The 57,671-nt window shown below is 40.7% G+C and carries 42 protein-coding genes, 10 tRNA genes and 1 pseudogene (1 of these 53 running past the window's edge); 40 read left to right on the top strand and 13 right to left on the bottom strand.

Features of this window, described 5'->3' with window-relative positions; genetic code table 11:
- From ruvC to J8L98_RS13860, 20 genes are all read left to right on the top strand, one after another.
- A protein-coding gene (ruvC, locus tag J8L98_RS13955) for a crossover junction endodeoxyribonuclease RuvC (protein ID WP_192507866.1) crosses the window boundary here: on the top strand, positions 1–428 show its 3' portion. 94 nt of this gene lie to the left of the window's left edge; the window shows 428 of its 522 coding nt (coding positions 95–522); its start codon lies off the left edge, out of view; the stop codon is at positions 426–428.
- A 5-nt stretch (positions 429–433) separates the two neighbouring features.
- A complete protein-coding gene (gene ruvA, locus J8L98_RS13950; protein WP_192507865.1) occupies positions 434–1,051 on the top strand; it encodes a Holliday junction branch migration protein RuvA in 618 nt (205 codons plus the stop codon).
- 6 nt (positions 1,052–1,057) lie between these two features.
- On the top strand, positions 1,058–2,065 hold the full coding sequence (ruvB, locus tag J8L98_RS13945; protein WP_192507864.1) for a Holliday junction branch migration DNA helicase RuvB: 1,008 nt from the start codon (positions 1,058–1,060) through the stop codon (positions 2,063–2,065).
- 848 nt (positions 2,066–2,913) lie between these two features.
- Positions 2,914–3,618, top strand: a complete 705-nt coding sequence (gene tolQ, locus J8L98_RS13940) for a protein TolQ (protein WP_210996897.1) — start codon at positions 2,914–2,916, stop codon at positions 3,616–3,618.
- A complete protein-coding gene (gene tolR / locus J8L98_RS13935; protein WP_192507862.1) occupies positions 3,605–4,033 on the top strand; it encodes a protein TolR in 429 nt (142 codons plus the stop codon). The genes tolQ and tolR overlap by 14 nt, the downstream gene beginning before the upstream one ends.
- Before the next feature lie 8 nt (positions 4,034–4,041).
- Positions 4,042–4,974 carry a cell envelope integrity protein TolA gene (gene tolA, locus J8L98_RS13930; RefSeq protein ID WP_210996945.1) on the top strand — a complete coding sequence of 311 codons (933 nt, stop codon included), beginning with the start codon at positions 4,042–4,044 and terminating at the stop codon, positions 4,972–4,974.
- Between the two features lie 9 nt (positions 4,975–4,983).
- Entirely contained in the window at positions 4,984–6,342 is a 1,359-nt protein-coding gene (tolB, locus tag J8L98_RS13925) for a Tol-Pal system beta propeller repeat protein TolB (RefSeq protein ID WP_210996896.1), read from the top strand.
- Positions 6,343–6,380: 38 nt separating this feature from the next.
- Complete coding sequence (pal, locus tag J8L98_RS13920) at positions 6,381–6,914, top strand: peptidoglycan-associated lipoprotein Pal (protein ID WP_192507860.1); 534 nt, start codon at positions 6,381–6,383, stop codon at positions 6,912–6,914.
- Between the two features lie 16 nt (positions 6,915–6,930).
- Positions 6,931–7,683 (top strand): tol-pal system protein YbgF, encoded by a 753-nt coding sequence (gene ybgF, locus J8L98_RS13915; protein WP_210996895.1) that lies wholly within the window; start codon positions 6,931–6,933, stop codon positions 7,681–7,683.
- 152 nt (positions 7,684–7,835) lie between these two features.
- Positions 7,836–7,911 (top strand) — tRNA-Lys (locus J8L98_RS13910).
- Positions 7,912–7,944: 33 nt separating this feature from the next.
- A tRNA-Lys gene (locus J8L98_RS13905) sits at positions 7,945–8,020 on the top strand.
- 32 nt (positions 8,021–8,052) lie between these two features.
- Positions 8,053–8,128 (top strand) — tRNA-Lys (locus J8L98_RS13900).
- Positions 8,129–8,155: 27 nt separating this feature from the next.
- A tRNA-Lys gene (locus J8L98_RS13895) sits at positions 8,156–8,231 on the top strand.
- A 30-nt stretch (positions 8,232–8,261) separates the two neighbouring features.
- A tRNA-Lys gene (locus J8L98_RS13890) sits at positions 8,262–8,337 on the top strand.
- 29 nt (positions 8,338–8,366) lie between these two features.
- Positions 8,367–8,442, top strand: a tRNA-Lys gene (locus J8L98_RS13885).
- A gap of 30 nt (positions 8,443–8,472) precedes the next feature.
- Positions 8,473–8,548 (top strand) — tRNA-Lys (locus J8L98_RS13880).
- A gap of 32 nt (positions 8,549–8,580) precedes the next feature.
- A tRNA-Lys gene (locus tag J8L98_RS13875) sits at positions 8,581–8,656 on the top strand.
- A 30-nt stretch (positions 8,657–8,686) separates the two neighbouring features.
- Positions 8,687–8,762 (top strand) — tRNA-Lys (locus J8L98_RS13870).
- 122 nt (positions 8,763–8,884) lie between these two features.
- On the top strand, positions 8,885–9,925 hold the full coding sequence (nadA, locus tag J8L98_RS13865; protein ID WP_210996894.1) for a quinolinate synthase NadA: 1,041 nt from the start codon (positions 8,885–8,887) through the stop codon (positions 9,923–9,925).
- A gap of 96 nt (positions 9,926–10,021) precedes the next feature.
- Positions 10,022–10,111 (top strand) — tRNA-Ser (locus J8L98_RS13860).
- A 510-nt stretch (positions 10,112–10,621) separates the two neighbouring features.
- Here J8L98_RS13860 and J8L98_RS13855 read toward each other — a convergent pair.
- A complete protein-coding gene (locus J8L98_RS13855) occupies positions 10,622–12,184 on the bottom strand; it encodes a hypothetical protein (protein WP_210996893.1) in 1,563 nt (520 codons plus the stop codon).
- Positions 12,177–14,027, bottom strand: coding sequence for a hypothetical protein (locus tag J8L98_RS13850; protein WP_210996892.1), 1,851 nt, complete (start codon positions 14,025–14,027; stop codon positions 12,177–12,179). The genes J8L98_RS13855 and J8L98_RS13850 overlap by 8 nt, the downstream gene beginning before the upstream one ends.
- Before the next feature lie 681 nt (positions 14,028–14,708).
- Here J8L98_RS13850 and J8L98_RS13845 point away from each other — a divergent pair.
- Together J8L98_RS13845 and J8L98_RS13840 are read left to right on the top strand one after the other, a co-directional pair.
- Positions 14,709–15,290, top strand: coding sequence for an NAD(P)H-dependent oxidoreductase (locus tag J8L98_RS13845; protein ID WP_192507855.1), 582 nt, complete (start codon positions 14,709–14,711; stop codon positions 15,288–15,290).
- A gap of 108 nt (positions 15,291–15,398) precedes the next feature.
- Positions 15,399–15,893 carry a peptidylprolyl isomerase gene (locus J8L98_RS13840; RefSeq protein WP_210996891.1) on the top strand — a complete coding sequence of 165 codons (495 nt, stop codon included), beginning with the start codon at positions 15,399–15,401 and terminating at the stop codon, positions 15,891–15,893.
- Positions 15,894–16,030: 137 nt separating this feature from the next.
- Here the strand turns inward: J8L98_RS13840 and J8L98_RS13835 are convergent, their stop codons facing one another.
- Positions 16,031–17,875: a S8 family peptidase gene (locus tag J8L98_RS13835; RefSeq protein WP_210996890.1), complete on the bottom strand. Its 1,845-nt coding sequence runs from the start codon at positions 17,873–17,875 to the stop codon at positions 16,031–16,033.
- A 482-nt stretch (positions 17,876–18,357) separates the two neighbouring features.
- Between J8L98_RS13835 and J8L98_RS13830 the strand changes: the two genes are divergently transcribed.
- Positions 18,358–18,990, top strand: coding sequence for a LysE family translocator (locus J8L98_RS13830; protein WP_225738341.1), 633 nt, complete (start codon positions 18,358–18,360; stop codon positions 18,988–18,990).
- A gap of 314 nt (positions 18,991–19,304) precedes the next feature.
- On the opposite strand, the gene J8L98_RS13825 is transcribed toward J8L98_RS13830, so the two are convergent.
- From J8L98_RS13825 to J8L98_RS13815, 3 genes are all read right to left on the bottom strand, one after another.
- Positions 19,305–22,010 (bottom strand): TonB-dependent receptor, encoded by a 2,706-nt coding sequence (locus tag J8L98_RS13825; protein ID WP_210996889.1) that lies wholly within the window; start codon positions 22,008–22,010, stop codon positions 19,305–19,307.
- A 209-nt stretch (positions 22,011–22,219) separates the two neighbouring features.
- Positions 22,220–22,789 carry a hypothetical protein gene (locus tag J8L98_RS13820; protein ID WP_210996888.1) on the bottom strand — a complete coding sequence of 190 codons (570 nt, stop codon included), beginning with the start codon at positions 22,787–22,789 and terminating at the stop codon, positions 22,220–22,222.
- 93 nt (positions 22,790–22,882) lie between these two features.
- Entirely contained in the window at positions 22,883–25,924 is a 3,042-nt protein-coding gene (locus J8L98_RS13815) for an Ig-like domain-containing protein (RefSeq protein ID WP_210996887.1), read from the bottom strand.
- Positions 25,925–26,219: 295 nt separating this feature from the next.
- On the opposite strand from J8L98_RS13815, the gene J8L98_RS13810 reads away from it, so the two are divergent.
- The 4 genes from J8L98_RS13810 (at position 26,220) to J8L98_RS13795 (ending at position 30,475) form a co-directional block, all read left to right on the top strand.
- Entirely contained in the window at positions 26,220–27,647 is a 1,428-nt protein-coding gene (locus tag J8L98_RS13810) for a sigma 54-interacting transcriptional regulator (RefSeq protein WP_210996886.1), read from the top strand.
- A 145-nt stretch (positions 27,648–27,792) separates the two neighbouring features.
- Positions 27,793–29,175 (top strand): cytochrome c oxidase accessory protein CcoG, encoded by a 1,383-nt coding sequence (gene ccoG, locus J8L98_RS13805; RefSeq protein ID WP_210996885.1) that lies wholly within the window; start codon positions 27,793–27,795, stop codon positions 29,173–29,175.
- Positions 29,176–29,337: 162 nt separating this feature from the next.
- Positions 29,338–29,901 (top strand): cytochrome b, encoded by a 564-nt coding sequence (locus J8L98_RS13800; RefSeq protein ID WP_210996884.1) that lies wholly within the window; start codon positions 29,338–29,340, stop codon positions 29,899–29,901.
- A 1-nt stretch (position 29,902) separates the two neighbouring features.
- Positions 29,903–30,475: a YceI family protein gene (locus J8L98_RS13795; RefSeq protein ID WP_210996883.1), complete on the top strand. Its 573-nt coding sequence runs from the start codon at positions 29,903–29,905 to the stop codon at positions 30,473–30,475.
- 5 nt (positions 30,476–30,480) lie between these two features.
- Here J8L98_RS13795 and J8L98_RS13790 read toward each other — a convergent pair whose 3' ends face one another.
- Positions 30,481–31,347: a TIGR02285 family protein gene (locus J8L98_RS13790; RefSeq protein WP_247682559.1), complete on the bottom strand. Its 867-nt coding sequence runs from the start codon at positions 31,345–31,347 to the stop codon at positions 30,481–30,483.
- Positions 31,348–31,621: 274 nt separating this feature from the next.
- Between J8L98_RS13790 and J8L98_RS13785 the strand changes: the two genes are divergently transcribed.
- The 5 genes from J8L98_RS13785 (at position 31,622) to J8L98_RS13765 (ending at position 40,736) form a co-directional block, all read left to right on the top strand.
- Positions 31,622–32,218 (top strand): hypothetical protein, encoded by a 597-nt coding sequence (locus tag J8L98_RS13785; protein ID WP_192507845.1) that lies wholly within the window; start codon positions 31,622–31,624, stop codon positions 32,216–32,218.
- 23 nt (positions 32,219–32,241) lie between these two features.
- Positions 32,242–33,201 carry an acetoacetate decarboxylase gene (locus J8L98_RS13780; RefSeq protein WP_192507844.1) on the top strand — a complete coding sequence of 320 codons (960 nt, stop codon included), beginning with the start codon at positions 32,242–32,244 and terminating at the stop codon, positions 33,199–33,201.
- 34 nt (positions 33,202–33,235) lie between these two features.
- Complete coding sequence (locus J8L98_RS13775) at positions 33,236–35,479, top strand: NAD(P)-binding protein (protein WP_210996882.1); 2,244 nt, start codon at positions 33,236–33,238, stop codon at positions 35,477–35,479.
- 245 nt (positions 35,480–35,724) lie between these two features.
- On the top strand, positions 35,725–37,965 hold the full coding sequence (locus tag J8L98_RS13770) for a TonB-dependent receptor (RefSeq protein ID WP_247682558.1): 2,241 nt from the start codon (positions 35,725–35,727) through the stop codon (positions 37,963–37,965).
- Between the two features lie 89 nt (positions 37,966–38,054).
- The gene (locus J8L98_RS13765) at positions 38,055–40,736 is read left to right on the top strand and encodes an ATP-binding protein (protein ID WP_210996880.1); all 2,682 of its coding nucleotides are present in this window, start codon (positions 38,055–38,057) and stop codon (positions 40,734–40,736) included.
- A gap of 551 nt (positions 40,737–41,287) precedes the next feature.
- Here J8L98_RS13765 and J8L98_RS13760 read toward each other — a convergent pair.
- From J8L98_RS13760 to J8L98_RS13750, 3 genes are all read right to left on the bottom strand, one after another.
- Positions 41,288–43,636, bottom strand: a complete 2,349-nt coding sequence (locus tag J8L98_RS13760; protein ID WP_210996879.1) for a hypothetical protein — start codon at positions 43,634–43,636, stop codon at positions 41,288–41,290.
- A gap of 168 nt (positions 43,637–43,804) precedes the next feature.
- Positions 43,805–45,154: an N-succinylarginine dihydrolase gene (astB, locus tag J8L98_RS13755; protein ID WP_210996878.1), complete on the bottom strand. Its 1,350-nt coding sequence runs from the start codon at positions 45,152–45,154 to the stop codon at positions 43,805–43,807.
- 153 nt (positions 45,155–45,307) lie between these two features.
- The gene (locus J8L98_RS13750; protein ID WP_210996877.1) at positions 45,308–45,490 is read right to left on the bottom strand and encodes a hypothetical protein; all 183 of its coding nucleotides are present in this window, start codon (positions 45,488–45,490) and stop codon (positions 45,308–45,310) included.
- A 176-nt stretch (positions 45,491–45,666) separates the two neighbouring features.
- Between J8L98_RS13750 and J8L98_RS13745 the strand changes: the two genes are divergently transcribed.
- Genes J8L98_RS13745 through arsJ form a run of 3 tightly spaced genes read left to right on the top strand, consistent with a single transcriptional unit; the run spans position 45,667 to position 48,258 of the window.
- On the top strand, positions 45,667–46,032 hold the full coding sequence (locus tag J8L98_RS13745) for a metalloregulator ArsR/SmtB family transcription factor (protein WP_192507837.1): 366 nt from the start codon (positions 45,667–45,669) through the stop codon (positions 46,030–46,032).
- Position 46,033: 1 nt separating this feature from the next.
- A complete protein-coding gene (locus J8L98_RS13740) occupies positions 46,034–47,041 on the top strand; it encodes an ArsJ-associated glyceraldehyde-3-phosphate dehydrogenase (protein ID WP_210996876.1) in 1,008 nt (335 codons plus the stop codon).
- A gap of 8 nt (positions 47,042–47,049) precedes the next feature.
- Positions 47,050–48,258 (top strand): organoarsenical effux MFS transporter ArsJ, encoded by a 1,209-nt coding sequence (gene arsJ, locus J8L98_RS13735; protein WP_210996875.1) that lies wholly within the window; start codon positions 47,050–47,052, stop codon positions 48,256–48,258.
- Between the two features lie 88 nt (positions 48,259–48,346).
- On the opposite strand, the gene J8L98_RS13730 is transcribed toward arsJ, so the two are convergent.
- On the bottom strand, positions 48,347–50,329 hold the full coding sequence (locus J8L98_RS13730; RefSeq protein ID WP_210996874.1) for a methyl-accepting chemotaxis protein: 1,983 nt from the start codon (positions 50,327–50,329) through the stop codon (positions 48,347–48,349).
- A 502-nt stretch (positions 50,330–50,831) separates the two neighbouring features.
- Positions 50,832–51,356 carry an NAD(P)H-dependent oxidoreductase gene (locus J8L98_RS13725; protein WP_210996873.1) on the bottom strand — a complete coding sequence of 175 codons (525 nt, stop codon included), beginning with the start codon at positions 51,354–51,356 and terminating at the stop codon, positions 50,832–50,834.
- Between the two features lie 156 nt (positions 51,357–51,512).
- Between J8L98_RS13725 and J8L98_RS13720 the strand changes: the two genes are divergently transcribed.
- Both J8L98_RS13720 and J8L98_RS13715 read left to right on the top strand, forming a co-directional pair.
- Positions 51,513–52,412 carry a LysR family transcriptional regulator gene (locus J8L98_RS13720; protein WP_210996872.1) on the top strand — a complete coding sequence of 300 codons (900 nt, stop codon included), beginning with the start codon at positions 51,513–51,515 and terminating at the stop codon, positions 52,410–52,412.
- Between the two features lie 493 nt (positions 52,413–52,905).
- Positions 52,906–54,588: an MAP7 domain-containing protein gene (locus tag J8L98_RS13715; RefSeq protein ID WP_210996871.1), complete on the top strand. Its 1,683-nt coding sequence runs from the start codon at positions 52,906–52,908 to the stop codon at positions 54,586–54,588.
- Positions 54,589–54,777: 189 nt separating this feature from the next.
- Here J8L98_RS13715 and J8L98_RS13710 read toward each other — a convergent pair.
- Positions 54,778–55,934, bottom strand: a pseudogene (locus tag J8L98_RS13710) (IS3 family transposase).
- A gap of 142 nt (positions 55,935–56,076) precedes the next feature.
- On the opposite strand from J8L98_RS13710, the gene J8L98_RS13705 reads away from it, so the two are divergent.
- From J8L98_RS13705 to J8L98_RS13695, 3 genes are read left to right on the top strand one after another with little or no spacing between them, the layout of a single operon-like run.
- Positions 56,077–56,331 (top strand): hypothetical protein, encoded by a 255-nt coding sequence (locus J8L98_RS13705; protein WP_210996870.1) that lies wholly within the window; start codon positions 56,077–56,079, stop codon positions 56,329–56,331.
- Positions 56,309–57,172 carry a DNA/RNA non-specific endonuclease gene (locus J8L98_RS13700; protein WP_210996869.1) on the top strand — a complete coding sequence of 288 codons (864 nt, stop codon included), beginning with the start codon at positions 56,309–56,311 and terminating at the stop codon, positions 57,170–57,172. Before J8L98_RS13705 ends, J8L98_RS13700 begins: the two co-directional genes overlap by 23 nt.
- 13 nt (positions 57,173–57,185) lie before the next feature.
- Complete coding sequence (locus tag J8L98_RS13695; RefSeq protein WP_210996868.1) at positions 57,186–57,527, top strand: hypothetical protein; 342 nt, start codon at positions 57,186–57,188, stop codon at positions 57,525–57,527.
- Positions 57,528–57,671 lie beyond the last annotated feature (144 nt).

Genomic DNA, 57,671 nt, shown 5'->3' with positions numbered 1-57,671 from the left:
GTTGTATAAAAATAGGTGAGTTTGATTTTCCGACCCGTTTAAAAATGATTTATCAAGGTGTGACGCAGTTAATAGAGCAGTTTCAACCAGACAGTTTCTCTATTGAACAAGTGTTTATGGCACATAATCCAGATTCAGCCCTAAAACTCGGTCAAGCGCGAGGTGCCGCTATTGTGGCCGCAGCGATGCAGGATATAGCAGTGCATGAATACTCTGCTAGGCAAGTGAAACAAGCTGTAGTAGGTAACGGTGGGGCTAAAAAAGAACAAGTCCAAGAAATGGTAAAACGCATTTTAAAATTGCCAGGTACACCACAAGCTGATGCTGCAGATGCATTAGCAATTGCTATTTGTCATGCTCACTCAGAGCAAAGTTTAATTCGTTTGGCTGGTAGTGCAACAAAAACTGTGCGCCGAAGATTGAGGTAAAGTAAATGATTGGAAGACTAAGTGGGACTTTATTAGAAAAGCAGCCGCCTGAAATATTGCTTGATGTATCGGGTGTTGGTTATGAAGTACAAATGCCAATGACGTGTTTTTATGAGTTACCAAACTGCGGTGAATCGGCTGCGATTTACACACACTTTGTCGTCAGAGAAGATGCACAGTTATTGTTTGGGTTTAATCATAAAAAAGAACGAGCGTTATTTCGTGAATTAATTAAAGCCAACGGGGTTGGGCCCAAACTTGGCTTGGCGATTTTGTCAGGTATGTCTGCAGAGCAATTTATCCATTGTGTAAATAACGAAGATGCAACAACGCTTGTTAAGATCCCGGGTGTTGGTAAAAAGACAGCAGAACGTTTGGTGCTTGAAATGAAGGATAGACTTAAGAATTTTGGTCACGATTTACTAACCCCATTCAGTGATGGTGCGGTTATTGCTCCACAAGAAAACCCGACAGTTCAAGATACTCCGGCAGATGATGCCGTTGCTGCATTACTGGCTTTAGGTTATAAATTAGCACAAGCACAAAAAGCAGTGAAGGCCGTTTCAAAACCAGAAATGGGGACTGAAACACTGATAAAAGAAGCTCTTAAGTCAATGATGTGATAACCCATGATAGAAGCAGACCGATTAATTGAGCCTGAAGCTCAAGGCAATGAAGATAATGTGGATAGGGCAATTAGGCCCAAATTACTTGCCGATTATACGGGTCAAGACCATGTAAAAAAGCAAATGGCCATTTTTATTGAGGCCGCTCGCTCAAGAGAGGAAGCTTTAGATCATTTATTGATTTTCGGTCCTCCAGGTTTGGGCAAAACGACATTGGCAAACATTGTCGCAAACGAACTCGATGTCAATATTAAAGCGACATCTGGACCGGTACTTGAAAAAGCAGGAGATCTGGCTGCTTTATTGACGAACCTTGAAGAAGGTGATGTGTTATTTATAGATGAAATACACAGATTAAGCCCGCAAGTGGAAGAAATACTGTATCCAGCCATGGAGGATTACCAATTAGATATTATGATTGGGGAAGGACCTGCGGCACGTTCTATTAAGTTAGAATTACCACCTTTTACATTAATTGGTGCTACAACCAGAGCTGGCTCATTAACGTCTCCTTTACGAGATCGATTTGGTATAGTTCAGCGACTGGAGTTTTATTCAGTTCCTGATTTGTCTACTATTATTTCTCGCTCTGCATTTTACTTAGATTTAGGAATAAGCCCTGAAGGTGCCGATGAAGTCGCGCGTCGCTCCAGAGGGACGCCTCGTATTGCGAATCGCTTGTTACGACGTGTAAGAGATTATGCACAGGTTAAAGGTGATGGCAAGGTAAGTGCCGATATTGCGAATTTAGCATTAGAGATGGTGGATGTTGATAAGCGTGGTTTTGATTATATGGATCGCAAGTATCTGATGTCCATAATTGAGAAGTTTATGGGGGGCCCTGTTGGCTTAGATAATTTAGCGGCAGCCATTGGTGAAGAGCGTGAAACCATTGAAGATGTTATAGAACCATTTTTAATTCAGCAGGGTTTTATTCAACGTACGCCAAGAGGGCGTATTGCCTCCAATGCGGCATACTTACATTTTGATTTGGTTATACCTGATAGGTAAAGGTGTACGAGGCAAACACTAAACAATGGAAAACTCAGCTATTTGCTGAGTTTTTTGATTTTAGACATAGGTTAGTTACCTTTGGGCTTAATTTTTAATTTTCAGAGGTTTAAGTATGAATATAGGGGAGTTGAGCCAAAAAAACGGAATTTTGGACAAAAAAAAGCCCGCAAAAAATGCGGGCAAAACAACAAGTTGAAGGAAGTAATCCAGGGGTTGATAAGTTAACTCAGGTTTTATCCTTAGCGCTCTTATCACAGCAATACGACAAATCAGAATCCTATTGCTAGCAACTGTGCTTTTGCATATATAGATGCTGTGTGCTCAGTACAGGGTGTATATTAAAGAGGTTTTAGGAATACATCAAACTAGAAAAATTATTTTTTCACATTAGATTTTTTAATCTGGTTGGTTTTTAAATTTTGTTTGGTGGTGAATGATTAATCAATAAATTAACCTAACCTATTGATAATCATTCGTTTATCTATATTTGTTTTTTGTTTGGTGTATTAGTTTATTTGTTGTTAATTGGTATTACCATTGTGTTTTTGATGGTTTATTCTTAATAAGTGCATAAACTAAATGTTTTATGCAGCTAGCATTCATAAATACGCGTTTATTATTCACGGTACATTTTGATTAAATTAACTACCTGTAGTGTCTTTATGTAGTAAATGTTATTTTTCGGTTGGTTTATCGCCAATTAGCGTAATTTCATGGTAATGAGATTGTCAGCGTAACTATGTGTGGGTAAACTAACTGAACCTTTATAGTCGCTTACAGTCAATGTTGTAACGAATTGTACGGGTATCTATATCCGACACACCATTTCTTAGGAGTATAATAACGTGGAATCGGGACTAAATTTTGTTGATCTTATTTTAAAAGCCAGTGTGCTAGTTCAACTTGTGATGTTGGCACTTGTAGGCATGTCTATTGCGTCTTGGGCGATTATATTTCAGCGTAGGTCAATTATCTCAAACGCGATGGTAGATGCGAAAAGGTTTGAACAAAAATTTTGGTCCGGGATGGACTTGAGCAAGCTTTATAATGAAGTGACGGCGAGAGTAGGGAACCCTGAGGGGTTAGAAGCGTTATTTGTATCTGGCTTTAAAGAGTTTGCAAGACATAAGAAAAACAGCACTCACTCGACTGGGCTTGTAATTGAAGGCACGCATCGCTCGATGCGGGTGGCGTTATCTCGTGAAGTGGAAAAGTTAGAATCAAGTTTGTCTTTTTTAGCCACAGTTGGCTCTATTAGCCCCTATGTTGGCTTATTTGGTACTGTGTGGGGGATCATGAATGCGTTTATTGCATTGGGTGAAGTAAAACAAGCCACTTTGCAAATGGTTGCGCCGGGTATTGCAGAAGCACTTATCGCAACTGCCATGGGTTTATTTGCGGCAATTCCTGCGGTTATGGCTTATAACAAGTTTGCAAAAAATGTTGAGAAGCTTGAGACTCAATACATTAACTTTATGGAAGAGTTTGCCAATATACTGCACCGCCAAGCTGCAAGCTCTGCTGAGGTAAAGCAACATGTATCAGCGTAAAAAGCGCCGCCCCGTAGCAGAGATTAACGTGGTGCCCTACATCGATGTGATGTTGGTCCTACTGATCATATTTATGGCTACGGCCCCCCTTATTACCCATGGTGTTAAGGTCGATTTGCCTCAAATGCAAGAGTCTGATTTAGTTGAAACAAAAGATGCGCCACCGATTATTGCATCGATTGATGCCGAAGGCAGGTACTTTGTAAGCGTGGGCACTGATCCAGAAGCGCCGATGGATGCGGTTGAAGTGGCGGCTGTTATTAAACTAAAGCTACAACAAAACCCAGATACACCGGTCATGATTAAAGGTTCTGGGCATGTATCTTATCAAGAAGTGTTATTGTTGATGGATTTTCTTAAAAATGCAGGTGTGCCGTCGGTTGGTCTTATGACGAAATCTTTTGAGGAAAGCTAATGGGAGCATTGCAAAGCGGAATTATAAAATCAGTGTTACTGCATTTTGCTTTGGCGGGAATGCTTTTTGCGTCCGCCAACTTTCATACCCCAGAACCAACGGTAATGGAAGTGACTTTAAACCCTGAGCTGAGTGAGCCTAGGGAAGAGAAAGTCGTCTCAGCAATTTCTGTTGATCAAAGTGCTGTGGAAAAGAAAATTGCTGAGTTGAAAAAGCAAGAGCAGAACAAAAAGCGCGCTGAAGAAAAACGTATCAGAGATTTAGAGCGACGGGCAAGTCAAGCAAGAAAAGACAGAGAAGCAGAAGCTCGCAGAATTAAAAAGCTAGAACAGCAACGCAAAGCAAAAGTGGCGGAAAAGAAAAAAGCGGAAGCGCAAGCGAAGAAAGCCCGAGAAGTTGAGAAAAAGCAACGTGCTCAAGCAGATAAAGCGCGTGCTGAAAAATTAGCGGCAGAGAAAGCGGCTAAAGCGGCATCAACCAAGCGTAAAGCTGAAGAAGATGCACTGAAAAAAGCAGAAGATGCCCGTAAACTTCGTGAAGCACAAGAGAAAAGAAAAGCAGAAGCTGCAGAAAAAGCGCGTCAAAAGGCATTGCAAGAGCAGTTAATGCAGGAGCAACTAGCACAAGAGCAAGCTGCACGTAATAAATTACGAAAACAACAAGTATTATCAGAAGTTGATAAATACCGCGCACTCATAATGCAACGTATCCAAGCTAATTTACTGATAGACGAAAAAATGAAAGGCAAGCAGTGTCGAGTGAATATTCGACTAGGGTTTAACGGCCTAGTTACAGATACACGCTCGCTTGGTGGTGATAAATTGGTTTGTGAAGCGGCACTGCGCGCGGTGCGTATGGCTGATACATTACCAGTTTCGAAAGAAAAAGATGTTTTCGAGCAGCTTAAGAACATTAATCTAACAATTAAACCCAATTTATAAAGGAAGTCTATGTTCAACCGGATAAAAGCATTATTAGTTATTGTTGCTTTTGGCATGCAAGGGCTGGCAAATGCCGCGCTTGAAATTGTGATTACCGAGGGCGTTGATAGTGCTCGGCCCATCGCTGTTGTGCCTTTTAAATATGAAGGTGTTGGTGAAAAACCGATGCGAGTGAGCGAAGTCATTGCAGCTGATTTAACACGCAGTGGTAAATTTAAGCCTCTGTCGTTTACTGAACTTCCTCAATTGCCAAGCACAGATGAAGAAGTGGACTATAGCGCTTGGGTTAATAAAGGGGTTGAAGCGGTTATTGTTGGCACCGTGACACAGCAACCCGGTGGGCGTTATTTGATCAAGTATGAATTAATTGATGTGATCCGGGCACAGATCACCGGCGGAGAGACACGCATGATGAGTAATGGTCAACTGATGAAAAGCCAAGATCATGTGCAAGAAGCACGACAAAGTGTGATATCCAGTGACGGTTTTAGGCAATATGCGCATCAAATCAGTGATGTTGTGTATGAGTCACTTACAGGGGAACGAGGTGCATTTCGGACTAAAATTGCCTACGTGATTGTGCGCGACGAGGCAGATAAGCCTTACCAGTTAGTTGTTGCAGATTATGATGGGTTTAACGAGCAGGTGTTATTACGTTCTAAAGAACCTTTGATGTCGCCGTCATGGTCACCTGATGCCAACAAATTAGCATATGTTACGTTTGAAAATCGCCAATCACAAATCTATGTGCAAGATATTTATACTGGTAAGCGAGATCTCATCACGAGTTACCCAGGTATTAATGGTGCGCCACAGTTTTCTCCTGATGGAAAGCAATTATTAATTGTACTATCCAAAGATGAGGGAGGGGCCACAGAGGTTTATCAATATAACTTGCAAACACGCACAGAACGCCGTTTGACACGTCATCGTAGTATAGATACTGAGCCAAGTTGGCACCCAAATGGCAAAGATATTGTGTATACGTCTGAAAGGGGTGGTAATGCCCAGATTTATAAGTTAAATTTACAAACTGGTAGGTCAAAGCGTATTACCTTTGACGGCGATATGAATTTAGCCGGTTCGGTTACCCCTGATGGGAAGCATCTTGTGATGGTAAATCGAACAATTGGTAAGTATCATATTGCTAAAAAAGAATTGAGATCTGGACTGTTTCAAGTATTAACGCGAACCCGTTTAGACGAATCTCCGAGCGTAGCGCCAAATGGCTCGATGATTATTTATAGTACGCTGCATAACAATAAGCAGGTATTGGCTTTGGTGTCTATGGATGGGCGGTTTAAAGCGCGACTTCCGGTTTCTGATGGGCAAGTGAAAGCTCCTGCCTGGTCGCCATTTTTACAGTAATTTTGCTGGTTAGAATTTAAGATATAGGAATATACTCGATGCAACTTAACAAAACATTAAAAGCTTTATTAGTGGCTTTGCCAGTAATGACGCTGGCCGCGTGTAGCTCATCTTCAAGTGTAGACGAAAGTGCTGCAAATGAAAGCAACCAAGCAGCAACACAAGAAAATAATAACGTTGACGTGAATACTATTTCACGCGTTAAATCAGCAGAAGAAAAGCTTCGTGAAAAATATGAAGCGCTTCGTCAAGAGCAAATCATCTACTTTGATTTTGATAAATCAACAGTGCAGGGTGCGTATGCTGAGCTTTTACAAGCACATGCTGACTTCTTGGTTAAAAACCCAAGTGTAAAAGTATTGGTTGAAGGTCATGCTGATGAGCGTGGTACGCCAGAGTACAATATTGCGCTTGGTGAAAGCCGTGGCAAAGCGGTTGCTAAATACCTACAAAGCTTAGGTGTGTCTGACAGCCAAATTTCAGTTGTGAGTTATGGTGAAGAAAAACCAATGGTTAAATCTCGCACTGAAGAAGCTTTTGCTAAAAACCGTCGTGCGGTTTTAGTTTACTAATTTGATAAGAGATATTATGAAGCCAAATCATATTTTGGCAGCCATAATGATTCTGAGCGGGAGCACCCAAATTTTGGCTGCTCCCGCTCCTGTTTCTACGGCTGCAAATACGCAATCTTCGATTGAGCAACGTATCGCACAATTAGAAAGCATGATGAAGACTCGAAACCTGCTACAAGTTGAACTACAGCAGCAGTTAGGGCTACTACAAGATGAAGTAAGCCAAGTTCGTGGCGTAACGGAAGAACAAAGTTATAAGCTTGAGAAAGTATTACAGCGCCAACGAGAGCTATACCAAGAAATAGAAAACCGTGTTTCAAAGGTGTATGAACAAGCAAGCACGGTGGCGGTGACTGAAGAGGTTGTAGACACATCTCAAGCCATTAGTAATGACTTGTCTGAAAATGAAGCGTACGACAAAGCGGTTGCGCTTATTATGAAAGATAAGCGTTATGATGCAGCGATCCCTGAATTTCAGTCATTTTTGACGAACTTTCCCACATCGGTATATATACCTAATGCGCACTATTGGCTAGGGCAGCTATTATCTATTAAGAATGATGATGAGAATGCCATAGTGCACTTTAAAACGGTGGTTGATAATTTTTCAGAATCGAATAAGCGACCTGAAGCGATGCTTAAGCTGGGCACCTTGTATGAAAAGCAAGGAAAGGCAGAATTGGCGAAAACGGTATTAACTACTTTATTAAATGAATACCCAAGTACCACTGCTGCAAAAATGGCCACAGAGCGTTTGTCGAAGATCTAAAAGCTCGATTTTTTGCCACTATGGTTTAAAATTAGGCGCTTAGGCATAAAAACTGAAAAAAACTACGTATTTAAGTTGCACTCATTTTTTAAATAAGTATTATAAGCGCCCGCAGCAGGCAATTGGTTCAAACCAAACTGCTGCAACTAAGTGGGTCATTAGCTCAGTTGGTAGAGCAGTGGACTTTTAATCCATTGGTCGATGGTTCAAGTCCATCATGACCCACCACTTAGTTTGCAAAATAGTCAGTAGTATTAGAGCGGGTCATTAGCTCAGTTGGTAGAGCAGTGGACTTTTAATCCATTGGTCGATGGTTCAAGTCCATCATGACCCACCATTTTGCAAGTTAACTTAAGTGATATTCAGAGCGGGTCATTAGCTCAGTTGGTAGAGCAGTGGACTTTTAATCCATTGGTCGATGGTTCAAGTCCATCATGACCCACCATTCTTTGAAGATATTGATTTCCCGAGCGGGTCATTAGCTCAGTTGGTAGAGCAGTGGACTTTTAATCCATTGGTCGATGGTTCAAGTCCATCATGACCCACCATTCAATATTAACAAAACTGATATCCAGAGCGGGTCATTAGCTCAGTTGGTAGAGCAGTGGACTTTTAATCCATTGGTCGATGGTTCAAGTCCATCATGACCCACCATTTAAGTTAGCAGTACTGATAGTTCGAGCGGGTCATTAGCTCAGTTGGTAGAGCAGTGGACTTTTAATCCATTGGTCGATGGTTCAAGTCCATCATGACCCACCATTTTGCAGTTAAGTAGTTTGATATCAGAGCGGGTCATTAGCTCAGTTGGTAGAGCAGTGGACTTTTAATCCATTGGTCGATGGTTCAAGTCCATCATGACCCACCATTCACTATGTTAACAATTCTGATATCTAGAGCGGGTCATTAGCTCAGTTGGTAGAGCAGTGGACTTTTAATCCATTGGTCGATGGTTCAAGTCCATCATGACCCACCATTTTATGTTAACAATCAAGATTTCCAGAGCGGGTCATTAGCTCAGTTGGTAGAGCAGTGGACTTTTAATCCATTGGTCGATGGTTCAAGTCCATCATGACCCACCATTTCTAAAAAATTTCATATATTCTTAATTTTTCTATACCAAAAGCGTCATTGACTATGATTGTTGCGTCTATTTACGTATAATTCGCGCTAATTATGCAATGTGGACTATAGTGGTCGAAAAATGAGTCTAGCTGAACAAATCATGCCTGAGGATTATATCTTTCCTCCAAAACCTGCGCCATTAACTACTCAAGAACAAGATGAGTATAAAGCGAGGATCAAAACCTTACTAAAAGAAAAGAATGCGGTACTCGTAGCGCACTATTATACCGATCCTGAAATTCAAGCCTTAGCTGAAGAAACCGGTGGGTGTGTTGCTGATTCTTTGGAGATGGCCCGTTTTGGTGCAAAACATGACGCTGATGTGATTGTGGTTGCCGGTGTGCGTTTCATGGGGGAAACAGCAAAAATATTGACCCCTAACAAAACGGTGGTGATGCCAACCTTGGCGGCAACGTGTTCGTTAGACGTTGGTTGTCCAATTGATGAGTTTTCGGCATTTTGTGATCAACACCCGGATCGTAAAGTAGTGGTGTATGCAAATACCTCTACAGCGGTAAAAGCGCGTGCTGATTGGATTGTAACATCGTCATGTGCTTTAGAAATTGTTGAACACTTAGATGAGCAAGGCGAGAAGATCATATGGGGCCCTGATAAGCACCTCGGCGCTTATATCCAGAAGAATACCGGTGCAGACATGATCATGTGGAATGGTGCCTGTATCGTTCATGATGAGTTTAAAACAAAAGCACTCAAAGATATGAAAGCCTTACAGCCTGAAGCCGCTGTGTTAGTGCACCCTGAATCGCCGGCAGAAATTGTCGACTTGGCTGATGCAGTAGGCTCTACAAGCCAGTTGATCAAAGCCGCGCAAACAATGGACAACAAACAGTTTATTGTTGCGACGGACCGCGGTATTTTTTATAAAATGCAACAGCTTTGCCCTGATAAAGAGTTTTTCGCGGCACCAACCGCAGGTGAAGGTGCAACGTGTAAAAGTTGTGCCCATTGCCCGTGGATGGCAATGAATGGCTTAAAGGCGATTGAAGAGTCATTGATCAGCCCTGAAGGCAAAGAAGTGTTCGTTGATATGTCATTGCGTGAAGGCGCATTGCGGTCATTAGATCGTATGTTAGACTTTTCAGCGTCATTAAAGCGTTAAACTGACTGTAAGTTGAGCAGTTAGTTCAGCTAAAGCAAAAAGCGCTTGCTAAAGTGCGTGGCTTTTCATAGTATTAGCCCCGCACTTAGGTGTATCGGAGAGGTGGCTGAGTGGCTGAAGGCGCACGACTGGAACTCGTGTATAGGCTAACCCCTATCGAGGGTTCGAATCCCTCCCTCTCCGCCATGTTTTATAGAAAAGCGCTGTATAGCGCTTTTTTGCATTTTAAGGCCTACCCCAGCATTTTTAAGAAACTCTCACCTACTCGCAGGCTTTAATTCATCCAATTCGCCAGCTTACCATGTATGTCTTTTGGCAGTTTTCAGACCGTATTTAGTTAAATTTCATCGGGTAAATTTATAAAAAGTACTACAGCGATAGTATGGCTCTGATCCGAAGAAAACGTGATGTTGAACTCAGTAAAGGATGCTTCACTTTTTTATTAAAAGACTTAAAAGTAAGTAACCTCAGGTTTGGATAAGGGTTTTGGAATAGAAAATGTTTTGAAAACACACTTACGTACAATCCAATGATGATATTTTGTTCAATATCAAGGCGCTTTTATGCGGTAATAGCGGGCTATTACAAATGAAAGCAACGCTGAGAGTGAGAAAAATAGCTTATTGGGCAAATTCGCTTATCCTGAGCTGAGGTTAAGTAATAAAGCCCCACTTTTTACAAAGTAGGGCGCATAAGTTACCTCGTTGTACTTGATGAAAATACAAATGAATAATATGACGCATAGGACACACTATTTTCGGTGCCTGTGGACAACAGGGTTCTTGGCGCTTTACTACCAGCCAGCTTCAGTTTGTTGAACGCATCAACAACAGCCGTTTGAGTTTGCGAAGCCGTCGCGGCATATTTGTGGCAATCCATGCAGCTGTCCTTGTTTTGCACAAATGTCTCCAACGTGGTATTTGCAACAATGCGTGTTCCATTGCTTGGGGTGATGTCTCCAGTTGTCAATGGGGGTGTTGCACCCGCTTGAATCGTACTTGGGTTATTAGGCCATTGCACATCAATAAGGCGATAATAGTTAAACACAGAATTAGCTGGTAATAAGCTCCAAGCGTAAGCATTGACATTGTTAGCCGTTGACTCAACAGGAGTAACCCGATTGACCTGCAAGGGAGCCGAATAAGGTATACAGTTATCTGGACTGCGCGCAGAGGTGGTGTCACATGGGATCTGTGGGGCCATACTGGGCGTCCAATTAGGCTTACACTGATAGTAAATGTCTTGCTTAGGATCACACTCAGGGTTATACAAAGTATAAGACGGGCGTGGCTTGCGATTTGGGTTACTAGGTAAATTAACCGTATGTTTACCGGCATCAGGTGTGTTATCAACCTGCTCGAAGGTTGTCCAAAGCATTTGGGGCGCGCCGGGTAGATGTCTAATAATATGTAGTCCAATAAGACCGACGGTGACAGGTTTGTCTTGCTTTATGGTATTTTCGTCTGCGCCTGGTGTAAGTAGCACTGCCTGAGTGGTTAAGTAGCGATAATTCAATGAACCATCTTCGGGTAATTTGATCCAAGCAGCTTTGATTTCCATCGCACCAACATTACCGCCAAATATCTTAGCTTTGCCCTCACAGGTCTTATCATTGCTATAGCCCGAAGGTAAACGAAATCCGCCAGTTCCTTGCGCACATGCGATTTGACCGGCCGCCCACGTTAAGTTTTTACCCGTTGGATTAGCATTGTAAATATAGTCCACTTCGTCGGGGTTTAAACGAATATCATAATACACGAGGTTGCCACGTTGATCAGTTAACCACTCGCCGGTTGCTTGACCTATTGAACTTAAATCAAGAGCCCCTGTTTTTGACACTCGATGCAAAACCAGCGGGCGTTTTTGCTTGACCTTTTTTGCTAAGGTATTAGTTTGCGTACTGCTAAAAACTTCTGTTGATTGCAAAAAGCTCTCCCACACAGTTAAGTCACTGAGGGTGGGGTTACCAAATGCACTGGCTGTTGAACTGGCGTTTGGATAACCCGGGTTATTAGGATCTGCTGGCCAGTTTGCATAAATGAATTGCTGCCATGCCGTACAATCGGCGTTAGTTTGATTGCGAGAATTAAAATTATTTGGGAGCTGTGGAGTAAGCGTAACTTGGTTTGTACCAAAAGCAGTGCATGGGTTAGTAACGGGATCAGCCATGGCCGTTTGTCCATTTATACCAAGTATGGCGAGTAGGATACACAGCCTGCGCATAAAGGCCCTTGCGGGCCTGACATATCGGTTATGCATTACCTGGCTCCTTGATTTTTGGCTGCACGTGAATCAAGGACGCCATGGTTTGTGGTTGCGCGCCCGAATAGCTCACTTCAATTGCTCTTAAGCCAGCCACTGATGATTCATCAGTGGTAACAGCAAGTGAAAGCGAGGTATATGTACCTGGACCTGAGTTGCCCGGGACGGCGTAGGTCACCGTATTTTTATCTACTACGCTGACAGTGGTCGTTGGATCATAACTCCCATCACTTGATCCGGTTAGCACTTTGACGATTGGCTGAACACCCGCTGGAAGTTTATTGACTGTGAGTGCAATATTTACAGTAGTGCCAGCCGTTGCGACAGCTGGTACGATAACACTGTTGCTGGCTAATGAAAGCTCTGAGCCTGCGGGGTTGGTTTCATTTACAGCATAATAAGCGTCCCACACATGTTGCTGCATTGCTTGCAGTGGCGCACCAGCGGCAGATGGACCAGCACAAGGAACCTGAGGCGGCATTGTGCTCGCACTTAAAGGCCTTGCAAATAAACCGATGTCTATTTGTTCTGTTATTTGTGAGCCCCATTGAATTGGCGCACCATTAATCTCAATATCTGCAAGTGTCAGTGTTGGGTCCATTGCTAACCATGCTGATGGTATTTGGCAAATAGCATGCAAAATTAAATTACCTGGAAATGCAGAGCTTGTAATAGGGTCGTTAACTTGTGTACTCCCCCTGATAATTTGCCAAATGTCAGACGCTTTTGCATCAGCAGGGACATTGACCCCTTTCTTTACTCTGCTTGAGAATGTCCATGAGTCTAAACTTTGTGGCTGCTGAATATATAAGCCAAATGGGTTGGCTAGGTTAACCTTAAAATATGCGTCCTCAATGAATTGTCCACCGACTATCTGGTTAACCGTTTGGCCGATATGTGGATCGCTATGGCGATATGCTTGACCGAACTGACCGCAACAAAGGAGTTGTTGTTGGCTTTCGTTGCCGCTTTCATATTGCGGTGTTGAGAAGCCAGCCAACCCTATTTCTGTTTGCAGCGTATTAGGCGTACTTGTTAAGTGCATAACCCCACCATTCATATTGGCGCTTTGACGGTTTGAAATAGGGCTATTGTTCCATTTGTTCAAAGGGTTATAAACCGGGTGGCCACTAACAGGGTCAATCACTGTATGGCCCTGTTGATCTTTTAGCGTTAAGTCATCAACCGACACCGTGATCTGACAGCTTGCAGGGGCGTCAAAGTTAAGTGTGTCTTGATACAGTCTGGCTACAGTGTCTGGGCTTACCGACCAAAGTGCATGCCAGTATTCAGGGTTTTCACAGGCAAAATCTACACGTGTGATGTTACCCTCCCCATTTTTTTGAACAGCCCATTCGCAATACTCATCTTGCCAGCCTCTAGGACCATAAGGCAAAAATGGGTTTAATGTACCGCTCCAATCTGCTTCTGGGCAGAAAACGGCGGGGATATCTTGTAATGCTTGAGGCTGACCGTTGCTTGTGTAACTTCCTGTATCTGCTAACTCTCGTAGTTGAGTTAACGACAAATTGTATGGGTTAGGCGGACTCACAGGCGTTGAAGCCGAAAAGTATTGCTGCAAACGCCCAGGAAAGGCATTCCAAGTTACGGGTGCAGAAGCGGTGCCATTTGGAATTGTGGTTGTCGCTGGGTTATAAAAGTAAGCCTCACTACTGGGCGTTGCTTGCTCCACAAATGCATATAAGTAAGTGTTCCAAATAGCGTTAAGTTGCGCTTGTTGAACAGGGCTATTGCTTAAATCTTCTATAAAAGCGGGTGTGTTAAAGGTTAAGTTGGTGGAAATATCATCATTATTGCTGTGTAATTTAGTATCAGTCATTGCAAATCTCCTTATTGAAAGGGGGGACTACGTTGTATTTTCAACCTATAAAACAACGACAGTTGAAAATTAATAAGCTGTTTACGTGCCTACTACCGTAGTAGGTAAATTACAATTTGCGTATTACACGGGATTACAGTAATGCGACTAAGGGTTGGGCGTTGCTATTTAAAGGGGAGTCAGGTTCCCAAAAGCTTAGTAGCCATGTCTACTCATAGATTGCATCTTAAGAAAATGTGCAGTTGAACTCTGTTAATGACTTAATAGTTACGTCAATAAAAATACAGCTAAAACAAAGTTCACATGCACAACAGGTTTATCACACAAGACCCACATATTGCAGACTCGCTGATTTGGCTGAGCATATTACAAGCACTTATCACGTGTTTTAGCTGCGACAGTGCAGCGAATATGTTTAAGTGTGCGATCTCGATATTTAGAGCGTAAGTGCAGTTACCTTTGGTTGGCTAATATTTTGGATTACATAGCGCATTGACGGTGGAACCGTGAGGTATACTGCGTTCCTTAAGAACTACGCTATGAGTGATTGTTAAGACGTATTGAATTTTTTCTTGTTTATTCGGTCGTTTAAGGATAATAAATAAGAAACACGTAATGTACTCTAGGTCACGGGTTTTGATGAATCAGTTAATAAATTAGCCAATTAAAAAAGGATATAATGTGAAGTGTTTAGTGGTATTAGCACACCCTTTAGATAACAGTTTATGCCAGCATTTAGCGGACAAAACAATCAGTCACTTAAAATCAAAGGGCTATACAGTCACGGTAAAAGACTTGTATGCAGAGCACTTTGATCCGGTATTGAGCAAAGAAGAACGCGCAAGTTATTATCAGTCAACATTTGACACACAACAACTCACTACAGATATTGCACAGCTTACTGAGGCTCAGTCATTGGTGCTTATTTTTCCAACTTGGTGGTTTGGATTTCCTGCTATTTTAAAGGGGTGGTTTGATCGTGTTTGGGCGCCAGGTTATGCCTATGAGCATGCATCAGATTTCGGGCCAATCAAACAATGTTTAACTAACTTAAAAGAAATGAAAGTCGTCACCACATTAGGTTCTCCCTGGTGGGTTGATACATTTATTCTAAGAACACCGGTGAAAAAAGTGCTTAAGTTGGCTTTATTGGGTGCATGTGCGAGTAATTGTAAATTTCAAATGTTGTCTTTATATAAAAGCGAGCAATTGTCTCAACAAAAAATTGATAAATTTATAATGAAAATACGATCAAAATTCTAATCGGTGATATGTAAAGAGGTGCAGAGGTAACCTAGCAAGGCTACATCTTTTCATACCGCTAAAGGTTGCAGTATACTGGCGGGCATCGACATTTAGAATGAGTAGAACATGATTGTCTTCAAAACGAACTTTGGTGATATTGAAATTACGTTAGATTTTGAAACCACGCCAATTACAGCAAAAAACTTCTTACAATATTGCCAAGACGGTTTTTATCAGGGCACTATTTTCCATCGGGTTATTAAAGGCTTTATGGTACAAGGCGGTGGATTTACCGCTAAAATGAAAGAAAAACCGACACGTGATACCATCGTTAATGAAGCGAATAAAGGGTTGAAAAATACACTGGGTACCATCGCAATGGCACGCACCGATGCACCACATTCAGCTTCTGCGCAATTTTTTATTAATGTTACTGATAACGCGTTTTTAGATCACTTCGCGACGACCAATGAAGGGTGGGGGTATTGCGCCTTTGGCAAAGTAACAGCGGGTATTGAGGTGGTCCACGCGATTGAAAAGGTAAAAACCGGCATGGTTGCAGGGCATGATGATGTACCATTTGACCCAATAGTGATTGAGACAGTTGAAATTAATACGTGATCATTGACAGGCTTCACAGCAACGCATGGCACTATGCGACGTGAAATGAGTTGCAAGGGATATAAATACAACCAGTTTATATCCCTTATTCTTTGTGTTAAAAGAGGGTTTTAACACATGTGCCTGCTACAGAATTATTAGTGCCCGTAGAAGCGAATACTCCAGCCGGTTAAGTTTCCAGGTTGTGTATTGTTTGATTGAAATTTATCAGCACGTTGTGGCAAATTTACGATTGAGTTATCAATAAATGTCCCACTGGGAACATCATACGTTCTTTCACTCCAGCTGTCTTTTGCGTTGGTATCAATAATCCGCAATGTCCAATCCCCTTTAGCCGACTCGCCATAAAAGTGGTTTGATAGCAGTAATGTGTTTTCAAACTTAGACCCTTCAAGGTCGGTGCCAGCATGCAATAACACACTGCGTGTGTTACTTGGAGAGATGAGTTCAACAGATAAGTCACCAAGGCGTTCGTGGTCTAGATTAAGGCGGACTTGAACCCCTTCAATCGTTAAGCTTTCTGTTTGTGTATGGACTGAATCTGTGGCACTAAAATCGTCATCAATTGTTGTGTCAGATGCGGTCGCAACATCATATTCTCGTATTTTCAATGCTGGTAAAATAGGACCTGTTTGCAGTGCTTTTTCTACAGCTGCATCTACATTGACTAGGCCAAAACCGTAATCGTTGTGAAACGCTAGACCAGCCCCGTTCATTTGCCAACTAGGGATAGCCTCGAAATCAGCGATCATACGGGCTTCACTATCAGCATGTACCTGTGTTGCCGTCGTTATCATAAGGTGTTTAACGTCACGCCATGATAATTGGTGATTCGCTGACATGATCAGTGCTGTGGCTCCTGACAAGGCTGGCGCTGCGGCTGACGTACCATTCATGCCATTCGTATATACAGGGTATTCACATTGGTTTTGAGCTTGATCTTTACACCATTTCGGTAAGTCAGTGGTAACAATTGCAGGGCTATGATCGCCGTATTCGCCTGCCGGTGCAGCCAGTAATACAGCTGAACCCCCTGAAGAGTAATTCGCTAATGTGCCATTGGCATTCAGAGCAGATACAGTGACATTCCAAAAGTTAGCATTACCAGGGTCGGCAACGGACGTGTTATAAGCCGGTAAGGCATAAGCATTAGGATAAACCAACGTCAGCTCACCTTTTTCACGGTCGCTCCATCGGCCGCCGATGAAGTGATCGTTCCCCGCAGATTTAATAGAAATAGCACCGCGCCCACCGTGGCTTTGAGTTGCAGCAGTTTGTTGTACACTGGAGATGTTGTCGAAAAAGCCACGATACGTATTGTAGATTGTCGGATCACTAAAGGTATATCCAATACTTTGGTTAATAACTCGTGCATCAGTGAATTTATTCATTGGGTGCACAGCGCCATCCATGTCCATAACCGATCGGATGGCTAAAGCTAAGCTCGGAACATTTGCTTGGTTACCAATTAAATTTGCACCGGTTAAAGTCGCATAAGGTGCGACACCACGTCCTCCTTTATCATTGAACGCTGATGCAGCGGCAATACCTGCCACCATGGTGCCGTGGTTATCGACTCGGTTTCGTCCAGCTGAAAAATATTGGAATAGGTATGGGTTTGGATTAGCTGTGTCACCTTGGGTGACGTTTGCAGTAAGGTCTGGGTGATATGTTGCAAGTCCATCGTCTATGATTGCAATGTTAATGCCTTGGCCAAAAATACCGCGTCGATGAGTAAAGTCTAGGTTTAGGTCAATACCTGCTTTACCAGGGTTTGCAGCCCCAGCGGTTTGCCCTGTGTTTTGTAAGTGCCATTGCTGGAATACGAGCGGATCGCCCTCGGCTAATTGGTAGGTGTATTCCCATACATGTTTAGAGGGGTCATAGCTCTCATCATTATTATTGAAGTTTTGTGCATGGGCTTGACCAAGCGCTAATATCATCCCGGACACAATTAAGTTGAGTTTATTTTTTAAGATCATGGTAATTTCCTGTCTACGTTTTATTATTGGTTGTAGTTAAAAACGGTAACTATTTTAAGAAATAACAGAAATCGGGAAAATATAAGGTAATTTTTAATTGTTTGGAACGATTTTAGGTATAGTATGGACGAAGACTGTTTACTGAAAGTACAGCAGAGTAAGTAACCTCAGGTGTGGATAAGGGTTTTGGAATAGAAAATGTTATTGAAAATAAACTTACGTACAATCCAATGATGATATTTTGTTCAATATCAAGGCGCTTTTATGCGGTAATAGCGGGCTATTACAAATGAAAGCAACGCCGAGAGTGAGAAAAATAGCTTTATTGGGCAAAGTCGCTTATCCAGAGCTGAGGTTAAGGACTATTCATTGATACGATTGGTGCCAAATTAGCATTCAAGAGACTGCGGTAACAGTGTTTAGCGTTGTGAATATGGCGAGGGTTAAGGAAAGTATTATCAAGCCAAATATAGGTTTGTGATTTGATTGGAGAGTGGAGTATGTCATTGGGAGAGTTATTCGCGCTTTTTGGTGCGATGTTAGTTGTTGCACTGGTACCAGGGCCTGCGGTCTTTGCTGTTGTGGCAAGAACGTTTTCATCTGGGTTTAGCCGAGGTTTGATGATGATCATTGGGATCACATGCGGTGATTTCATTTTTATATTACTGGCGTTATATGGATTGTCTGTGATATCCGAAATGATGGGGACTGCTTTTTTATTTATTAAATATGCCAGTGCTGCGTATTTAATATGGCTAGGATGGAACTTGTTAAGGTCTAAGCCCACAGAGCAAGATACGCATGAGTTGCCAGAATCTTCACTGTTCACAAACTTGATAACGGGTTTAATGATAAATTTGGGTAACCCAAAGGCGATCGTTTTTTATGTGGGACTGTTTCCTGCATTTATCAATGTCAGTCAGGTAAATACCGTTGATGTTTTATCAATAATGGCCGTTGCAACGGTTGCTTTTGGCAGTGTTAATTTATGCTATGCATGGTTGGCTTTAAGGGCGAAAGGGCTGATAAAAGCTCCTAATGGGGCATCCCTAATTAATAAATTGGCAGGTACAGTTATGGTGACAACGGGTGGCATAGTTGCTGTTAAAGCCTAGTTAACCTCAGCTCTGGATAAGCGAATTTGCCCAATAAAGCTATTTTTCTCACTCTCGGCGTTGCTTTCATTTGTAATAGCCCGCTATTACTGCATAAAAGTGCCTTGATATTGAACAAAATATCATCATTGGATTGTACGTAAGTTTATTTACAACAATATTTCCTATTCTAAAACCCTTATCCAAACCTGAGGTTAGTTAAAAATACAGAGGTAAGGGTTACGAATACAATCGCGTCGGTTGATAGTATAAAACCATTCACTTTGAGCAACAGCGGAGCCACTTATTCATTATGACTAAGTGGCTCTGTCATGTTAGTTAAATGTTTTGCTGAAGCCCATATAGTAAAAGCGGCCCCTAAACGAATAGAGGTTGTCATCTGTTGATGTGCCATTGGCTTTTAAAAATGGCGGCTTTTTATCAAATAAGTTGTGAACACCAAAATGAATGTCAACATCGAGATTATCTACATAATAGCCAGCTTGGAGATTATGGAATAAAGTTGAGTCCATTATATCGTCAGAGGCAGCTTCAATTTTTGAATTATAGGTTGCGTCCCAAGTAATTCGGTAGTTGTCTATAGACCAGTCAACTTGCGTATTTACTTTATATTCAGGAATACTGCCAAATGCAGAGTCATACATTCCTACAACATCTCGAAATTCGGTATCGCTGGTATCTTGAACCTGAAACTCGTTCATATAGGTTGCATCTAGGTTAAACCGCCAAGTACCAAGGTTGTTTTCCAAAAGATAATTGATATTTAAATCAAAGCCTGACAAGTTGCGTGATGCAATATTGTTGGATGAAGAGTAAATGGTTTGAATATATCCAGTGCCATTATTACTGCGAATAACTGCATTCGCAAACTCTGGGTTACCGTTGACAAATTGATCGACAACATAGCGAGAACTGGAGAATACAACGTTAGATTGCTCTATCTCAAAGTAATCGAGCGTAATCGAAAGGTCATCTAGCGGCGCTAAAACAAGCCCTAAGGTCATGTTGTCAGACTCTTCAGGCTTAAGTGCTAGATTTCCACCGCCGATGATATCATTACTTTGAATTTCATTTTTGCTGAACGCGGGGTTTAAGTTGGCACACCCTGCAATACTGGTGTTAACGTAGTTTGAGTCGTTATTTGGGTTGCATGGGTCGTAAATATTGGTATTGATGCTGGATGTTCTGCCTTGATACATTTCAGCCATGGTTGGTGCTCTAAACCCTGTACTGTAACTTCCGCGTAATTTTAAGGATTCTATAGGCTGGTAAATAATACCAAACTTGGGATTAGTGGTAGTTTGGTCTATATCACTGTAATCACTATATCGTACAGCAGCTTCCAAATTGAGATCTTCAAAAACGGGAATAGCCAGCTCCATATAATACTCTGTAATTTCTCTGACTGGTGATACAACCGGTGTCACAGAGCCGCCCCAAGACACATCGAATGTCGCTGTACGCTGAGCTTGGTCAACGGTGAGAGAGAGTTGATCTTCGCGATATTCTGCACCAGCCGAAAACATCATTTCGCCTGCAGGTAGCTGCATTACAGGGCCTGCAATACTCGCTTGAATAAAGCTTAGATCATTTTTGTTTGTTCGTGACGGTGCAGTCGTGTTGATAAAATCTAACATTTGTGGTGTCACTGAGCCTTCAGGGCCAAAGACGTTGAGCGCGACACAATCAGGGTCTGCAGCAGTTTCACACTCGTTCGACAGCGCGCGTTCAATTTGTATTAATGAAGGCTGCGGGCCTCCTTCTTGAACTAGTTTTGCGCTTTGACTTGAGTATACTAATTCCCAATCGTAGTCTTCAGCGACCATGCCTTGAAGGCCAAAAGTGTACCGTTGAATCGTATTGTTTGATTTATATATGCGAGACCCATATTCACTAAAGCGTTTAGCGACATTACCTGCAATGCCAAACGGGTTGTATTTTTGCTGCGCACCAACACCAAAGTGGTTGCCATCAGCATCAGGGTAGCGTTTAAAGGCATTTGGTGTATCTACATTGGTACTATACCAACCAGTATCAGTGCCCGGAGGTGCTTGATTACCTTGCACAAATCCATCGTGAAATGACAATTCAGAGAAAAAAGTAACATTGTCGGATAGCTGATAATCGACAAAAGCGTAAACACTGGTTGTTTTGTTGTCGTTTGCACCAGATTGCGCTTCTCGATAGTTATAACCTTCTTTTGTGTAATCCCATGCGATAGCTTGGCTTGGATTCGCTGCATCGGGCACGGTCCAAGTGCCATCACCTAATCCAAAGCCCGTTAATTTTGGATTGGGTGCTGTTCCAGAGCGACCATTACCACCACCAAGATAGCTTTGATCCGCATCTTTTGTCATATAGCGGTCTTTTTCTTCCCATCCGTTGTTATTACTTGTGGATGCTGCAATTAAGATGCTGGCTTTGTCGGTAGATATGCCTGTCACAAAGCCGACTTTTCGCTCGTCAGCGTCTCCACGCGACGAACGACCATAATGCCCCGTGATTTTAAAACCGTCATACCCTCGACTGGTGATGATATTAACTACGCCCGCAATGGCGTCTGAACCATAAATAGCAGACGCCCCATCTTTTAATACTTCAATTTGTTGAATAGCTTCAAAAGGGATGGATGAAAGGTCAACTAAGCCGTCTTCATCAGAGCCTACGAGACGTCTACCGTTTAGGAGGACAAGTGTATTAGTGGCTTCAATACCACGTAAAGTGGCTGTTTGAATGTTGTTGCTGCCTGCGCTACTTTGGTTGTTCGCTGTTCGCCCTGTCAGTGCAGGAAGACGCCTTAAAGCAGAGCTGACATCGCTGATCCCAAGGTTCGTTAAATCCTCTTTACTTACCACGGTGATTGGTGATGTTGACTCAACTTCTGCTCGCGCAATTCGGGAGCCTGTAACCATTATTTTTTCAATTTTTTGCGAGTCTTCAGCTGCGATAGTCGGAGTTGTCATGCTCGCCAGTATGGCTAAAGAGAGCGATGATAGTTTAAATATTTCAGGTTTTTTCATAGTAAGCCCCAATTCCTTGTTTTGTTATGCAGATTGCTTTTTATTGTTTTGTTTCACATCGTTTTGTTTGTTAGGTGTCGATAGTGAAGTTGCAATATGACATATTGAATACAATATACACAAGTGGTAATAAGCTTAAAATATGACCTGTTGATAAAGTTTATTCGTTCTAAATACAACTAAATAAAATAAAATCAGTATGTTAAGGTTTATTTATTTTCCTTGTGTTTACGTGGGGGAAATGAGATTTGTGTATTTTGCCCTGCGGGTACCATCTGGTATTTGGGCTTAATGAAGTTAGTATGGACAACACCTAGACTTTTGGGAAAGCGAATATTTAGCAGATGAATGGATGATAGTGAATGTTCAGCGCTGACGATAAACTCTTTGAATTTAGGATGTGATGGTGCGGTTTTAGGATATGATATTGAGACTGGTTTTAACGTAACAGCTTGGTTATTAAGTATCAGTGATGTTTGTGATGTTATGATTTCTCCTAAAAAAGTATCTTGTTGCTTTTTATTTAATTTTAACGGCATGATGCGTTCGATATCGCCTAATAACCATGCTTCGCTGTTTTGTAATTTCGCTGTCCAACGTGCTACATCGACCCAAATTCGGATCTCAAGGTGTCCATCTCTGAGCGTGACTCTGGCATTGGTTTCGTGTAATTCATGAGCCGTCACAGAGGGGGTAAACAGCACCGAATAGCTGAAAATGAAAAAAAATAACCGCACTGAAAAACTGTGTTTAATATAAAAAGTGGCGCTTTTCGTCATAGATACCTCAGTTGTAGGTGTTTTTTATAATACGTTATTGGAACTGATGCACGGCGATATATATAAGCATCACATAAAACAGAGATCCGCGCTTCAATCAAGCTCTGCTTGGTTGATATGCCTATTTTGTGGAGCTCTGCAAAGGGTACCACTTTCAACTATGCCACCATTACTGACTGTTTTCTGCTCAAAATCATAGCAATAGGCTTGTGTACTTGAAGGGGTATACGTTACATAATATTGCTGCCCATTATAGGTATAACTCATGGTGCGGCTGCCGGTGTTACTGATTGTATGGGTTAGGTTTTCAACACCCCCTTGTGGGGGGGTGAGGTTTGCTCTTATGGCGCTATTAGGGCCACTTAGTGGGGCAACTCTAGGTATAATATTGGTATTAATTTCGCCAACAAGGCACTGAAAAATGTAAGGTGGCTGAATAGATGTGTGATATCGATACCCAAAACTCTCATCATTTTGTCCGTTACATACATCTAGAGTGCCTGAGCTTATCACACTCCCATCAGGGTTATTATGACCATATAGGGGATAACCATCATAGGCCCACCCAATAATTGTTTGATCAGTGATACCTACAATACTATTCATCATACAAGTGGGTGCTGTGTGGTAGTGGTAATCGTCTCCTCGACCAGCATGACCACCACAGTTATCAAGTTGACCTGTAACAACGGTGTCTTTGCTTGGATCGTAATTATATACATCTAATTCTCCAGCGCTTGAGTAATCGTAAATGGGCACACCGTTAACAGCGACTCCTAACGCGGCATCCATAGTGGTTAACTTGCTTGCACGTTGTGGCAGCAGTTTTATCGGAGCCGCATAATTCGTTGCTGGTACGGGGATCTGCTCATTGGTGCCCGTAATACCATTCATTAAATCATGAGTTGGATATGTATCAGATGATATATACGCGTGGTCAGTATCACAGGTCACATGTACTTTACTATTGAATCCAGAATTAACAACAGACTGCTGAATCATTTCGCATCGGGTTAGATCCGTCTGTATATCCCGTTCGTAGTTGACTGAAAGTTCACTTGACACCAGTGTGATGTTACTGATTGCACTAAGTAGCGTAGAGCGGTCGACCGGTGAGCTATTACTAAGTTCGGGTGCAGCTGATAACGCATAAAGTGTAAATTTATAAGATTTTAGACCTGTTTCCAGCGAACAAGGTGCTGCGTATGCATTGAGGTTATTAATATTATTAACCCCAAGGCTACCCTGGGTTTCATTTGCCGATACACCGTTAATGTCTGTGTCTATATTGTACATAACCCAATGTGACTGAATATCGTCCTGTACGGCGGTATGATGCATAACCAGTGCAAGCTCTATGGTATTGTCTGGTATTCCTTGCCAATTTAGAGGAGGAGAGATGCCTTCACCGTCGCAGGTATAAGTGTTGGGTAACATTCCCCCGTTCTGCATAGCAGAACTCCCGAGCGAAAAAGAAACTGGATCTGTGACTGTAATATTCGCTTGCTCAGCGATACTAGGGTTGCTGGTAGTTACGGTAATAATCGCTTTACCAGATGAAATGCCGTTGACTATCCCTGTATTAGAGACGGTTGCAATCATCTGGTCGCTCGATGCCCATGTGATATTTTTATTGGTCGCGGCACTCGGTAATATCGTTGCGATTAATGTTGTAGTTTCACCTGTTGATACATTTAGTTCATTGTTTGAAAGTGTCACGCCGGTTACAGGGATTGTTTCAGTGGTAACCGTGATATGAGTTTGCGCGGTAAATTCGCCATCATTGGTGGTGACTGTTATTGTCGTACTTCCTTCTTTGTGAGCCACAAGCGTTCCGCTAGCAGTAATTGAGGCGATAGCTGTATTACTCGAAGACCATAACACACTTTTATTTGAGGCATTATTTGGCGAAATATCCGCCCCAATGGTTAAGGTATCATTAATGCCTAATGTCGTATCGCTGAGAGTCAGCGAAACCCCTGTCACTGGGACAAATGATGCAGGTACCACAATATTTGCTTTTGCAGTGAAAGCACCGTCTTGCGTGCTGACGGTAATAACAGCACTACCAACAGAATTAGCTGTGACAGAACCATTATTATCTACGCTGGCAATTATTGAACGACTTGAAGACCACGACACATGTTTATTGGTGGCGGTGCTGGGTGAAACCGTTGCAATTAATTCAACGGATTCACCGATTGCGACAGTGACATCGCGTGTTGATAATGCGGCCCCAGTGACAGGTGTTATCTGCTCAATAACGGCGAGACTCGCGTGGGCAACAAATTCACCATCATTGGTTGTCACTGTTAGTATCGCACTACCTGCTTTATTTGCGGTGACAAGCCCATCATTTGAAATTGAAGCCACGCTCGGATCGCTTGTAGACCAGGTCACACTTTTATTCGACGCATTGCTTGGTGAAATAGTGGCTTGCATACTGAAGGTATCGTTGATAGCCAATGTTGCATCATTGGTGTTTAATGATACGCCAGTGACGGGAATAGTTACTTTAGGTACGATGATATTGCTTTGAGCCGTAAAGGCGCCATCGTTGGTGGTGACACTAATAATCGCACTACCTTCAGAATGAGCTGTAACTAACCCGAGGCTATTTACATTAGCGACTGCAATATTACTTGAGGACCAGAATACATTTTGGTCTGACGCATTACTTGGTACCACAAATGCGCGTAAACTGAGGGTGTTATTAACATTTAGAATAGCGTCGGCTAAAGACAGGGCAATTCCGCTTACTGAGACTGTGGCAGCAAATACGGTTATAGTTGTTGTGGCGCTGAAAGAACCATCGTCGGTTGTGACGGTGATAACCGCACTACCTTCTGCAATTGCGGTTATCAACCCTGTGCTGGCTATGTTTGCCACACTCACATTATTAGACAACCAGCGTATATTTTTATTGGTAGCCGTAATGGGTGTAATAGTCACTGGAAACGCAACAGTTTCGCCTACAGCCAATGTGACATTGTTGGTTGATAAAGCCACACCCGTTACTTTAACGACGGAACTGCTATCGTTCGAGTCTCCTGCTGGGCTATTAGAGGCCTCACCACAAGATATTAATAATACGCTAATAATTATGCAAAAAATAGGATAAGTAAGCTGCGCCATAGTAATACCTTTTGGTTTTGCAATTAAGTTTAGTCGGGTTACGACAGTTGCGGTAATTTACTTATGTACACTGTGATTCATAAATGCGGAAAAATAATGAAACAGTGCGTTGCGTTATTTACATAGGGGGTCTTAATCCTTAAAAAGATACGGTATCGGTTGTTTTAAGAGCTTGTATTTGTAAAATACGAGCTTTATTTCTGATAAAAGCTTTACTGTCTCTTTTGCAAAGATGGATTCGCTAAATAAAACTAATTTTGATATGTTTATCCGTGATATTTCGCGAGGTAATAATATGTCAAATGTAGTCAAACGATTCTTAAATGACCCTGAGCTGTTATTAAATTCAGTGGGAGAAGGTATTTACGGCTTTGATCTTTCAGGAAACGCCGTATTTATTAATCCAGCAGCCGAGAGAATGACTGGGTGGACAGCTGACGACTTGCTGGGAAAAAAAATTCATCAGTATCACCATCACAGTCATGCAGATGGTACACCATATCCAGCAGATGAATGCCAAATCTATTGCACAATGTTTGATGGAAAGCATCGACATATTAAAGATGAAGTGTTTTGGCGAAAAGACGGAAGTTGTTTTGCTGTGGAATATACATCTACACCGGTTTACAGAGAAGGCGAATTAATTGGGGCGGTCGCGATATTTCGCGATGTATCTAAGCAGCATGACACTGAGCGAGCATTGCGTGATGCCTTGTCACAAGTACAGTGCTTAAGTGAGCAGCTAAAAGATGAGAACTCCTACTTACTATCGGAACTAAATGCTGATTGGCAAGATTCAGGCTTGGTCGGCAGTAGCCATGTTTTTCAAAAGATGCTTGAGCAAATTAAGTTAGTTAGTAAAACAGACAGTAATGTATTGATTTTAGGAGAGAATGGCACAGGAAAAGAGCTGGTGGCGAGAAATCTGCACCGACTAAGTAATCGTGAGTCTATGCCGTTTGTGAAAGTAAATTGTGCTGCCTTTACCCCAAGTTTACTTGAATCTGAGCTATTCGGACATGAGAAAGGTGCGTTTACGGGAGCGAATGATAAACGTAAAGGTCGTTTTGAATTGGCAGATAAAGGGACCATTTTCTTAGATGAAATAGGCGAGTTACCCTTAGAGGCACAAAGTAAATTACTACGGGTATTGCAAGAACGAGAATTTGAACGGGTAGGAGGAAGTGTCACATTAAGTGTAGATATTCGTGTCATTGCAGCAACCAATCGAGATTTATGGTCTATGGTTGAAAGCGGTTCATTCCGTATGGACCTATATTATCGGCTTAATGTTTTTCCTATTAAGGTTCCTGCTTTACGTGAGCGAAAAGAAGATATTTCGGTGTTATGTGCTAACTTAATTTCGCAACTCAATATACGCTTAGGTAAGCAGCTTAAGGGGGTTGCGAAAGAAACACTTAATAAACTCCAAGCATATGATTGGCCAGGAAATATTCGAGAGTTACAAAATATATTAGAGCGGGAAGCAATATTGGGTAATCACAGGCTGTTGCATTTAAGTCAGCCGTTATTGAGTGATGATAATATTCATCAAAATGGCAGTTTATTACTGGCAGATGCAGAGCGTTCTCACATTTGTTCTGTATTGAAATTGTGTGAGTGGCGTGTGGCTGGAGAAAAGGGGGCAGCGAGTAAGTTAGGTTTACCTGAAAGCACACTCAGATCAAAAATGAAAAAGCTGGGTATTGTCCGAAATCCGTGATATATCGCGGTGGTGCGTTAAATATCGCGACTTAAGGTGTTGTTAATTTTTAATTTTAAAAATATATCAATAACTTACTGAAGTTTCAGTTTGGTCTGAAACTTGCAAATATCAAGCTGTCTATTGTCAAAGTAAAGCAAGTACTATGAAGTTTGATATAAAAGAAGAAGATATGATTATTAAGCCCTATAAAACCGATGGGCCAATCTATATTCGAGAGCAAAAAGGTTTTTTTCAAAAGATCCGTCGTTATTTGAGTTGGGTGTTAATGATTGCTTTTATTGCAATACCCTTTATTCCATATGATGGAAAGCAAGCCATATTACTGGATGTGGCAACGCAGCAGTTTAGAATATTTGGGGCAACATTTTTACCTCAAGACTTTATGATTTTAGCGTGGATATTTATGTCAGGGGCTTTTGCGCTATTCTTTGTCACTAATTGGTTAGGTCGAGTCTGGTGTGGTTACATATGCCCTCAAACGGTATGGATGCTTTTGTTTACATGGGTTGAGCACAAAACGGAAGGCACTCGAAATCAGCGTATAAAGCTGGACAAATCTGCTTGGTCTATTGGAAAAGTGCGCAAAAAAGCAATCAAACACAGTTTATGGTTAGCGATCTCATTGTTCACAGCAACCTCTTTTATGGCTTATTTCATTCCAGTAAAAGTGCTTTATTCAGAAATGTTTACCCTGCAATGGTCGGGAATAACAAGCTTTTGGGTTTTCTTATTTGCATTTTGTACATATGGAAATGCTGGTTTTTTGAGGGAAAAAATGTGCACAGTGGCATGTCCTTATTCACGCTTCCAATCAGTCATGTTCGACAAAGATACGTTAGTGGTGACATACGATAGTGTCAGAGGAGAGCACAGAGGACCTCGTAAACGTAAGGACGAGCCAGCTAAAGTAGGGCTGGGTGATTGCGTAGATTGTAATTTGTGTGTTGACGTATGTCCGGCCGGTATAGATATTAGAAACGGTTTGCAGTATGAGTGCATTAATTGTGGTTTATGTATTGATGCGTGTAATGACACGATGAACAAGTTTGGTTATGCGAAGAATTTGATCAGTTATCAAAGTGAAAACCAAGCTGAAGGTAAAACCACCAATCCATTCAGGCTCAAACTATTAGGTTATGCCTCTTTAACCGCTTTGCTTCTTGTTACGATGGTTATTTGGGTCTTTAATCGCACACCAATTGAAGCATCAGTGATCAGAGATAGAAATGCATTGTATAGGATGAACTATGAAGGTTTAGTTGAAAACCCATACACACTGAGCATTATAAATAAAACCCAGCAGACGATGAGTTACCATATTAGTTTGAGTGGATTGGATAGTGCTGAGCTAAAAGTTCCCACACGGATAACAATTGAAGGCGGGCAAATGGATTTAGTGCCAGTTACTGTTATTGCCGATGGTTACGAGTTAACGAAAAAGTCGACTGCGATTAAATTTACGATTGATGCGCTTGAAGATAGCAGTATAACGATTACGAAAGACAGTTACTTCTACAAAAATTAGTTTCTAGTTAATACTTCCCCCCAAAACTTTGCGCGGTTACTTCGGTACCGCGTTTTTTAATTGTGCGTTTATACACAGTAGGTTTTCTTTTATGTGCATATCAATAACTAAAAATTGTCGGTAAGCTTACGTCAACAGTTAGAGTTTAATTAGAGGGTTTTCATGATCCGTAATTCAAGAAATAGCTATGGCTGGATAGCCATTGTGTTTCATTGGCTAAGTGCTTTCGTTATTCTTGGTATGTTTGCATTAGGGTTATATATGGTCGATTTAAGTTATTACGATCCCTGGTATAGGGATGCATTAACGTTGCATAAGTCGATTGGAGTTCTGGTGGCTGTATTAATTATACTGCGTTTAATATGGAAATATTGTAATGCACAAGTTGGCGAAATTGAAAGTCATAGAAAATTTGCAAAGCTGCAAAGTAGGTTAGCATCTTTTGCACAAGTGGCGATGTATCTATTTCTGTTTGTATTGTTTGCTTCTGGCTACTTAATTTCAACCGCTGATGGGCGGGGCATTGACGTATTTAATTTATTTATGCTGCCGAGTATGGGCGAAATATTTGATCAACAAAGTGATATAGCAGGGTTAGTTCATTTATATGTGGCGTGGACATTGATAAGTGTTGTGTCTATTCATGCATTGGCTGCGCTATATCATCATTTTATCTTAAAAGATTTAACATTAAAAAGAATGTGTATTCCACAAACGGAGAAATAATATGAAGAAATTAATTATAGTTGGTGCTTTAGCGAGCTGTTTAGCATCCAATATGGCGAGTGCAGCAAATTATGTGATTGACACTAAGGGTGCTCATGCTTTCATTAATTTCAAAATTAAGCATTTAGGTTACAGCTGGTTACACGGTCGTTTTAACCAATTTGAAGGCGAATTTAATTATGATGCTAAAAAACCAAATGACTCCGCGATAAAACTTGTTATCGATACTGGTTCAATTGACTCAAATCATGCAGAACGCGATAAACACTTAAGAGGGAAAGATTTCTTAAATGTAAGTAAATATCCCAAAGCGAAGTTTGAAAGTACAGATATTACGTTTAATGATGCAACGAAGGGCACGGTAACAGGTAATTTCACTTTACATGGGGTAACAAAGACCATTCACTTCGATATTCAAAAGTTAGGAGAGGGGAGTGACCCGTGGGGGGGATATCGCACTGGTTTTGAAGGGAACACAAAAATTAAACTGGCAGATTATGGGATAGAGTATGATCTAGGGCCTGCGTCAACACATGTCGATCTTGGTTTATATATTGAAGGGATCCGAAAGTAATTGAGTTAGTGTAAATGGCTGTTCAGTTGTGCTTTGAGCTCATTGGGCAGCCATTTTAACATTACATCATTGAATTTCTGGTTTGCATAGAGGTGTTTCAACGCAATGTTGAGGTGTGATACTAACTGTGTGCCGGCGCTGTTTTTTGTACAACCAACATAGCCATGTGTAATCGCATTGGTTTCTGCAATGATAAGCTGTGCTAACTGATCTTTATCTTTAAGTGTTGTTTGTAAATGGTAGTGTTCACTTGGATATCCAATAATGATATCTAGCCTTTGTTTTAGAAGCATATAAGTTAAGCTTTTTAACGGGTCTTTACCAGGGCGCAAAAGCAATTGTTCGCTCGGCAACTCAGATAAAATAGTATCAATTTTCTTGCCAAAAGATCGATTTAAGGCAACGCCTACTGTGAGCTTATGTTCTTTTAATAAATCAATAAGTGACACTTTTTGACCTGGTTTTAAGTTGAGGGCTTTAATAGTATCTTTTCTGAGTGACATTGATGGTGAGAGGCCAATGGTTGAGTAATGGTCTGTAAATTGGATGAATTGTTGTCTTTTTTTCGTTTTATATAATGACACTATACAACGCGTTTTACTTGGATTTGAAAGCTCGTGAATTGCTCTGCTGGCTGGTAAAACGTCCGATACAAATTGGTAATTTGGCATCGCAGTTTGTAATAAGCTAATAATTTGCTCATCTCGTCCGGCGCCTTGTAGTTCACCGTTAAGTATATAATATGGGGCAAAATCAAGTTTTATCCAGTTGATTGTGTTCGCATTTGTAGTGCATACCCAGCAAAGTATTATAATAGCAATTGTTCGCAATGCTTCATCACTAAACTGTTTGACATAAAATAAGTGTAGCAAAAACAAATTTTTGAATATGAGTAATTTTGTAAACTTGCTGTAATAAAAAGCAGGAAAGAAATTTACAAACAAAAAACCACTGCTAAGATTAATTATACCAACCTAATTATATTACGCTGAAAGCACACTTATATGTTTGGTTTTAATGGATTGATAATGATTAACCGTTTATAAGTTTAGTGTGTCAGTTGCTTTGCAGTTATATTTTTCGATAAAATCGGAGGTTGGCGTAACAGATTCTAAATATAAACTCACAAAAAATAGAGTACATAATATGGTTACGCTTATTGTAAGTGACATTTTTGGTCACACCCCAAATCTTAATGCGTTCGCTGAAGAGCTTGATTCTAAAGTTATCATTTGTTCCCCCTATACGAATTTTCAAACCTCAGTTGGTCAGACAGAAAAGCAGGCCTATGATTTATTTATAGCGACAATGGGCCATGATGGCTATGCGTCGAAAGTGAAGGAAGTACTGATCCATGAACAACCAGATTTTATTATTGGATTTAGTGCCGGTGCGGTTGCTGCATGGCGTGCGTTAGCGGCGACCCCATTGAAACGGGTTCAGAAAATGATTGGGTTTTACCCCGGGCAAATTCGGAATTACACAAATTTACGACCTCGATGCCATGTCGATTTGTATTTTCCACATAAAGAAACACATTTTGATATTTCACCAGTGATCTCACAACTCAAAACAGTTTCAGGTGTCCAGTGTATACGAACAAGATACAGTCATGGTTTTATGAATGCACTTTCACAAAACTTCAACAAATACGCATATCTTCACTATACTAATTTGTGCGATCAAGAAGTAGTTGTCGTTCAAGACTCACTTGCAAATCATCAAGTGGAAGTCACATTATAACGAGAGAAAAAGGACATCAGGCAATGACTGAATCACTGTATGGGCGTTATCAACACTTTCCTGGGAACCCGATAGCGAAACCCCCTTGTAGAATGCTAAACGCGATGATGTACGGCTTTTTTATTGAAGGGTCATACGGAAAAATTAATGAGTTCATTAATACAACATTAAATAGTGTCCCTTCCAGTGAGTTTTATTTTAAAGCCCTTTCTTCATACTGTTTGCTTACGTTTACTGATATTGAAAATATCGCTTCTAAGGTTGCTCCGTTTAGTAATTACGGTTGGATGCAAGAAACGGATATTATTGTGTGGTTACCTGTTGCACAAGTCACAAAAAACAATCAAAAAGTAACGCATATTTACTGGTACCCAGCTTTTATTGCGGTCAATAATATTAATGCATTGGTTAATGGCAGAGAAACTTGGGGGTACAATAAGTATCAATGCCGTTATGAAATGCCAAGCAGCCATCAGCAAGCCAACTATTTCTCAATTAGCCTTGATACATTCCATCCATTTACCCCAGAAACACAAATGGGTTGGCATGAGCTGCTCACTGTTAAACGGGTTGCTGATGATGACACATGGTTTGAGGAATTGGTTGAGATTGGCCATGAAATATCCCAATTATTACATTCTAGTTGTGAAGACGTAAGTATCAGCGCTGATTTGATAAAGCAGTTTTTATCTGGTTTTAAAAACCCACAAATGGATCAGGTTTTATTTAAACAGTTTCCAGATGGGTTCGCGAATGAAGCTGTTTACAAGGCCGTTGTTCACTCACCATCAGCCGTAAAAAAAATTCATAAAGTCGGTTTTTTAAAGGATGAGTATCAAGTAACGATTAATCGTTTAGATGCATTTCCGTTTGACGAAATGTTTGGTATTGCACTTGGAGCGCAACAGGCGATGTTGCCTTATTACGTGTGTATGGATTTTGATCAAGATGGTGCTTATGAAATTGTAACGTCTCGCCAGTAAACATTTCAATTACTGCTTACAAGGAAACCTGATTATGACTCAGCAAAAAGTTGCGATTTTGGGTGGAGGGGTGGCTGCCATGACTGCAGCTGTTTATCTAACTGAAAAAGACAATTGGCAAGATAATTATGATATTACGGTATATCAATTAGGATGGCGTTTAGGGGGAAAAGGCGCAAGTGGTAGAAACGCTGATATAGCAGAACGCATTGAAGAACATGGATTACATGTTTGGTTTGGTGCTTATGTAAACTCATTTAAGACCATTGAAACGGTTTACAATAAGCTAAACCGGCCCCCTGAAGTTCCATTAAGCTCTTGGCAAGACGCATTTAAGCCGCATAGTTTTGTCGTGTTACAAGAATACATAGAGAATGAATGGCAAACTTGGCCTGTGGACTTCCCCGTCATAGATGGGAATCCGGCTGACGGTACCTTAGACCTACACTTTTGGCAATTAGTTGAAATGTTAGTCGCTTGGCTACGTAAGTTTATTGACACTATCGAATTTGAAGTAAAGCAGGCAAATAAGCAAACAAAACTGCAAACAACCAAGCGTCGAGATAGAGGACTCTTACAGCATTTAGCATCACAAATACGTGATGCGTATGATGATGTCGAAGAGGAAGTTGAAGAGTTTTTTGAAAGTGCTCATGATGAATTAAAAGAGATTTGGTCAACCCCTGCAATTTTAGGCCAACAGCTACAGCGATTATTGACATTACGTGCAAATGATAAAGAGTTAGGTGAACCAAAAGACAGGTTAGTTGTGTGGTACTTGGTACGGAAGCTGAAGCGTTGGCTCAATAGTGAAGCAGTTGAAATGTTGGATGACAATGAAAATATTAGACGTGCTTACATTTGTGCAGATCTAGGTATTGCTATGGTAACTGGACTGATTAAAGATAAGGTATTTTCAAAGGGCTTTGGCTCAATTAATCATTTAGATTTTAAACAGTGGCTTAAACAAAATGGTGCGAATGAAAAGTACAGTGTTGAGTCGGCACCTGTTAGAGGGTTTTATGATTTGGTATTTGGCTATGTTGATGGTGATTTTGATAATGGGAATGTAGAAGCTGGCGTAGCATCTTTGGCGATGTTGCGTATCATATTATGCTATCACGGTGGGGTAATGTGGAAAATGCAAGCGGGCATGGGAGATGTCATTTTCTCCCCTATATATGAACTGTTAAAACAGCGAGGGGTGAAGTTTGAATTTTTCAATCAGGTCGAAGCATTGGTACCAGAAACTGACCCAAATGGCAGCCAGTATATTGATGAAATACAAGTAAGTCAGCAAGTCGCGCTGGTCAATGGGCGTTATGAACCATTGGTCGATGTAAAGGGACTACCTTGCTGGCCTTCACAGCCACAATTACATCAAGTAGTACCAGAACAGGCAGCATTAATACGCGAGCATAATATTAACTTGGAATCATTCTGGACCAATTGGCCGCAAATATATGAAGCTGAATTTGGCCACCCAATTCCGACAAAAACCCTGAAACGTGGTATTGACTTTGATCAAGTGGTGTTTGGTATATCTGTAGGATCGTTAGTGCATTTATGTCCAGAGTTACTGCAACGGGATAGAAAATTAGCTGCTCAAGCTCAGCACGTTAAAACGGTTGCAACGCAGGCCTTTCAAGTTTGGATGAATAAAACGGATGAGCAATTGGGCTTTAATTATACTCCCCCAAGTGAAGAACGACCTATTTTGAGTGCCTTTTCACAACCGTTTGATACATGGGCTGCAATGTCGAACTTATTGACGAAAGAAGATTGGCCTGAACCTGGCCCGGTAAATATTGCGTATTTTTGTAGTGCATTTAGCTGTGATACTTATCCACCATCAACGGATCATGAGTTTGATGCGATACAAAAAACACGAGTGAAGCAAAATGCATTAAATAAACTGAAAGAAGAAATGCAGCCTTTATGGCCTAATGCATATATTAATGATGAATTTGATTGGTCTGTATTGTACTCACAAGGCCAGCAGTTAGATGAAGCGAGATTTGATAGCCAATACTGGCGTGTTAATGTTGACCCTTCAGAGCGGTATGTATTGTCTGTAAGTGGAAGTAGTGAGTATCGACTTGCGACGGATGATACCCTGTTTAAGAATTTGTTTATTACTGGAGATTGGATAAAAACAGGGGTAAATGCAGGTTGTGTTGAGGCTGCTGTCATGGCAGGGATGTTGACAGCAAGAGCGATATCAGGTTATCCAGAGACGATCTCTGGTGAGTTTGGTTTTGAGCCAGATGGTACCTAAATTAGTAATGTTATTGCACAGTTTAGTGTCGCTACACATAGAAAATTTGTGATTAAGTTAGCCTGTACTTTTATGTTTTTTGATGAAAGTTAACATGAAAGTACAGGTTTGTACGTTTAACGCACAGCTAACTATATATCAGTAAATTATTATGCTCTGTACCTGTTGATATTTTTGGGATGGTATCACATTTGAACTATACTCATGACCAGCAACCTAATGATTTGCAATATAAGAGTATGGAAATGACTAAATCTCTCGCCTTCAATTTTATCTTTTCTTCAGCCATCGTTGGGATTTATAGCCCAGAAAGTCTTGGCAGTGATGACCGAATAGAAACCATCGAAATTTATGCACAAAAAAGGGCACAAACTATTGATGAAGTTAGTATTGCTGTCTCTCATGTTACAGGTCAAGAAATCACAATACGAGGCGTCAAAGATGCGACTGAATTAGGTCACTTTGTCGCGAACATGAAGATTAGTCAAAATGCAGCAGAAGGAACGCCTCCGGCTGTTAATATACGAGGTGTTGGTTTAATTGATTATAATACGGCCAACACGTCCTCAGTCGCGATGTATATTGATGGCGCATCGGTCGGTTCTGCAAACAACCAGTTAGTCGATCTCTTTGATATTGAGCAAATTGAAGTGCTTAAAGGGCCACAAGGAACGCTATTTGGACGTAATAGTACTGGAGGCGCAATATTAATTCGCTCGGCTAGACCAGATGCTGGTAGTTATGGATATATAACTGGCGGCGTAGGAACTGATGATTGGCAAAAGCTGCAAGGTATGTATAACCATGCAGTGGATGAAGAATCAGCAATACGCTTGGCATTTAGCCATACAAAGTACGAGTATACGAGTTATAACTTATTCGAACCATCACCAGAGGCTGGCTTAGAGCAAAACAATGCACGTTTAAGTTATTTAGGGGAGTGGGACTCAGTCAGCGTTTACTTGAAGGCACATTATAGTCATTGGAATGGCATAGTGCAGCCAGTGGGTAGTATTGGTATTTATAGTGATCCAGTGAATCAGGTAAAGTGCTCGGCAAGTTTAGCGAGTCAAGGAAAGTGTGTTGATAGTTTTGGCTTTAACGATGGCAGTGATGACTTTTGGGCAGTAAGCGTTAATAATGATTCTCCTCACAATAGCATTGGTAAAGGGTGGACTGCGGAAGTTGACTGGCAAGTTACAGATACCGCTCAATTAGTATGGGTTAACGCATTTAGTCGACTAGATAGAGAACATGCATTCAATTGCGATGGTTCGCCGGCGAAGCTGTGTGAAGGCAATATGGGGTTAAAGGCTGAGTTGCTAAACAATGAGTTGAGGTATCAAGTACAACTTGGTGAAGACTACTTAACCACTGGCTTATTTTTGTTAGAAGAGCGCCTATATCAGGATAACAATAATGATTTAGGAAGAGATTTACGAGGCACTCCCTTTGGTGCTAATTCTGCAAAGTTTTATTATGACAATGATATTAAGTCTAAAGTCACTGCATTGTTTGCGCAATACGAGTGGCAATGGTTACCCTTAACTAGGATCACTGCGGGGTTACGTTACAGTGATGAATCAGTCGAGTACGACTCGGTGTCAAACATTAACGTGGTAGTTGATCAAACAATGACGGAAGGTGTGTTGTTACCATTTTATCATGTTGTTGGTAAAAATGATGATGATGGATTTTCGGGTAAAGTTGCCATTAATTATCAATTAGCTGCCAACAAAATGCTCTATTACAGTTTTGCTAATGGAAACAAAAGTGGGGGGTACAACGGCGGGTATTTATCAAGCCCTGAGCAGGCAAAAGAAGCTGACTATGGCCCAGAGTCATTAAATGCGCATGAGCTAGGTGCTAAAGTCACGTTGCCTGATGTTAACCTTAAACTCAATGGCGCCATTTTTTATTATGATTATCAAGATCAACAAGTTTTTATGAATCAGCCAGCTACTGCACCAGGCGCACCGCCTATTCAGTTACTTGAAAATGTCGCTGCGTCTACTATTTATGGCGCAGAACTAGACCTGGAGTATGATATTAGTAATACCATGGTGATCAAGGTTGGCGTAGGGTACATCCCACACGCTGAGTTTGAAAACTATACAGATCCCCTTGGTGTTACATTGTCAGATAAACGCCTTCCGTTTACGTCGGAAATAAATATCAATGCACAACTAAGCTATGAATATACGATTGGTCATAGTGTATTGACTAGCTCATTAGGTGTTGATTATCAATCAGAGTATTATTTTGACCAAAATCAGAGCGAGTATGCTATGCAATCAGGTTACGCTCTTTGGCATTTTAACACCTTGTATCGATATGAAGATTGGCAAGCTAATTTATGGGCGAAAAACCTCTTTGATCAGGAATACAGCCATTTGAAGTTCGACTTGAGCCAATTTTTAGGCATGTTAGAGGATTTTAAGGGAGAAGGTCGCCGAATTGGGGTGGATTTTACTTATCGATTTTAACGACCTAAGTTGATTTTTAATGAAACCATCATATTTAAAGAAGCCTCTGAGGCCGCTTGTTTATCTTGTTGAGTGAATCAAGGCATAGTATGCACGTATTGATCAAGTTGTTTGTGGTATTGAGTTTTATATTGTCCTTGCCAAGTTTTGGTGAGTCCTTTTCTTATGACAAACAAAAACAAGATGTAAACTTACATGATCATGCTATGTTATTGTCTTCAAAAGATAATACACGTTTTCCTGATTCGTTCGACTCGATTGCAAATTGGTCAAGTGATCTTGAGGTCTTACCATCAACAACTTTGTTTTCAGGGCGTTACTGGTTACTCGTAAAGCTGACGAACAACACAGAGCAAGAAGAGTTAGTGCTTTATCCTTATAATACGGTGGTGTCGAGTATTGAAACTCGTATTTATAATAAAAATGGTGAAGTACAACGTTATTATACTGGCGGGAAAAACCCAAATGAGTTTGCTTTCCATTATGGAAATACCATCCGTTTAAAGCCTGGTGAAACTTACTACCTAGTTACCATGTTTGAAAGTGATTTCTTTTATACCCCGACCAAGTTGGTAATTAAACCTGTCGCTGAGTTTAAACAATTGGTTGTGCAAGAAAACTTAATCATGATCTTGTGCTTTGGTGTTGGCATTGTATTAGGGCTCTATAATTTACTTATTTATATTGGCTCTAAGGATGCCACGCACTTGTATTATGCAATTTTTACAGGTGTCTGGGTATTTGCTTGGAGTCACTTCTTTCACATATCTGATCAGTTATTTGGTTTTTATTCTGCCCACTTACACTGGCTTGGTTTTGCGTTAGCACCTATTGCAAATGTATTGTTTTATAATAATTTACTAAAACTCAAAGAAACTCACCCTAACTTATCGACACTGTCCATTTGGGTTGGCGTTATTTCTGCCATTGGATTGCCATTTTGTATTTTATTTCCGGGTTTTGGCTTCTTATGGGCAACGGTGATGACAGGTACTGCTTTATGTTTAGGCATGTACGCTGGTATTCGATGTGTGTTAGATGGCTTCATTCCAGCACGGTACTTTGTGCTTGCATATATTGCTATGATGGTGCCAAACATGATTGGTAATTTGACTAACTTGGGTGTTTTGCCGCCATCAACGTTGAATTTATATTTGTTAGGTCTTACAGGAATAGCATTAGATGCTATGTTGCTGGCATTTGCAGTGGCAGATAAGTTTAGGTTAACCAGTGAAGAGAACATTGAGTTAAATAAAAATTTAGAGTCAAAAGTCTTAAAGCGTACTTATGAGTTAGAACAACTGGCATCTGAATTACGTGACGCCAGTGAAGCAAAAAGTCGATTTTTGGCAAATATGAGTCATGAGATCCGTACACCCATGACATCCATTATTGGTTATGCTGATGGGATCATGTTAGGCGATATAAAGCCTCATGAGCGAAACCATGCTATTAGTGTTATTTTACAAAACTCACGACATGTATTGGGCTTAATTAATGACATTCTCGATATGTCGAAGATAGAAGCGAATCGTTTAGAAATTGAATTGATAGAAGCAAACTTATTCCACTCTATAGCACATGTTGAGTCTTTATTAGGCAAGCAAATACGCGATAAAGGGTTAGAGTTTGAGCTTAACTACCACTTTCCTCTTCCCGATTTTGTAGTTATTGACCCGACAAGGTTGAGACAAATATTACTTAATCTGACATCGAATGCGTTAAAGTTCACCACGGTTGGAAAAATTTCAATAGACGTAAGGTGTGAAAACGAGCGGTTACTTATTTGCGTTAAAGACACCGGTATTGGCATGGCAAAAGATGAGCAAAAAGAGCTATTTAGTGCATTTTACCAAGCTGATTCATCCACATCACGTAAATACGGTGGCACAGGGTTAGGGCTCAATATTTCAAAGAGCTTAGCACGCAAACTGGATGGTGACATCGATGTAGAAAGTGAAGTAGGGTCTGGTACTGCATTTACATTGCGATTGGGTTTATTTACGACTGAAAAAACGCAGTGGGTTGATAGCTTTGAACAAGTTAACCAAAGTCGAATTGATACTGAGCAACCACTTCACACGCAAGATGAATTAAATGGAGATGTGTTACTTGCTGAAGATCACGGTGATAATAGTCGGCTTATTAAGCGTATTTTAGAGCGAATGGGTTTAAATGTTACCACTGTTGAAAATGGTCAATTAGCGGTACAAGCAGTTTTAGATGGGGAGTTTGATTTGATTTTAATGGACATTCAAATGCCCGTAATGGATGGAGAGCAAGCACTTAACTTTATTCAAGCAACAGGATGCAGTACGCCAGTGATAGCTTTGACAGCGAATACCATGCGTCATGAAATTGAGCGCTATATGAAACTTGGTTTTACAGATCATTTGTCAAAGCCAATTGATAGGGCTCAATTTAATCAAAAAGTGAGTCATTATTTGAATATCGCTGTGGACGATGAACTTGATTTACCTGATGAAGAGTTTGAAGCATTAAAACAACAGTATATAGCGGGTTTGTATGAGCAAAAAGTGCAATTACAAAATCAACTCAAATATCAAGATATCGATGGCTTATCAAAGTCGATACATGCCATTAAAGGGACCGCGGGCATGTTTGATTGTGAAGAAATTCATACCCTTTCTTCAGATATAGACATTAAGCTAAAAACAGCAGACATGGACGAGATTGAAAGTAAAGTCAGAGATCTCATTAAAGCGATGGAAGTGGCAATATCACAAGCAGAATGCGATAAAGCAGGCTAAATTATCAAGTAGGCTTACAAATATATTAGGGGCTGTAGATCTTTGCTGTTCTATTTTTGTTCTCTTTGAGCATGCTTTTATCGCGGCGCTTAATATGTGGCCTAGTAATCTAAGCGAATATTAAGCAACAAAGAGAAAGGCAAACAGCTGCAAAAATGAACCTGAAAGATCAGCAGCCCCTAGTTTCAGAGATAGACAAATAATTTCTTAACGCAGTTTTTATGCCTGCGCTTGCTGTATTGACCACAATAGAAAGTTATTATTTATATAGTCAGCTTGAAGGCCAAAGATCTAAAAGTGCGATGTTTAAACGCCGCAACGTCAATGGTATCTTGATACGAATGCATGTAGCTCTAGTGATGTTGCGTTCTGATAACGCCTGGTAGGCTTTGATATATCTAAGCTTTCCTGCAATTAACTAACTGTCTTATGATTTTTAGATCAGCGGCGCTTAGTTTGAATGTACAAATAACAAGGGTATATGCTTGCGTGACTGTCGACGTACAAGAGAAGTTGATTTAACGCTGTTGTGCGCCGACAGTGAGGTATTATTACAGTGTAATGTACTGAGTTAATTTAATCGGTTCACCATCAACATCTAGTACCGCAGAGATTTCAATTCTACCATGTGTTAAATGACCGATGTCTATCATACTTGGCTGCCATGTTTTGTGTTCATAGGGAGCAAGTGACACATCTTGTTGCCAGAGTTCTTGACTTCTTTTAGGTTGGTCGAACGCCGAAAACTGTACGGTAATTTTCCCCGTTGTTTTACCTGAGTATGGGCCGGACAGCTGCAACGAAAGTTGCTCATCTTTTTCAACCACATCTAAGTATACGCCGTCAAATGCGCTTGCTTGTAGATCTAGCTGACCTTTTAATAGAGAATCCTCCCAACGTAACTCATACGGCAGGTGTTTGGCGTTATTAAACTTGGTTGGTATGTCAAGTTTCATATGGCTTATACCTGAAGGGGCGGTTGCTAATTGTTGCTGCTGCACGCTGACCGTGATGTTGCTCTGTGTTGGGTTGTTAACAGCTAAGTAAGGCTGACCCTGTTCATAATAGGTACTGACTTTAATGCCACTGAGTGTCATTAAAGCTTCGTTTGGCAACTGTCTTTTCCAATCAGTCAATAATTTGCGCACTGCAGATGTCACCAAAGTATGTTGAGATGGATCGGGTAGCTTACTGATCAGCGGTGTTAATTGAGAGTGGCAATTGGCAAGTATGTTGGCAAATTGTTGGCAGGTATTAAATGCCCTCAAAACCAGCGCTGGCTGGTCGTATAACCAAGGATCTGGGTTGTTTTGACCTAACTGTGCAACGGTATGTGTGTGTTGCGATATGTAAGGAGTGATTTGATGATTCATACCTTGGCCAAGCAAATCAAAGCGGTATGGGTCAAGCTCAATTGAACTATCAAAATTCACAGTTTGTCGATGCTGTTGTGTCGCAACAGTGACTTGTATTTTGTTGTGAGCAGGAACAATAGACAGTCCTAGCGCTTGTTCTTTTTGAATTGCTTCGACAATACTAGGCTGTAATGCTAAAACTTGAGAGCCTTTATTTATAGACGTCAAATCAAGTTTAACAAAAGTACCTTGTGAAATGAGCAAAGGCACTGAAGGCGTATCCGCTTGTGCATTCTTACTGACGAGCCCAAGACCTATTTCTCCTCGATTGAGCTGAGATGGCTCAAAATCAATGTGCGCTGCAATGGTATTTTTCTGTGATATGTCAACGAGAGGGCTGGTAAGTGGCTTTGGGAAATCTAACACTGGGTGCTGCGCCTGTGCATTTGGGTTAATTTTTAATTGGTGTAACTGAGTGCTCTCGTCACTGCGTAACCAGTAAGCACCGCCGTTTTGCTCCCACGGGCCACTGACAATTTTAAAGGTAGGGCTGATATTTTCGACAAAAGCTTGAAATTGATGTTCTACAGCTTGCCAATTAGGAAAGGTGGCTTTGAGTAATTTATTAGCCGTTGGTAATGTTTGGTCTGAATGGGGGTTTTCAGCCATTAAGTTAGCAAGAAACCGCTTGAAATAGAGTTGACGAACAGGATCATTCATTAAAAAGTGTACAATGAAGAAGTTAAGTCCACGCTTTAGAGCTGGATCATCATTAATTTGTTCAATGGTGGGTGAGTTTGCTGCTTTATACTGTTTCAAACCGGTTTTGATATAATTCATTGGTGCACGGTCAAAAACCATGACGGTTAATTCTTTTGATAGTGGGTTATAGACATGACTGGCAATTGAGTCAGCGAGTCCTTCAGTGATCCAATTTGGTGCCCAAGTGGAATGACCATTAAGTGCCATATGAAATGCATGCATTGTTTCATGAATGACGATGTAACGTTGATGGTGTTGGCGGTGGCTTGGAAAATTATAACCTGCGCGGTTATAAAACATGGTTTCACCCCCCGCGGTTTTATGGACGCCGCGTAAGAACCCATCGTCTAACATAGCTTCACGTAATCTAGCGCGTGAGCTACCGTATACCACCGCAATGCGTTGGTTGGCGATATTCGCTGGCTCCATACCAAAAAGTTCAACGTAATGCGGGTACGACATCTCAAGCAACTCAAGGTATAAGCGTACTTTATCTTCGGGTAAGTCACTTTTTAACGCGAAATGCTTACTCACCCACCAGTCGTAACCTCGGCTATTGCTGATTTTATTGTCGCTGTAAGTACGTGGAATATTTTTTCCCATAAAGGCGATATCAATATGGTTCAACTTACTGGTTCTACCTGCGACAGTCACATCTGCGCGCATCGTTTGAGAAGCGACTTGAGTGACTGAGGCAGTGACAGTATCTGGTGTTTTAATTGCATCTGTGTGTGTGCATGCTGTAAGGAGGAGTGTACTGAGTAGAGATAGTTTACGCAGCATAGTGAGGCCTTTTATTTTATGTATATTGTATGCAATTTAAAGTATCATGGCTTTTTCACTAATACAAATTTTAACGTTAGAAGCCGAACTGGGGTGAAATTTCCATTCAAGAAGTTGGAAGGAAGCAAGCCTAAGCCATAGTGGTACTATGGCTTAATTGTGGTATTTTTAGCGTTGGAACTCATAAACACTACCTAAACTCAATATTTGAGTGAGTTCATCTAGTGCTGTGTAAGTTTCAGTGAGTAGCTGAGGATCAGCCAAATCGCTATCGGTGAGTTGATCTCGATAGTGTTTCTCTACCCACGCATTAAGCAATACAAATTTCTCATCACTCATTAACGTGTCTTGATTCACTTTGCCAAGTTCGTTTTGAGTTAGCGCTACCCGTAATCGTAAGCAAGCTGGGCCACCGCCATTTTGCATACTTTGACGCAAATCGAAAAACTTCACGGTGTTTATAGGGTTATTTGCACTTAGCATGAACTCAATATAGTTGGCGACTTTGCTGTTCTTAATACACTCTTCAGGGGCGACAAGCATCATACTGCCATCAGCAAGGCTGACAAGTTGACTATTAAACAGGTAACTTGTCACGGCATCTTGTACACCAACAGCATGTGTAGGCACTTCAACAATATGTAATTTATCACCAATATACGCTTGTCTGATGCGAGTGAGCGCGTCTGCTTGATTTAAAAATGCTTGTTCGTGGCAAAATAGAACATTGGCATTACCCACTGCAATAACATCATTATGAAAAACGCCTTGATCGATAACATCTGGATTTTGTTGTATAAAAATACGCTGTTCTTGGGGTATTTGATGTAATCGCGCAACTGCTTCACTGGCTTCAAGCGTTTGCCTAGCAGGGTATTTGGTCGGTCCAGTAATTTGGGTATTTAAGCTGCTGGCACCATACACAAATACTTCTAACCCTTTGCTAGCATGGTCATCACATAAGCGCGTGTGATTTGCCGCACCTTCATCACCAAAAAAAGGTTGATCAGGTAAATGTGTGTGATGAACAAACGTATTTTCATCGTTGAACATCGCTTTGAGTAAGTTGCTAGTTGTGAGCGGCTCTAAAGAGCGATGGAACTTATTATTTAAATTAGCACTGGTAAAGTGTACCTTTTTATCGGCAGTATCTTGTGAAGGTGATACGGTTGCGGCATTTGCTGTCCACATCGCAGAAGCTGAGTAACAAGTTCGTAAAAGCACAGGTGATTCTTTCGCTGCTTTGTTAATAACCTGTGAGTCAGTGCCATTAAACCCCAAACGTCGCAACGCATTTATGTCTGGTCGAGCATGAGGCGCAAAAATCCCCTGTTTTAAGCCCATATCGTGCATGGCTTTCATTTTTACTAAGCCCTGTAATGCCGCCTGTTTTGGGTTAGAAATTGCTTCCGCATTGTTTAGTGATGCGACATTTCCATAGGATAGTCCGGCATAGTTATGTGTTGGTCCGACTAAACCATCAAAATTAACTTCAAAGCTTTGGGTTTGCTCACTCATGTTAAATCCTTGTTTATATTATCGTTGATTATTATGCCTATATAGAGGCTGATTTAATATCGAATTTAACGGTAAAGGGTAAAATTATTAGGGGAAAGTATGCGATTAATACGGAAAAAGCACTTTAATAAAGTGCTTTTTTCGAGCTAAAAATTAGCCTTCACAAAAACGTGGAGACAATGATTCTTCGTAGCAGGCACGGTCCATCGATGGACCACAGCCACCCCACCAACTTTTTGGACGACCGCCTGCAACTTGTGGTGTTGCATCCTCACCTAATGTCGCCTTGTTATGAATGAGTGTTTTTATTTGTTTTTTATGTAGAGTTAATTTCATGATAATTCCTTCATTTTGTTGCCCAAGATCCCTTGGGTACCTTAAAACTAGAACTTTCTTGCAAAAAGTTCAAAATTTAATCTATTACAAAATGTTTCAGGACAATAAATAACTTGTATATATGGATACTCGAATATATGATATTTCATATGTTAAGGTTTGATGAAGAGTTAATAATGGATCCAGTGACATTTTTTAAATGCCTAAGTGATGAAACCAGATTAAAAGCCTTGTTATTAATTCAGCATGAAAAAGAACTATGTGTGTGTGAATTAATGGTGGCATTAGGTGAAAGCCAACCTAAAGTGTCGAGGCACCTTGCTCAGTTACGTAAAGCTAAATTACTGCTAGATAGAAAACATAAGCAGTGGGTTTATTACAGAATCAATGATGCGCTGCCGAACTGGGCGCTAGATACATTAGTACAAACACATGGCGAGAATAAAAGCTATTTTTCAACATCGTTAACGAAACTAAATGAAATGGGCTCAAGGCCTGAGCGCGTTGCATCGTGCTGTAATATTGAGTTAAAAGGGGAATAAAATGTCAGTGAAAGTAGGTATTAATGGATTTGGGCGTATGGGACGTTTGACCATGCGCGCATTGTATAATAGTGACAATATTGAAATTGTACAGATCAATGACCCAGCTGGGGACGCGGCAACATTGGCCCATTTGATGAACTTTGATTCAGTACACGGTCGCTGGGAACATGAAGCGTTAGCAGAGCAAAATGATATGATGATTGGTAAACATCGTATTCACGTCACTCATAATACTTTGCTAGAAGACACCGATTGGTCGGGTTGTGACCTTGTTTTAGAAGCATCAGGTAAAATAAAAACAAAAGAAAAACTCACAGGTTATCTCACCCAAGGAGTTAAACATGTTGTGGTAACTGCCCCGGTAAAAGAAGAGGGGGTATTGAATATTGTCATGGGCGTGAATCATGATCAATATGACAAGTCACAATTCCCAATCGTCACCGCAGCATCATGTACAACGAATTGTTTAGCACCCGTTGTCAAAGTATTACAAGATAAAATTGGCATTGTACACGGATCAATGACGACGATTCATGATATTACCAACACCCAAACAATTCTAGATGCACCGCATAAAGACCTACGACGCGCACGCGCATGTGGGGCAAGCCTTATTCCAACCACAACAGGTTCTGCAACAGCCATTACGCATATATTTCCGGAGTTAAAGGGCAAATTAAATGGCCATGCGATACGTGTTCCACTGGCAAATGCGTCAATCACAGACTGTGTCTTTGAGGTCAGTCGGGCGACGACCAAAGAAGAAATTAATGCTTGGATGGAAGATGCAGCCAATGGCGCGATGCAAGGTATATTAGGGTATGAAACTCGACCTTTGGTCTCTGTAGATTATAAAACTGATGCACGCAGCAGTATTGTTGATGCTCTATCAACCATGGTGATCAATGACACTCAAGTTAAAATGTATTTGTGGTATGACAATGAGTGGGGCTATGCAAATCGCACGGCAGACTTAGTGCGTTATGTTATTGCAGAGAATGGTTAAGTATTAGCATGGCACTTTCTTCACTACCACAAGATATAAAGCAATATCTAATAATTACAGGAAATTATTGGGCATTTACTTTAACTGACGGTGCATTACGAATGCTGGTGGTGCTTTACTTTCATCAGCTGGGATATAGCCCGATAAGCATTGCAATGCTATTTTTGTTTTATGAAGTATTTGGGGTGGTGACGAATCTACTTGGTGGTTGGCTTGGCGCTCGACTTGGTTTGAACAAAACCATGAATGTGGGGTTGGGGTTACAAGTGGTTGCTATCGTTATGCTTGCGATAGAACCGCAGTGGCTGTCTGTGGCCTATGTCATGTGCGCACAAGCCTTATCTGGGATTGCCAAAGATCTTAATAAAATGAGTGCAAAAAGTGTCATTAAACTGCTGGTGCCTAAAGACGCAGATAGTATTTTGTATAAATGGGTTGCATTATTAACCGGCTCTAAGAATGCACTCAAAGGGGTTGGCTTCTTTTTGGGTGCCATGTTGTTGAGCTTATTGGGGTTTGCTGGTGCGCTATGGTCTATGGCGGGTATGTTAGGCGTCACTTGGTTTATGAGTATATGCTTGCTAAAGCAAGACTTAGGCAAGAAAAAGCACAAACCGAAATTTTCTGAAATTTTTTCTAAAAGCCGTTCTATAAATCTGCTTTCAGCGGCGAGGTTGTGTTTATTTGCCTCTCGGGACGTGTGGTTTGTTGTTGCTTTACCGGTGTATTTGTCTAGCCAATTTGGTTGGGAGCATACTTGGGTAGGGGGCTTTATGGCAACATGGGTGATTTTATATGGCATCGTACAAGCGAACGCGCCAAAATTGACCGGCAAACCAAATACGATTCATGACAGTATACAGGCTGCAGTGGCATGGGTGGTGCCACTGACGGTGATCCCATTATGCATTGTCGTAGGGCTCAATTTAGATATTACACCTTTGTGGGTGATTGTGGGGGGGTTACTGGCTTTTGGGGCGGTGTTTGCTATTAACTCCTCCTTACACAGCTACTTGATTGTAAAACTGGCAGACAGCGATGGTGTGTCACTGGATGTTGGGTTTTATTATATGGCCAATGCGATGGGCCGGTTGTTCGGCACGGTATTTTCTGGTCTGATTTACCAATTCTATGGTTTGAGTGCCTGTTTAATTGTGTCTGCGGTGCTGCTGGGCTGCACGGTTATCATCACGAAAGAGCTGCAAAAAGTGAATTGAACATTATTGTCTAGCAATGATATTAATCAATGTTTTGATTACCGCGTTAACGTTATGGCTGCGCCATCGCGTTAACGCGTTTGTGATGTTAGTGAGCTAATTTGAAACTTTCGGTGACTTTTTTAAGATCGTTACTGAGTCTATCCAGCTCATAACTGGCAGAAGAAACTTGGTCTGCGCCGGCTGCATTATCAACCGCAGCCTGTTTAATAGACTCAACGTTGTGTTTAATTTCATCCGTGGTCATGGTTTGTTGGTGTGCGGCTGTAGCTATCATTTCAGCACTTTGCGCTATTTGATTGATTTGTTGCACGCTGTCTTCTAAAAGGGAAGCGCTGTCATTGGCTGCAGAAATTGTCAGCTTGGTTGCTTCAATAGATAGGTGCATTTCTTCAACCGCTTGGTGGGTACCTGATTGTAAACTATTGATCATACCTTCGATGTCGGCAGTCGATTCTTGTGTTTTACGTGCCAGTTGTCTGACTTCGTCTGCGACAACCGCAAAACCTCGACCATGTTCGCCTGCTCGGGCGGCTTCTATTGCAGCGTTCAGTGCGAGTAAGTTCGTTTGTTCGGTCACTGTTTGAATCACTTCTAATACGCGACTAATATTTTGTGCATTGCCTTCTACTCGTTTAATGACTTGCTCTGCGTTATCGATGGCGGTGCTAAGCTGGGTCATTTGTGCGACAGTTGCTTGCAGGTTTTCGTTTGCTGAAGAAGAGGTTTTTTCCGCGCTATGACTTAAATCAGCCACAATACGGGCGTTAGTAGCCACTTCCTCGATTGATTGGTTGGTTTGATCCATGGCGAACGCCACTTGTTCAATATTGGCATGTTGCTCTTGTAAACTTGCATTTGACTGACTGCTGGCAGCGCTGGTTTGGGCGGCTGTACTCGCTAACTGTGAAGTAGACTCGACAATAGTACCAATCATTTGATTTAATGATTTGTTCATACGTGCCATCGCCCCATACACACCTTGCTGTGCTGTTGTGTCAGTAAAGGTTTGACGCAAATCACCCTCTGAAATACGCTCACTAATGGCTTGCATTGTGCTTGGCTCGCCACCCAATGGACGTATGATTGATTTTGAAATAACCAGCGTAATGATGACGACGCCACACACCGTGAGTAGCGCAATGAAGCCAATGATCCAATACATTTTATAAACGGGTGCAAATGCTTCAGCTTCATCAATTTCAGCAAGCAAAACCCAATTTAAATTAGCAAAGGTAAAAGGTAAGTAGGCGGATAAAACCGGGTTACCGTTGTAATCAATAATGATTTCAGTATCAGACACGCCGCGTAATCCCTTATTAACAGCAAGGGTGTTAACACCGTTATTTTCTACTGTTCCGGCAAAGCTTGCGATAACTGAATGACCTGTCGGGTCTAAATAGGAATCTGAACGCATCAGTAAGTCATCACCCACAAGATAAGACTCACCCGTTTCTCCCATACCATCACGCGTTTGCATAATGCGGTTAATGGCATCAATTGAAAGCTGTAGTGCAATAATGGCTGTTATTTTGCCATCAATAATAACAGGTAAGCCAATGAATGCGGCTGGATCATTGTTACTTGGGGCATATCGAGAGAAGTCTTGCAGAATAAATTTGCGTTTGGCTAACACATTATTATACAGCACAGCTAACCCTGAATTACGGTATGGCCCTGAAATTAAACTTGTTTGATAATCAGCTTCTTTTGCAACGGTGTAGTCAACGAACCCATTTGGGCTAATAACGAATAAATCGTAATAGCCTTTTTGCTCTATAAATGTTTGAAAAAATGCGTGATGCTCTTGCGCGACGCGTGCTAATGATTGTGCCTTAGTTTGCGCATGTGCAGTTTGCCACTCAGAGGCTAAGATTTCTAAATCCGCTTTTCGGGCATCAAAGTAGTCTGTTAACTGAGTATGTTTTATCTGCTTAATAGAAGTGAGCTGATTGTAAGCTTGCTGCTCTAACGTGGTACTGGCAGTAAAGAGAGAGAACAATGCGATCACCCCAGCTGGTACTAAACCAATTAACATAAAAGACAACAACAATCGGGTTTTGATTAACATATTTACTCCACACATAATTAACAGCGGCGCAAATGTACATGATACTTCGACAAATGAGAATAATTATCACAGTATAATTGTAAAGAAGTGTCAATGAAAAAGGATTAATTAATACTAAATAACTAATCCAAATGAGTGTTATTTGTTCCTTAAATGGCTTTGTTTTGTGCAAGTTTGTTGATATTTCTGAGATAATTTATTGTTTTGTGATGGGAAAGGATGAAATGTTAATTTTGTGTTTGTAATGGGTACTTACTGGATAGGCAGAGGTCATCGGGGAATGCGTATAAATTACGATAAAGTGTGAGTGAGAAATGAGCAGTAAAAAGAGATGCGGTTTAGTTTACAAAATAGGAACTTTGCGACGATATAATAACTCCGATGATATTGATGCGTTATATGTGGCAGAGAAGGTAATGTATCTGTAACAGCGTAAACATCGTAATTGCCCAGACATGTGTATGACCAATTACGATGATGAATATGAACTATGGTAGTAGAGCTAAACGAGTGTTGCTGCGGCCGTGGATAGCTGATCCACTAACGCTTGGTTTGTTATTTTGTTTTCAGTCATGTCAAAGTTGTCATAAAAGCCCGGTACTGATATTGACGCTTTAACATCAAGCGCAAAGTAAGGCGCGGATCCGGTTGCTGCTGCCAGTACACTTTTTGCACCACCAGGACCGGGTGACGTTGCCAGTAATATAGCGGCTTTATTTTGATACACTTTCATATCAATACGTGAAGTCCAGTCGAAAATGTTTTTGTACGCTGCAGTATAAGAGCCATTATGTTCTGCAAATGAAATGATCACGGCATCCGCTTCACCTATCTTTGTGAAAAACTGTTGTGCTTGTTCAGGAATACCTGACTCGTTTTCTCGGTCTGAACTGTAAATTGGCATTTCAAAGTCGTTCAAGTCTAAAATTTCTACTTCAGCCCCTTTAACCAATGATCCGGTATACGCAGCTAATTGCTTGTTGATTGATTGACGGCTACTACTTGCTGCAAATGCTAATACTTTCATGGTGCTCTCCAAATAATTTTATGTGTAATGAGTATGAGCGCTTTGCAATTCGCTTTAAAAGTAAGATTTAAAGTTGCACCCTTGACTCGATGGAAATAAGTCTATATTAAGTCATAATAGATGTTAATACTTTAAAAATGGACATACTATTTCCATATGAATAACAATCAATTGTTTGACGGCATTCTTATTTTTGTCCAGGTGGTAAAAAGTGGTGGCTTTGGCGCCGCTGCACGAGCGCTAGGGCATTCCAGCTCCCATGTAAGCAAAGAGGTGATTAAACTTGAATCGCGTTTAGGTGTACGTTTGTTAAACCGAACAACGCGCTCTATCGCTTTAACTCCTGAAGGTGACGCATATTTTCAACAATGTGAGCAACTGGTAATAGATGCGCAATCGGCACTGAGTTTAGTTACTCAAAATGATGAAATACCCCGTGGTGCATTAAAAATAAGTTGTCCAATTGGTTTTAGCCATGACCATTTAAAACCGGTTATTGCTAAATACATGCAACAATATCCGAATGTGAGCTTGGAGTGGGATGTGAGCGACAAGCGCATTGACGTTATTGGCGATGGTTTCGATTTAGCAGTAAGAGCCGCGCCCACATTAGATGAATCTAGCTTGATATGTAAACGCATTTATTCATGTCCCACTTATATTGTGGCGTCGAAAAGTTACATCTCAAAGTATGGCAAGCCCTACCACCCCAGAGAACTGGTAAATCACAATGCGATTTGCTATTCAAATTTGAAGATGCCGGGAAGATGGGAGTTTGAAAAACAGGGGGAAAAACCATTTTCGGTTGATGTGAAGCAGCGAATCAAATGCAACAACGGTCATATGGAATTAGCAATGGTAAAAGCAGGGCTAGGTATTTGCCGTTTGCCAGAGTTTTTTATGGGGGATGCATTAACGAACGACGATATTGAGGTACTGTTCACCGATTATACTCATCCGACGGTTAATGTGTATGTGATTTACCCTAGCCGTAAACATCTTTCGCCCAAAGTGCGCAGATTTATTGATATGTTAAGTGAAGAATTGAAAGAATAATGCCTATTGTTAATTTTGTGAAACATCAGGAGGGGGTTAATTGGTTTTAAGTAATATGAATAATTTTATATTTATTTTGTAAGTTTTTATTTTAATTATTTTTTTGATTTTATGATGTTGAATTCGGGGTTGATTAAAATACACTCACGATCTCACCATGGTGTATGGGCTAGTAAACTTCGTATTATCAGGTACGCTACGGTAATAATTTGATAACTTTCAATATTGCCGTTGCTTAGATTAGGTAATAACTACTCTAGATTATAGACGTTTGTTAAATTTTTGGTGGCATTTAAGTCTTGAACTTGTGGCTTGATGTAGAGGAATTAAATGGGGTAAACAGATTCATATATAACTATTTATGGAAGAGGTATACTACATGTTTTTAATATTAACGTAGACTTTTTATATGTATATGAATTAACATTGCAACTGAAATGGTATCGAAGGGGATTTGATATCAATAATAATTGTTGTATAAAAAGGATGTGTAGTGAAAAATATATTATTCTCTTCATTATGCGGTTTAGCTGCATTTTCAACTCTACTTAGTAATAACTCCTATGCCACTTCAGCTAAAGTTGATGTTCAAAGCTATATGGATGGCATTTCATTTAAACAAAATGATACTTCGACTAACGCTAATAAATTTAAGCTAGGGGTTAGCGATATTGATGTAATTAATATTCCAAAAGGTCAAAATACGGTTGAAATTAAGTTGCTAGATACTGACGGTAAAAAGCATGCTGCGTGGTTATGTAATACTAATGTAGACTATGATAAAGGTGAAACCAGTAATACACACTTCTTGAGTTGTAGCGGAGAGAATTCTCAGCATGGTAGCCAATACATAGATATGGTTCCTAGAGCCTATACGATGAATTTTTTCCATAAAGGTACGCTTTTTCAAACATACGAATTTGCGCTCGAAGAAAATGAATTCGTAAAAGGTTCAAAACGCTTTAAAGTGGCGAGTGTGTGGGATGATTATGCATCTATTGGAGAGGCTGCACTTGATATTTGGCAAGACAGCTCATTGGAATTAATTAAACCGTATCCCAATACTTTTGACAAAGCTGCCGGTGGTGCGCTTTTACATTTTCATCTTATTCATGGCGATAAAGTCATTGGTGAAAGTCGAAAGATATCACAACCTATTAGTGAGGGACACCTTAAGTATATTAGGACTTCATTTACTAAGCCTCATGATGAAGGTGGAAAGCGTCTAGCAATCTCTCAATTAGAAGATGGTGAATACCATATTTTAGTGTATAAAGAACCCAATAACCCAATTGAACTTTATACATTTGAAGTAAAGAATAAGAAAGTTGTTCGTAAGGGTAGACAGTTGAATAGCGGCATTGATGGAATTTATAGTGATGAAGGGAAAAATTGGTTTTCTAAAACCACAGAAAATTTAGACCGATTGGCTAAAAACTCAATATACCCTGAAGATCCAAAGGAAATTCGTAAAAGAGAAGAAGAAAAGCAACGCCTTGCTGCACAAGCTAAAAAGAAAGCTGAAAAACTGCGACAAGAAAAAGAAGCACAAGAACGTATAAAACAGCAACGGATAGCCAGAGAAGAAGCTAAACAGAAAAAAGAGCAAGAAAGGATTGAAGCAGAAAAACGAAAAGAGCAAGCACAACTAGAAAGTGAGAAAAGAGACGCTGAGCTTAAAGTTGAAAGAGAGAAGCAACTAGCTCAAATGCGAGAAAAACAAGCACAAATGCAGCAAAAGCTAGAGAAAGAAATACAAGCTAATTCGGGCCAAGCTTCATTTAGTATTAATCAGGTATTACTTGGGCTTGTTTTAATGTCATCTGGTTTACTTATTGCGAAAAGTCGAGTTTTGTCTAAAGTACCTCAAGCAGGAAAAGTAGTCGCACTTATTGAGAGTAAATCTTGTTATGTAGCTTATGCTGTGATTGGACTTGCAGGGTTGGATTTTGTAGTTGATTTAATTACCCTTTCACCAATTATAGGGGGCGGTTTGGCACAAGTTACTGCATGTGCTAGTGGTATTTTGTTACTTAAAAACGAACCGAAATTAAATGAAATTGAATTATTTACTAAGGCTAAGAGTGCAGTGCTTCGTTACGAAGAGCATGTTGGTTTAACTGCTATTGTCATCGGGGTATTACATTTATTTGTGGGTGGATTGCCTCTCATTTAATATCGTGAGTATTGATTAGAATAAGGCTGTATAGCTTAGGTTATATGGCCTTTTTTATTATATTTTTTTAAGCTATTCTTTTTGGTAATTTCATTTTTCTTTAAATTTCACAAGACACCCACCCAAAATTGATTGCTTTTCATTCATTGCCTATCTTTTAAATTCAGCTTAAAAGATAGGCTGTTTTGGTCAACTAATTCCGGACAGTGAATTAAGTTTTTCTTCTGCTACTGCTGGGGCGTTCATATCATTATGACTATGCGGCCTGCTCCAGTTGTAATAGTTCATCAAATAAAAGCTAATATCTTGCTCTGCTTCTTTAAATGAGTTGTAGCCCGTACTTGGAATCCATTCTGTTTTGAGACTTCTGAATACGCGCTCCATCGGGGCATTATCCCAACAATTACCTCTGCGGCTCATGCTTTGTGTTATTTGATAACACCATAACCTTTGCCTGAATTTTGTTGAACTATACTGACAGCCTTGATCCGAGTGGAACATAACCCCTCCAGGTTTGCCTCTTTGTTCATATGCTCTATCTAATGCTTTGATAGTTAGGGCTGTATCTGGCTTTTCTGACATTGCCCAGCCAATAGCTCGCCTTGCATATAAATCAATTACTACTGCTAAATATGACCACTTCTGACCAGTCCAAATATACGTAATATCTCCACACCATACTTGATTTGGGCTATGCACATCGAACTCTCGATTTAACTGGTTTGGTATATCAGGTCGTTCATTCACCGTCACTTTATATGCGTGTGACCCCGGTTGTTTTGATACCAGTTGCATATCACGCATTAGTCGTCTGACTTTGAATAAACCAACATCAATATCTAAATCTGCAAGCATTGCTAAGAGTGTGCGACTTCCAGCAGAGCCACGACTAAGCTTAAAACAAGCGTTTAACTGCGCTCTGAGTGCAACCTCATTAGCGCCAATTGTGTTACGGCGGTTTTTGTAGTCATAAAAACTAGAACGAGCAACATCAAAGACACTGCAGACCACCTCTACCGATTCTTGCTCACTTAATTGGTCTATTAACGAATATTGTTCATTTCTTCTGATATTAAGAGAGCCTTTTTTAGTATTGATTTCTCTTGCTCTAAACGATTGATTCTGGCTTCAAGTTCTTGAATCTTTTGTTGCTCTGGAGTCAAAGCTTTGGCATTAGGTGTTTCACCATTTCGCTCAAGTTCAAGTTGTTGAACCCAGCGTCTTAAAGCCGTTTCTCCAACATCCAATGAACGACAAGCTTCTTGAAGTGAATAGCCTTGGTCTAAAACTAAACACGCGGCTTCAAGTTTGAATTCTTTACTAAATGTTCTGCGTTTTTTTGCCATCGGACACCTCTGATTGAGTGGTAATGATACCACCTAAAATAGTGTCCGGAATTATTGAACCACAACACTTGTATTTCAAATTTAAATTTATGAAATAGGCGGTATGCTTGTGATATTCTTCGGGAGCGGGCTTAATTTTTGAGTGGGTGTCATCTTTAGGTTTACAGCCGATCTATATAAAGAGAGTGCATTAAATTCTTTACTGAAAGATAATACTGAAGAAGTAGAAAGGTTAAAAGCTGAGGGTAAAACCCCAGAGCAAATCTTTCAACATTTTAGCTCTGATGCAGTTTCATCCGAGCTGGCTAAAAAGGTTGATTTGTTAATAGCATCAGGTGTTGATTATGCTAGGTTGAGTGGGGCGTTAGCAGCATTTGCCACCGGGGGGGGATGTTAATATTGCGGCTTCGGCAGCAGAAGGTGCAGCTGCAAACAACGCTTTCTTTTTGGTACCAGTATTAATGGGGATGTTGAAAGCTGCTGATGTTGCATTAACAGCAAAAGAGCTTTGGGGAATTTATCGTGCGGCCAATGGGGACCCAACAATGTTGGCCAAATCACTCGCTGAATTCTTAGGTGAGAGTGCACTTGAACGAGCTATACCTGGCTTTAAGACAGCCGATGAAATGATTGACTGGTTAAAGCGTCATAATTATTTAAGTGGAAAAATTGCTGACCAAATTAAGAGCATTTTTGGTGAAAACCGTAAAGAAGGTGGTGACGTTGGATTACCTTCAGGGAGCTTAAGGGAAGTAAACGTCCCTGCAGGCAGCAAAGGGAGTTGGGATAAGCGTATTAATGGTGACCTAGAACCCAATACTAAATATAACTTATCTAATGGCCATTCTTATACTACAGATGATCATGGTCGAGTTATAAACGTTACAGGCAATACCGATAAGGGGGTTAAGCTAGACAGAAATAATTACCAGCAAACTAAAATGGGTCATGATGGTAATAATCAAGACCATCAGCTTCACGATGGTGGCCACTTAATTGCTACCCATTTAGGGGGGGCTGGTGATAAAATTAACTTAGTACCCATGACCAGAGATTTAAACCGTAAGATATACCGGGCTATGGAGAGGTTCTTAGGGAAAGAGTTAAAGGCAGGTAAAGAGGTTTATGTTGATATAAAAGTCGGCTACCCTGACAGCCCATCGGCTACAAGACCAAATATTGTAGAAGTGTATGCAACTATTAATGGGAAGCCAAGTCGATATAAATTTGAACAGTAATAGAGAGTATATTATGGATACAGAAAAAGCATACGCTATTCTTGCAAATGTATTATTTGCTCATACGCAAGACAATGAAAAGTTCGATAAGCTTGAAATGATTATTGAAGTAGACGAAGGCTTTCTTAAAAATGAAGTTACACGTCATTTAGATGACAAAGAGTTTTATCCAAGACTTGATATGATTTCGCCTCAAGCTGAAAATGATTTAACAGTTGCATCTCAATTTTTAAGGGGCAATTTACTTGAAACTACAGGCGATAAAATTTGGGGGTTCACATTTACTTTATATCCAGATGGCCAATTTAATATTGACTATACGTACGATATGCCTGAGTGGATGCAGGACGATTAATCAGTGATAGTTTTGGTCTATTATTAATTAGACCTGTTTTTTAAATTAAGGCGAACACACTGTTCGCCTTTTTTAATTCTTAATTCAATCAGCAGAGAGGGCTAATGAAAATAAAGTATATGGCCGTGAGCAGTGTGTTTGTGT

The sequence above is a fragment of the Pseudoalteromonas sp. MMG013 genome (assembly GCF_018100885.1).
Taxonomy (GTDB): domain Bacteria; phylum Pseudomonadota; class Gammaproteobacteria; order Enterobacterales; family Alteromonadaceae; genus Pseudoalteromonas; species Pseudoalteromonas aurantia.
This window is presented reverse-complemented; position numbering and strand designations above follow the sequence as displayed.

What these genes read in the sequence shown, in the direction of transcription:
- J8L98_RS13760 (WP_210996879.1), bottom strand. Translation starts at nt 43,636, where the DNA reads ATGCTGCGTAAACTATCTCTACTCAGTACACTCCTCCTTACAGCATGC.
- J8L98_RS13850 (WP_210996892.1), bottom strand. Translation starts at nt 14,027, where the DNA reads ATGACTGATACTAAATTACACAGCAATAATGATGATATTTCCACCAAC.
- J8L98_RS13820 (WP_210996888.1), bottom strand. Translation starts at nt 22,789, where the DNA reads ATGACGAAAAGCGCCACTTTTTATATTAAACACAGTTTTTCAGTGCGG.
- ybgF (WP_210996895.1), top strand. Translation starts at nt 6,931, where the DNA reads ATGAAGCCAAATCATATTTTGGCAGCCATAATGATTCTGAGCGGGAGC.
- ruvA (WP_192507865.1), top strand. Translation starts at nt 434, where the DNA reads ATGATTGGAAGACTAAGTGGGACTTTATTAGAAAAGCAGCCGCCTGAA.
- J8L98_RS13815 (WP_210996887.1), bottom strand. Translation starts at nt 25,924, where the DNA reads ATGGCGCAGCTTACTTATCCTATTTTTTGCATAATTATTAGCGTATTA.
- J8L98_RS13780 (WP_192507844.1), top strand. Translation starts at nt 32,242, where the DNA reads ATGACTGAATCACTGTATGGGCGTTATCAACACTTTCCTGGGAACCCG.
- astB (WP_210996878.1), bottom strand. Translation starts at nt 45,154, where the DNA reads ATGAGTGAGCAAACCCAAAGCTTTGAAGTTAATTTTGATGGTTTAGTC.
- ccoG (WP_210996885.1), top strand. Translation starts at nt 27,793, where the DNA reads ATGAAGTTTGATATAAAAGAAGAAGATATGATTATTAAGCCCTATAAA.
- tolB (WP_210996896.1), top strand. Translation starts at nt 4,984, where the DNA reads ATGTTCAACCGGATAAAAGCATTATTAGTTATTGTTGCTTTTGGCATG.
- J8L98_RS13745 (WP_192507837.1), top strand. Translation starts at nt 45,667, where the DNA reads ATGGATCCAGTGACATTTTTTAAATGCCTAAGTGATGAAACCAGATTA.
- J8L98_RS13720 (WP_210996872.1), top strand. Translation starts at nt 51,513, where the DNA reads ATGAATAACAATCAATTGTTTGACGGCATTCTTATTTTTGTCCAGGTG.
- arsJ (WP_210996875.1), top strand. Translation starts at nt 47,050, where the DNA reads ATGGCACTTTCTTCACTACCACAAGATATAAAGCAATATCTAATAATT.
- ruvB (WP_192507864.1), top strand. Translation starts at nt 1,058, where the DNA reads ATGATAGAAGCAGACCGATTAATTGAGCCTGAAGCTCAAGGCAATGAA.
- J8L98_RS13740 (WP_210996876.1), top strand. Translation starts at nt 46,034, where the DNA reads ATGTCAGTGAAAGTAGGTATTAATGGATTTGGGCGTATGGGACGTTTG.
- J8L98_RS13765 (WP_210996880.1), top strand. Translation starts at nt 38,055, where the DNA reads ATGCACGTATTGATCAAGTTGTTTGTGGTATTGAGTTTTATATTGTCC.
- J8L98_RS13775 (WP_210996882.1), top strand. Translation starts at nt 33,236, where the DNA reads ATGACTCAGCAAAAAGTTGCGATTTTGGGTGGAGGGGTGGCTGCCATG.
- J8L98_RS13835 (WP_210996890.1), bottom strand. Translation starts at nt 17,875, where the DNA reads ATGATCTTAAAAAATAAACTCAACTTAATTGTGTCCGGGATGATATTA.
- J8L98_RS13695 (WP_210996868.1), top strand. Translation starts at nt 57,186, where the DNA reads ATGGATACAGAAAAAGCATACGCTATTCTTGCAAATGTATTATTTGCT.
- J8L98_RS13795 (WP_210996883.1), top strand. Translation starts at nt 29,903, where the DNA reads ATGAAGAAATTAATTATAGTTGGTGCTTTAGCGAGCTGTTTAGCATCC.
- J8L98_RS13725 (WP_210996873.1), bottom strand. Translation starts at nt 51,356, where the DNA reads ATGAAAGTATTAGCATTTGCAGCAAGTAGTAGCCGTCAATCAATCAAC.
- J8L98_RS13840 (WP_210996891.1), top strand. Translation starts at nt 15,399, where the DNA reads ATGATTGTCTTCAAAACGAACTTTGGTGATATTGAAATTACGTTAGAT.
- J8L98_RS13810 (WP_210996886.1), top strand. Translation starts at nt 26,220, where the DNA reads ATGTCAAATGTAGTCAAACGATTCTTAAATGACCCTGAGCTGTTATTA.
- J8L98_RS13800 (WP_210996884.1), top strand. Translation starts at nt 29,338, where the DNA reads ATGATCCGTAATTCAAGAAATAGCTATGGCTGGATAGCCATTGTGTTT.
- J8L98_RS13785 (WP_192507845.1), top strand. Translation starts at nt 31,622, where the DNA reads ATGGTTACGCTTATTGTAAGTGACATTTTTGGTCACACCCCAAATCTT.
- J8L98_RS13825 (WP_210996889.1), bottom strand. Translation starts at nt 22,010, where the DNA reads ATGAAAAAACCTGAAATATTTAAACTATCATCGCTCTCTTTAGCCATA.
- pal (WP_192507860.1), top strand. Translation starts at nt 6,381, where the DNA reads ATGCAACTTAACAAAACATTAAAAGCTTTATTAGTGGCTTTGCCAGTA.
- tolR (WP_192507862.1), top strand. Translation starts at nt 3,605, where the DNA reads ATGTATCAGCGTAAAAAGCGCCGCCCCGTAGCAGAGATTAACGTGGTG.
- J8L98_RS13750 (WP_210996877.1), bottom strand. Translation starts at nt 45,490, where the DNA reads ATGAAATTAACTCTACATAAAAAACAAATAAAAACACTCATTCATAAC.
- nadA (WP_210996894.1), top strand. Translation starts at nt 8,885, where the DNA reads ATGAGTCTAGCTGAACAAATCATGCCTGAGGATTATATCTTTCCTCCA.
- J8L98_RS13730 (WP_210996874.1), bottom strand. Translation starts at nt 50,329, where the DNA reads ATGTTAATCAAAACCCGATTGTTGTTGTCTTTTATGTTAATTGGTTTA.
- J8L98_RS13855 (WP_210996893.1), bottom strand. Translation starts at nt 12,184, where the DNA reads ATGCATAACCGATATGTCAGGCCCGCAAGGGCCTTTATGCGCAGGCTG.
- J8L98_RS13770 (WP_247682558.1), top strand. Translation starts at nt 35,725, where the DNA reads ATGACTAAATCTCTCGCCTTCAATTTTATCTTTTCTTCAGCCATCGTT.